The organism is Haemophilus haemolyticus, from assembly GCF_003352385.1.
In the GTDB taxonomy this organism is placed as follows: domain Bacteria; phylum Pseudomonadota; class Gammaproteobacteria; order Enterobacterales; family Pasteurellaceae; genus Haemophilus; species Haemophilus haemolyticus_I.
The window spans coordinates 1335243-1392913 of sequence record NZ_CP031243.1 but is presented as its reverse complement, the minus strand read 5'-3'; the positions used below and the strand labels follow the sequence as shown (position 1 = coordinate 1392913).

The window sequence follows — 57671 nt, the reverse complement described above, 5'->3', positions numbered from 1 at the left end:
CTCCATTTCGCATAATCGCCATGAGTTTGAGTTTCCCATTCTTTTAATTGGAGTGGTAAGGTCTCTAACCAGTCTGATAAATTTGTGGTCGCAATTTGTTGATAAAAAGGGCGAAAGTCGATCATTTTGCTTCCTTATAGGCCTTTTCTGCTTTGTCAAAGGTATCTAGAACATTTTGTTCCGGTTTGCTAGACAGCAATGAGACAACAATAATTGCAAGGCTACCGAAAGCAAACCCAGGAATCATTTCATATACTTTGAACCAATCTGTATCAGCTGGAACAACTTCTTTCCATGCAAATACTGTCACTGCGCCTACAAGCATACCCGCCATTGCGCCTGATGATGTCATTCGTTTCCAGAAAAGAGAGAAAAGTACAACTGGGCCAAATGCACTACCAAAACCAGCCCAAGCGAATTCTACTAGTTTTAATACTTTGCTGTTTTCATCTTGTGCGATCCAGATAGCAAGTGCGGCAATAACTAACACCATAATTCTTCCAAGCCATACGAGCTCTTTTTCAGATGCGTTAGGGCGAATAAAACCTTTGTAGAAATCTTCTGTGATTGAGCTAGATGAAATTAACAATTGCGCGCTTAATGTACTCATTACTGCAGCTAAAATAGCTGAAAGTAATATGCCTGCGATCCAAGGATTAAACAAAAGTTTAGCAAGTTCAATAAACACTTGCTCTGGTTCGTTATTGACTGTGCCTGCAATGTTTGGATTGGCAAAGAAATAAGGAATTGCGAAGAAACCAATACCAATTGCACCACCCAAGCAAAGCACCATCCATGTCATACTAATGCGGCGAGCTTTGATAAGTGATTTAACAGAATAAGCCGCCATAAAACGCGCTAAAATATGTGGCTGACCAAAATATCCCAATCCCCAAGCGGCAAGGCTTAATAGACCAAGTGGCGTAGTGGCAGTAAATAAATCTGTAAAATCTTTATTGGCAGCCGCTTCAGCTTGCGCTAATACCGAGGAAAATTGAGCGGTATCACCAATGCTTAATAACACAAAAATAGGTGTTAAAAGCAGCGCAAAAATCATAAGGGTTGCTTGAATGGTATCTGTCCAACTTACTGCTAAAAAACCACCAATAAAAGTATAAAGAATGGTAGCTAATGCTCCATACCAAAGTGCGGTGGAATATTCGACTGAAAATAAATTTTGGAATAATTTTGCACCTGCTACTACACCCGAAGCACAATAAATAGTAAAAAACACTAAAATAATAGTGGCAGAAACAAGTTTTAATAATTTGTGTGATGAACCAAAACGATTGTGAAAATATTCTGGCAGCGTGAGGGCATTATTATTTAATTCTGTATAAACACGCAAACGACCAGCCACTAAAAACCAGTTAAAATAAGCCCCGATAGTTAAACCAATAGCAATCCAGCCTTCAACTAAGCCTGATAAATAGACCGCACCTGGTAAGCCCATTAAAAGCCAACCTGACATATCTGAAGCACCAGCTGACATTGCGGTCACAAAACTACCTAAACGACGTCCACCAAGAATGTAATCTGATAAATTATTCGTGTAATAATAGGCGAGTACGCCAATCAGCAACATCCCGAAAATATAAATAGTAAAAGTAACAAGAGTTGGGTCGAATCCAAACATTTTATAAGTCCAAAATGGGTTGAAAATTTCAGAAAGGGTGCATTTTACCTTATTTCGGGCTATTATTCTATTTAGACTAAATATTTGATGAAATTTAAGAAATTAGGAATATAAAATGGATGCTGTAGAGTTATTGATGAACGTAACGCCTAACGAAACACGCATTGCGCTAGTAGAAACAGGAATGTTGCGCGAAGTGCATATTGAACGCCAAGCCAAACGAGGAATTGTCGGAAATATTTATAAAGGTCGTGTAACTCGAGTGCTACCGGGAATGCAGTCTGCTTTTGTTGATATTGGTTTGGAAAAAGCGGCTTTTTTACACGCTGCTGATATTGTATCCCACACGGAATGTGTAGATGAAAATGAACAAAAGCAATTTAAAGTTAAGAGCATTTCAGAATTAGTACGCGAAGGGCAGGATATTGTTGTACAAGTGGTAAAAGATCCCCTAGGTACAAAAGGCGCACGTTTAACAACAGACATCACATTGCCATCGCGTCATCTTGTTTTTATGCCAGAAAATAGCCACGTAGGCGTTTCACAACGCATTGAAAGCGAAGAGGAACGTGCCCGTTTAAAAGCATTAGTTGAACCTTTTTGTGATGAACTCGGCGGTTTCATTATTCGCACCGCAACAGAAGGGGCAAGCGAAGAAGAATTACGTCAAGATGCTGAATTTTTAAAACGCTTATGGCGTAAAGTCTTAGAGCGTAAATCTAAATATCCAACCAAATCAAAAATTTACGGTGAACCAGCGCTTCCACAACGTATTTTGCGTGATTTTATCGGCACGAACTTAGAAAAAATTCGTATCGACTCTAAGCTTTGCTTTGGCGAAGTGAAAGAGTTTACCGATGAATTTATGCCTGAACTAAGCGATAAACTTGTTCTTTATTCTGGCAATCAACCTATCTTTGATGTGTATGGGGTTGAAAATGCGATCCAAACAGCGCTAGATAAACGTGTTAATCTTAAATCGGGCGGCTATTTAATTATTGAGCAAACGGAAGCAATGACTACTATTGATATTAATACCGGCGCATTTGTGGGGCATCGTAATCTAGAAGAAACCATCTTCAATACTAATATTGAAGCGACAAAAGCTATCGCGCAGCAATTACAACTACGTAATCTGGGTGGCATAATCATTATTGATTTTATTGATATGCAAACAGATGAACATCGCAATCGAGTGCTAGAATCTTTATGTGATGCGCTTTCTAAAGATCGTGTGAAAACCAATGTGAATGGCTTTACGCAATTAGGTCTTGTGGAAATGACCCGTAAAAGAACCCGAGAAAGCCTTGAGCATGTGCTATGTGATGAATGCCCAACTTGCCATGGACGTGGTCGGGTGAAAACGGTTGAGACAGTTTGCTACGAAATTATGCGTGAAATTATTCGGGTGTATCATTTATTCAGTAGTGAACAATTTGTTGTTTATGCCTCGCCAGCGGTTTCCGAATATCTTATTAACGAAGAATCTCACGGTTTGCTACCAGAAGTGGAAATGTTTATTGGCAAACGAGTAAAAGTAAAAACAGAACAGTTTTATAACCAAGAACAGTTTGATGTGGTGGTGATGTAAACTCTATTTCAATAAAGTGCGGTGAAAAATTTGTGAGATTTTTTACCGCACTTTTACAGACTGTTCTTTACATTTTTTCTTTTGTCATTTTCATTTTTTTATTTGATTTCATCTTTTTATCAGATTTCATTTTCATATCAGATTTCATGCCCATTTCATCAGACTTCATCATATTGTCGGATTTCATCATGTGGTCAGAGTGCATTTTCATATCATCTGATTCCATCATTTTTTTCATTGGGGTATTCATCATCGGTTCTGATTTCATTGGCATGGCATCAGATTTCATTTCTTCTGCATAAACGGTTGTTACACCAAATAACATAGCCATACCTAAGATTGCACTTTTGAATGTAATATTTTTCATTTTAAATTTCCTTGTTTAAGTGGTAAAAATAGTATTGAAAGAAATAGTTTCTTTCATGCTATTAGACGAAAAACTCTTTCATTTCTTACAAAAAATTTTAAAGGAATTAAAATGAATGCTATTTCTGATATGGAGCTCCAACAAATTCGTACGCAGATGCTGAAATTTGCAATGTTACAGTTGCACCATGCCGATCTTGCTGAGGATTTAGTACAAGAAGCATTTTTAAGTGCATTTAACAATCTCGCGAATTTTAAACATCAAGCTGCTTTTAAAACTTGGGTTTTTGCCATTCTAAAAAATAAAATTATTGATTATCTTCGCCAGAAAGGACGCTTTGTATTAGAAAGTGAGATTGAAGATGAACAGTCAACTAATACATTTTTTGATGATACAGGGCATTGGAATATAGAATATTATCCGAGCGAATTACAGGGCGAAGAGGAAACAGTGTATTCTGATGAGTTTTGGTTGATTTTTGAAACTTGCCTGACTTGTTTACCCGCTAAACATGCCAAAATTTTTATGATGAGAGAGTTTTTAGAACTGTCATCGGATGAAATTTGTCAAGAAACTCAGCTTACTACATCCAACTTGCATACCACACTTTATCGAGCTCGTTTGCAGTTGCAAAATTGTTTATCAAAAAAACTTTAGGAGAAAATTATGCGTTGTCGCCAAGCCACTCGAATGATTTCTGATTCTCATGAGCGACCATTAGAACTGCAAGAAAAAATGGGTTTAAAAATGCATTTGTTAACTTGCCCTCATTGCCGTCGTTTTCAACGAAATTGCAAAACCTTAAGTATGATGATGAAGAAATTTAAAGATTCACATTAGGAATTTTGACAGTGTGAAAAACACCGTTACTTTTCACCGCACTTTATTGAGCCAGCTATAACCTAATCGTACTGAATTTAATATTCTTATAAATAAAGTGTTTATTTCTTCATTTTTGCCAATAAACTTACCGCTCCCACAATTACAACTGCGCCGAACCAAAAATAGAGGTTAGGCGTATGATGCCAAAAGAGCCAGTCGAAAACGCTAGAGAAAATGACACCAGTGAAAGCAAAAGGAGTAATAACGTTGGCTGGTGCATATCTAAAAGCACGAGTGAGCAATAATTGGAAAATCAATCCAAATCCGCCCACTAATAGCAATAAACCAAGCTCATATAAATTAGGAATTTTCCATTGGTTAATAAAGAAGATTGGTAGCATGAGCGTGCCAATCAGATGAAAATAAAATACGATATTTTTTGGTGTGTTGTGTTTGTTTAATTCTTGTAAGCCAATAAATGCCATTCCTGCCAATACAGCACCAGATAACCCAATCAGCACATAAATAGGATCAACATTGCCATTGTGATTGGTGAGTAAAATAATGGAAACGCCAAGAAAACCGATTAAGCTACACAAAAGTACATTAAGCGGTGTTTTTTGATGGAAAAAGAGCAATAAAATCGGGATAAATAGGGCAGAGGTATTCATCAATAAGACAGCGATGGAAAGCGGTAAGAACTTCACAACATAAAAGTTAATCAACATGCTCGATACACCCGCGGCATTCCGCAGGATTAAAAATTTCCATTGACGGGTATCTACTTTAAAATCGCGATCTTTAATCACGAAAGGTAGTAAGAAAAACAAGCCGATTAAAAAGCGAGAAAATAAGGTTTCACTGGCAGGGATTGTTTGAGAAGCGGTTTTGACAAATACATTCATCAAGGTAATGGAAAAGTACGCTGATACCATAAAACTAATCGCTTTGTGATAAAGCGAAGGAGTGGAATATGATTGCATATAGATTTTTTACCTTAGAAAAGAGGGAGAAATAGTGTGTTTTAGCTCTTTATTATTGGTTATAACAATGGATTTTAGTCAATTTCTTTAAAAATTTTACAAAAATCTGTAAGAAATCGAATTATCCGCCGTCTAACCTTATGTAACGTTAATTTTCACATCATAAGGAAAAACAATGAAACTATCAAAAACATTTCTATTTATTACCGCACTTTGCTGTGCAACACCAACTTTAGCAATACAAAATTCAACATCATCATCTGGAGAACAAAAAATGGCAATGGAAAATACGCAAAATATTCGTGAAATTTATCTTGCTGGTGGCTGTTTCTGGGGTATGGAAGCATATATGGAGCGTATTCACGGCGTGAAAGATGCGATTTCTGGCTATGCTAATGGTAATACGGAGAAAACTAGTTATCAGATGATTGGCGTAACTGATCACGCAGAAACCGTAAAAGTCACTTACGATGCAAATCAAATTTCCCTCGATAAATTATTGCAATATTATTTTAAAGTGATTGATCCAACGAGTGTAAACAAACAAGGTAACGATCGTGGTAGACAATATCGCACAGGGATTTATTATCAAGATGGGGCAGATAAAGCGGTGATCGAACAAGCACTCGCCCAGCTTCAAACCAAATATAAAAAAACAGTGCAAATTGAGGTGCAGCCGCTTAAAAATTACATCATAGCGGAAGAATATCATCAGGATTATTTGAAGAAAAATCCAAATGGTTATTGCCATATTGATATTACCAAAGCAGATGAACCTGTGATTGACGAAAAAGATTATCCGAAACCGAGTGATGCAGAACTCAAAGCGAAATTAACGCCGTTGCAATATTCCGTTACTCAAAATAAACATACTGAACGCTCTTTCAGTAACGAATATTGGGATAATTTCCAACCCGGTATTTATGTTGATGTCACCACAGGCGAGCCTGTTTTCTCTTCAAATGATAAATTTGAATCAGGTTGTGGCTGGCCGAGTTTTACGAAACCGATCATTAAAGATGTAGTGCATTATGAAACTGACAACAGCTTCAATATGAAACGTACCGAAGTGTTAAGCCGTGCGGGCAATGCTCATTTAGGTCACGTATTTGATGACGGCCCGAAAGATAAAGGCGGTTTGCGTTATTGCATTAACAGTGCATCAATTAAATTTATTCCGTTAGCTGAAATGGAAAAGGCAGGATACGGATATTTGATTCAATCCATTAAAAAATAAGGAGGTGTAGGATGTTAGATCAACAACTCCTTATTGGAACTGTATTTTTAGCGGGGCTTGCTTCTTTTCTTTCGCCTTGTATTTTCCCGATTATCCCAATTTATTTTGGTATTTTGAGTAAAGGCGGTAAAAAAGTCCTGAATACTTTTTTATTTATTTTAGGGCTTTCCCTTACATTTGTCAGTTTAGGCTTTAGTTTTGGCTTTTTAGGGAATATTTTATTTAGTAACACCACCCGCATTATCGCTGGCGTTATCGTGATTATTTTGGGTATTCATCAACTTGGCATTTTCAAAATTGGCTTATTGGAACGCACGAAATTGGTGGAAATTAAAACATCAGGAAAATCAACCGCACTTGAGGCATTTGTGCTTGGTTTAACGTTTAGTCTTGGTTGGACGCCTTGTATTGGCCCGATTCTGGCTTCCGTGTTAGCTTTATCAGGCGATGAAGGCTCTGCACTTTACGGTGCATCAATGATGTTTGTTTATGTCCTTGGTTTGGCAACTCCCTTTGTTTTATTCTCGTTTTTCTCTGATAGCTTGCTAAAACGAGCCAAAGGGTTAAATAAACACTTAGACAAATTTAAAATCGGTGGCGGAATTTTAATTATCGTGATGGGCATTTTATTGATTACGAATAATTTTTCGTAAAACATAATCTCAACAAAAGAAATTTATAAAAGGAAAAAGCAATGAAAAAACTACTATCAATATTTCTAATGGCATTAAGCCTGAACGCTTTTGCACAAACTAATTTGGCGGATGTGCAACTCAAAGATTTAAACAATCAGCCAGTTACTTTAAGCCAATATAAAGGCAAACCTGTGTATGTAAAAATGTGGGCATCTTGGTGTCCAATTTGTTTGGCAGGATTAGCTGAAATTGATGATTTAAGTGCGGAAAAAGATCGCAACTTTGAAGTGATTACCATTGTTTCGCCCGATCACAAAGGCGAAAAAGACACCGCTGATTTTATTGAATGGTACAAAGGATTGGAATATAAAAATATCACGGTGCTTTTAGATGAAAAAGGCGAAATTATAGACAAAGCAAGAGTGCGTGGCTATCCGTTTAATCTCTTTTTAGATAGCGATTTAAACCTGAAAAAAACCGTACCGGGACATTTGGGTGCAGAACAAATTCGAGCGTTTGCTGAAAAATAACGATGACAAGCGGCTTATTTTTAAGCCGCTTTTTATATTCCATTTTTACAGAGTAAAGAGACAAAGTATCTAAGATTGGCGTTTGTACATTGAGCATTTGGTAGATTGATAAAAAATATATATTATAAGCAGTATGATTTTATTGCTTGTATAAGTAATTTTTATTTTTACTGTAATATTTATTCAAATTATCTTTAAAAATTAAATAAAGTGCAGTGATCTACAAAAAGGAAAACAATGGAAGAAATTATTAACGGATTGCTTATCGTGCTTGTGCCGATGATGTTGGGTTATTTAGTCAAAATACAGAATCAAAATGCCTTGGCATTCATTAATAAAATTGTGATGTTATTGCTTTACGTCATTTTATTTATGATGGGGTTTATGCTAGGGCAATTAGAGCATTTAGAACAAAAATTGCCAATTATTGGTATGACAGCTTTAGGGCTGTCCGCTATTATTATGACTTGTAATATCATAGGCTTGGCTATTTATGACCGCACTTTGCCTAAGCCTGTTAATTATTTACAGGGAGAATTGCCATCTCGTTGGCGTTCGTTAATAGACTCAATTAAATTATTAAGTGCGGTGATTATCGGCATTGTTTTAGGTTGGTTATGCAATGATTGGTTGCATTTCCCACATGGTTCCAATCTTTACGTGCTTATTGCTTTGATCTTTTTGGTTGGGATTCAGCTTCGCAATAATGGAATTTCCTTGAAAGAAGTCTTGCTAAATAAGCAAGGTTTAATGATGGGGGCGATTTTTACCTTAAGTTCTTTAGTTGGTGGCGTTATTTCAGCATTTTTTCTAAGTATGCCGATTACTCAAGGTTTAGCCTTTTCATCGGGATTCGGTTGGTATTCTTTATCAAGTGTTGTGCTGACAAATGCTTGGGGGCCGATGCAGGGTAGTATTGCCTTTTTCAATGATTTATCGCGTGAAATTTTGAGTTTATTTTTAATTCCACTGTTTATGCAACATTATCGCTCTACAGCTATTGGGATTACAGGCGCAACGGCATTAGATTGTACATTGCCTATTATTCAAAAATCAGGTGGAATTGAAGTAACGCCTATCGCCATTTCTTTTGGTATGGTGACAAATTTATTACCACCGCTGTTATTAGTCTTTTTCTCGAGTTTTCCAATTTAATAGCGCGTTAATTTTAAGAGAAAAGAAAAAGGGAAATCAGATGATTTCCCTTATTTTTAGGTTATCGTTACTTTTTCCAAATAACGTGAAATTCGCGATCTTCTTCTCGGTGAGAAATTAAGAATTTAGCAAAGACATCATCCATTTCATCTTGCTCATTGACTAAGCCCACCCACACTTCAGCGTATTCTTCTGGGTCAATTAGTACACCAATTTCTTCTTCCCAATTATCGGCGGTTTCAACAAATTCCACACCACCGCGTTCTTCAAATTGTAAATTGAATAAAAGAATATCAGCAGGATCTAAATTTTCTCCAGCCATTTCTAAGAAAATATCGTAAGCAATATCAATGGCTGTATCGGGATCAAGTTTTTTAATTTCTGTTGTCATAGTGTTTTGTTGTAAAGGTTATGGTTAATAAAAGTACGGTTAAATTTTTCTCTTTTTAAGCGTTTTATTCCATATTGGTTGGAAGTTTAATTTCTCGGATATTCATCGAAAAACCATCAATCATCAATAATCGGCCACATAAATTCTTACCGATTTTTAACCGCACTTTAATTGCTTCTAAGGCCTGAATCGAGCCCACAATGCCGACGATTGGTGCAAGCACGCCAGCTTCCACACAGCTTAATACATTTTGTCCGAATAATTTGCTGAGATCACGATAAGTAGGCGTATTCGGTTCATAAGTGAAAACGGAAACCTGACCTTCCATTCGAATTGCAGCACCTGAAATCAGAGGAATTTTTGCATGATTACATTGGCGATCCAATTGATTACGGATTTCTACATTGTCTGTACAATCTAAAACAATATCAAAGTGCGGAATGATTTCTACGAGTTTTTCTTCGTCTAACTTCGCATTAATCGTCTCGATGTTTATATGTGGATTGATTTGTTCGAGTGCAATTTTAGCTGACGCTACTTTGGGCATATTCAAGCGTGCATCACAGTGCAAGACTTGGCGTTGAAGATTCGAAAGCGAAACTGTATCGAAATCCAACAGCGTTAAATTTCCAACACCTGCTGCTGCGAGATATTGGCTGGCTGCACAGCCTAAGCCGCCAAGCCCAACGATCAGCATTTTGCTTGCTTTAAGTTTTTCTTGCCCATCAAAATCTACGCTTTTAAGAATAATTTGACGGTTATAACGCAATTCTTCTTCGTGACTAAGTTCGATCATTTTTTATCCTAATAAATGATTGAAAGGCTCAATCGTCACCGTTTCACCGGCAGAGACATTGCTACGTTCTTGTTCTAACACGATAAAACAATTGCTTTTTACAAAAGTGCTAAAGAGATGAGATCCTTGGAACCCCACTGATTGCACTTCAATTTGACCTTGTTCATTGATGTGATAAAAGCCTCGTTGGAAATCTAAACGGCCAGGTGCTTTTTTCAAATTCGTTGTGGCAATAGCTGAAAAGTGCGGTGGTTTTTTCCATTGTGTTTGGCCTTGTAGTTTCGCAATAAGTGGCTGAACAAGTTGATAAAATGTCACTAATGCTGAAACGGGATTACCGGGTAAACCACAGAACCAAGCATTTTCTAATTTACCAAAAGCGAATGGTTTGCCCGGTTTGATTGCAATTTTCCAGAAATTTACTTGGCCTACTTTTTCTAATACTGCTTTAGTAAAATCCGCTTCACCAACGGAAACACCGCCACTGGTAATCACTAAATCGGCTTGGCTTTGTGCGGCAATAAATGCCTTTTCAAATTCAGCTTCATTATCAGGCAATAGTCCTAAATCAATGACTTCACAGTTTAGTTTTTCTAGCAGTAATTTTACGGTGAAACGATTAGTGTCATAGATTTGTCCGCTTTGTAATGGCTTGCCGACTTCGACAAGTTCATCGCCAGTTGAGAGTACGCCGACTTTTAATTGGCGATAGCATTTTACTTCTGCAATGCCTAGAGAGGCTAATAATGGCAAGGAAACTGGGGTGAGTGGTGCGCCTTGTTCTAGTACTACATCGCCTTTCTTTACATCTTCACCAATACGACGAATGTTTTGATTTGGTTTAGGCAATTCACTAAAAGTGACGGTTCCGTCTTCATTGAGTGTCACTTGCTCTTGCATTATCACTGCATCTGCGCCTTCAGGAATCATCGCGCCAGTCATAATTCTGACCGCACTTTTTGATGGCCATTCCCCTTGGAATGGATTACCTGCAAAAGATTTCCCTGCTACCGAAAGTGTTAAAGATTGTTGTAAATCAGATAAACGTACAGCATAGCCATCCATTGCTGAATTATCGAAAGAGGGAACATTAATAGGTGAAATAACATTTTCTGCACAAATTCGATTGGCAGCTTCTTGTAAATTTAGGTATTCAGTTTGAGTCGGGAAGGGAATCTGTTCGAGCATTTTCGAGCGAGCTTGATCCAATGTAAGCATAGAAAATCCTTATTTGATAAAATTTGTCAGCTATTCTATATCTAAAGCCTAATTCATTCAAATTTGCAATTTTTCTCATTTTACCATCCTATTATCCTTTGCTAGAATAGCCGATTATTTTTTTAGGAAAGACTATTATGAGCAAAATTTCACTGGATGCGCAGAATGTAAGAAATGCCTTGATTGAAAAAGGGATTGAAACACCCATGATTGATCCAACACAGGCTAAAGATGAACGTCGAGAAAGCATTGCAAAACACATGCATGAAGTGATGAAGCTGATTGGATTAGATTTGCGAGATGATAGTTTAGAAGAAACGCCAAATCGTTTAGCTAAAATGTTTATTGATGAGATTTTTAGCGGAATGGATTATGCGAATTTTCCTAAAATGACGAAAATCAAAAATCAGATGAAAGTCAGCGAAATGGTGCAAGTGAATGACATCACACTAACAAGCACTTGTGAACATCATTTTGTTACGATTGATGGTAAAGTTTGTGTGGCATACTATCCAAAAGATTGGGTGATTGGTCTTTCTAAAATTAATCGAATCGTTTCATTTTTTGCTCAACGGCCACAGGTTCAAGAACGCTTAACTGAGCAACTTTTGACAGCATTTCAGACAATTCTTGAGACAGACGATGTCGCGGTATATGTGAAAGCGACCCATTTCTGTGTGAAAGCGCGTGGTATTAGAGATACAAATAGTTATACGGTCACATCTGCTTATGGCGGTGTATTTTTAGAAGATAGAGATACTCGTAAAGAATTTTTAGCAACAGTTCAGAAGTAAAAAATGGTTAATAAAATAGCCGCACTTTAATATCAGTGCGGCTATTTTTATATTTATCTCGAATAGAAAAGTGCGGTGAAATTTATCCGCACTTTGGATTGTAGATTATTTAGCTGCTTTTAATTCTTGATAATATTGTTCATAGAATTGAATTGCATCGCCAACGTCATCTTGCCAGTGGCTATTTTTTAATACATCAGCCGGTGGATAAATCGCTGGATCTTCGGTGATTTCTTTTGGTAATGCTTTTTTCGCTTCTAAGTTAGCTGTTGGATAGCCAATTGCTAAGGTTAATTTTTCCGCAGCTTTAGCGCCTAACATATAGTTAATAAGTTTATGTGCGCCATCTGGGTTTTTAGCAGTTTTAGGAATTGCTAGAGTATCAACCCAAAGTACAGGGCCTTCTTTCGGGAATACCATGTCTAAAGGAGCTTTTTCTTTTTTAGCAATACGTACGGAACCATTCCATAATTGACCTACTTCAACTTCACCTGAGATGAAAGAGTTAGCAGGGTTATCGGAATTGAAAGAAAGTACGTTTGGGCGTAGTTTCAATAATTCTTCATAGGCTTGTTTGATAATGGCTGGATCTTGAGTATTTGGATCTTGACCAATTTTCAATAAAGCGATGTTGAATACTTCGCGCGCATCGTCTAATAACTGAACTTTGTTTGCAAATTCTGGTTTCCACAAGTCAGCCCAAGAAGTGAATTGAGCGCCTTTATAAGTGTTGGTGTTGAATGCAATACCTGGTGCACCTAGTAGTTGAGGAAGAGAGTATTTATTACCTTTATCATAAGGTTTATTGAGCCAATCAGGGTCTAATTCTTTAATAACAGGCAATTTGCTGTGATCGAGTTCCATTAACATGCCTTCTCTAGCCATCTTAGAAACAAAGTAATTAGATGGTGCAATCACATCATAACCGCCAGCTGCGCCTTGAGTTTTGATTTTTGCATACATTGTTTCGTTTGATTCTAGGCTTGAAACGATAACTTTGATGCCTGTTTCTTTAGTAAACTCATCTAAAAGACCATCAGGCACATATTCTGTCCAAGTGTAGAGATACACAGTGTCATTAGCAGTAGCTGGAGCCTTTGTAGTTTCTTGCTTAGCATCTTTATCATTACAAGCAGTTAAAGTTGCAGCTACTAAGCCAGCAGTAATTAAACCTGCGAATTTTTTCATTTTTGTTTGTTCTCCGTAAAGAGTCGTAAAAAAACCACCTGCCGAATGACAGGCATAAAAAAACGCCTTGATTGTGCGTCAAGGCGTATTCTATTTTAAATTCAAAGGTTTGTGAAACCTTTTGTTTCTTAATGGTTATTTTTTCGTGTAATTAGCTGGCTTAAAACGACAAGAGCCAGTGAAAGCACGATCATAATTGTTGCTAAAGCATTAACTTCAGGTGTTACACCAGTTTTCACTAAAGAGAATATTCTCAATGGTAAAATTTCATAACTTACACCACTCACAAAAGATGAAACCACAACATCATCTAAAGAAATGGTAAAGCTTAATAACCAACCTGAAACAATCGCAGGTAACGCTAATGGCACGATGATTTTACGTAAAATAGTCACTTCGCTTGCGCCTAAGTCTTTCGCCGCTTCTAACATTCTAGAATCAAAGCCATTTAAGCGAGAGAAGATAGTTACGGTCACATACGGTAAACAGAAGGTCACATGAGCCAGTAATAAAGACCAGAAACCTAATGAAATACCGACAACCATAAATAATGCAAGTAAAGATACTGCCATTACAATATCAGGTGACATCATAACGATAAATAACATACCGCTTACCGCTTGTTTACCGCGGAATCTATAGCGGTAAAGTGCGATTGCAGTTAATCCCCCCACAATAGTAGCTAGAGTAGCCGCAAAAAATGCAATAGTTACCGAATGAATCGCTGCTTGTATTAAGGTGTCGTTATTAAATAAACGCTCGTACCAGTTCCAGCTAAAGCCTTTCCAGCTTAAACCATAACGATCTTCGTTAAAGGAATTAGTGACTAAAATAATAATTGGGATATACAAATAAGCGTATACCACAAACATAAATGCATTACGTAGTAAACGACTCATTATTCTAACTCCACTTTCTTATTCAATAGTTTGTTCGCGCGGTAGTACACGAAAATCAACAATGCCATTAGAACAGTTAAACCAATACTGATTGCAGAACCAAATGGCCAGTTACGAGAAATTAAGAATTCGCTCTTAATTACGTTACCAACAAGCAATACTTTTGCTCCGCCAAGTAAGTCTGCAACGTAGAACATACCCATTGCCGGTAATAATACTAATAAACACCCTGCGATAATGCCTGGCATGGTTAATGGTAAAATGACACGGAAGAAACGTTGGAATGCATTTGCGCCTAAATCTCTTGCAGCCTCTAATAAGCGACCGTCTAATTTCTCAATCGCAGAGTAGAGTGGCAAAATCATAAATGGCAATAGCAAATAAACTAAGCCAATGATTACCGCAATTTCTGTATTCAAAATGCGAATTGGTTCACTCAAAATTCCCATGTCCATCAACATGGTATTAAGCACACCTTTCACACCGAGAAACACTTTCATTCCATAAATACGGATCAACGAGTTTGTCCAGAATGGTAAAACCACAAGGAATAATAAGAGCGGTCGATATTTAGGATTAATTTTGCTCATCATGAAAGCAAATGGATAGCCAACTAATAAGCAAATAATGGTAGCTATGCCCGACATATATAATGAATTCCACACAACTTGTGCATAAAGCGGATTAAACAAGTTTGTGTAGTTTTCAATGGTGATTGGGAAAGCGTAAAAGTCGCTACCGTCTCTAGTCAGAAAACTTACGGCGAATACCAATAAGTTTGGAATCAACACAAAGAAGATGAGCCAACTGAAGATAATCGCAACAGTAATTTTCTGGAATTTATTATTGATTATCTTCATCGTTGAGAACAACCTCCCAGCCTTCATGCCATGTGATGCCTACGCGTTGACCTACGCTATGATCCATATGTGGATCGTCTTCGTTAAAGAATTCACTTACAAGTACACGCATGCCATTATGATCAAATTCTACAGTTGATTCTAATGTCATTCCTTTGTAAGTGCGGTCAACAATGTGGCCGATAATTGCTTTAGAATGTTCATTTTCATCTAATTCTTCAATCACAATATCTTCAGGACGAAGTAGTACTTGAAGTTTTTGATCTTTCTCAACAGGCATGTCTGTGTAAATATCACAAACTCGACCTTCCACATTTGCGAGTACAACTTGTTCTGACTTACGTTCAATCACAGTCGCTTCAAATACGTTAATTTCGCCAATGAAACGAGCAACGAATAAGTTCGCTGGATCTTCATAGATTTCACGTGGAGAACCATCTTGTGCGATTTTACCTTTACGTAATAACACAATACGATCAGACATTGTAATCGCTTCTTCTTGATCGTGAGTGACAAAAATAAAGGTAATGCCAAGCTGACGTTGTAACATTTTGAGTTCATTTTGCATTTGTTTACGCAATTTGTAATCCAATGCAGATAAAGACTCATCAAGTAACAACACTTTTGGTTTATTTACTACGGCGCGAGCGATGGCAATACGTTGTTGTTGTCCGCCAGAAAGTTGAGTTGGCTTACGCTCTGCCATATCTTCTAGCTGTACCATACGCAAGGCTTCTAAAACACGCGGTTTAATTTCGTCGTTTGGTACTTTTTGCATACGCAAACCAAAAGCTACGTTCTCAAAAATTGTCATATGTGGAAATAGAGCATAGCTTTGGAATACCGTATTAATATGACGTTTTTCCGCTGGCACATTGGTGATATCTTCACCATCTAAAATAATGCTACCTGAATCCAATTCTTCTAAGCCTGCAAGTAAGCGTAAAACTGTGGTTTTACCACAGCCTGAAGGGCCGAGAATAGTGACAAATTCACCGTTATTAATTGTAAGATTGAAATCGTTAATAATGGTGTTAGAACCATAGGATTTTTTGATTGAACGAAGCTCAATGATAGGCTTGTTTTGAAGCTGATTTTCCACTAGCTTTGGTTTTCTCCCTAATTTCACCAATGATTTGGTACTGAGTAGAAATAAAACCTGCAAGACTGCAGGGGCGGCATATAAAAATAGACGCCTATGATATAGTGAATTGTTAATAATTAAAAGGGCTTAATGCCTTAGAAAGTAAAAAAACTGCCGTTCATAAAAATAACGAGAAATTTAACCGCACTTTCGATGAATTTTACTTCGTTAATTTTATAAATATTGTTATATATCAAGATGTTTTCTATTTTTCTCGTTAAACTAAAAAAGATATTTTTAAAAGGAGCGAGAATATGATTTCTCAAATAGATAAAACAGAACTTTTAGAACGATTTTTACATTATGTGTCTTTTGATACTCAATCAAAACCTAATGCTAAGCATTCTCCTAGCTCTGTCGGGCAAATGAAATTAGCCATGCAGCTGCAAAAAGAATTAATCCAACTTGGTTTGGAGATGGTTGAAGTAAGTAAATATGCGGTGGTAACAGCATTTTTACCCGCTAATGATCCTAGCTTGACGAAAACCATTGGTTTAATTGCACATCTTGATACGTCTCCGCAATGTAGTGGCAAAAATGTACGCCCCGAAGTGATAGAACAATATCGTGGCGGAGATATTGCATTAGGTATTGGCGAGGAGTTTATTAGTCCTGTTTATTATTCTTTTATGCAAAAATTGGTAGGACAGACTTTGATTGTTGCCGATGGAACCACTTTGCTTGGGGCGGATAATAAAGCGGGAATTGCAGAAATTATGACCGCACTTTCCATCCTTCAAAAAGAGAATATTCCTCATTGCAATATTCGCGTTGCTTTTACGCCTGATGAAGAAATTAGTTTGGGAATCCATTATTTCCCAATGGAAAAGTTTTCCTGTGATTGGGCATATACTATTGATGGGGGAGAAGTAGGGGAATTAGAATACGAAAACTTTAATGCGGCAACGGCAAAAGTGCGGTTTTTCGGCCGGAGTATTCATCCTGGTTACGCAAAAGGAAAAATGGTGAATGCACTGACTTTAGCTTGTGAATTTCAGCAAGTTTTCCCTGTTGATGAAGTACCAGAAAAAACGGATGGGAAAGCGGGCTTTTATCATTTAGAAGATTTTTCTGGCGATATTGAGCAAGTGGAGCTCACTTATTTGATTCGTGATTTTGATGAGCAGAATTTCGCACAAAGAAAAGCTTTTATTAAAAGTCAGGTGGAAAAATTTAATTCTAAGAAAGGTTTGAAAAAGCCTATTGAGTTAGACATTCAAGATAGCTACCAAAATATGTATGATGTGGTAAAAAATGTTCCTCAATCAATTGAATTTGCTGATCGCGCAATGAAAGCGGTAGGGGTTAAACCAAGTCATAAGCCGATTCGAGGCGGTACAGATGGGGCATTTTTAGCATCTAAAGGTTTAGCATGCCCAAATATTTTTACAGGTGGCTATAATTTCCATAGTAAACACGAGTTGGTTTCTTTACAGGGCATGGAAAAGACGGTTGGAGTAATTATCGAAATGCTGAAATGTAAAGATCTGTAAAGAAGCGTAAAGATTTGTAAAGAAATGTAAAGATTTCTCTTGCTATTCTTTAGATTAGTCAATATAATGACCTTGTTTTATCGAGATTCCTTTGATAAAGCTAAACTTTAGAGATTTTATTCATAAATTCCTTTTTGATGCCCCTAATGATTTAGGGGCTTTTTTTTTACCTATTGTAAATGCGTTGTGTCATTTAATTTTTCAAGGCTAAAGCCTTTTTCACTGTCATAATGCACGATGCTAATAGCTGTATTTAATAAAGACACTGATTTGTCTTTATCTCGGTGATTTTGCCAAGTTGCGCCATTGAGTAAAGCAACCAATAGACGCAAGGTATGGCCATGCGATACCACTAAAATATTCCCTTCTTGATGAACCTTAATGATGTCTTGTACTGCTGCGATAGCTCGTTTGGCTAGATCTTCATAGGTTTCTCCACCATTCGATTCAGCTTTATAGTTCGCAGGATCATTAATCATTTGTTGAAATTCGGGCAAAGGTCGGATCAGTTCGACATTTGTTCCTTCCCAACTACCAAAATAATGTTCATTTAATCCACGATGTTGGAATAAGGGTATGTCACGATCGCCAATAATATAATTGGCTGTGTCAATGGTGCGTTGTAAACAGCTCGAATATGCCGCAATAAAATCGATATTTTGTAAAGCTTGCCCAGTTTTGACCGCACTTTGAATGCCTTCTTCTGTTAATGGAGAATTTCCACTGCCTTGCATTAATCCTTGTTTGTTCCAAACAGTGCGGCCGTGACGAATAAAATAAAAAGTCAGTTGTTTTTTCATTTTTAGGAATATTTATTGGTAAGGTTTATACCTTAAGTGAGGAATGTAATATTAAAAAGGGCGCTTAAAAACGCCCTATGTTTGGTTTTATTAACGAGAGTAATATCCCGCCATTGCGCTATATACCGCATTTTCACTTTGCAACACTTGATATTTTGCGTTCAAAATCGCAAGTTGTGATGATTTTTCAGTATTGGCTGCAACTAACCATTCGCGCAATTCGGATACGCCCGCATTATAGCGATTTCGATAATATTGCGTGATACGCTGATTGTAACTATGGGTTTGTTGTAAATTACTTAATGTGCTTTGCGCTTGGGTAAAGGTAAAGTAGTTAGTATCCACATTATTAAGAGCCGTGGTAATACGTTGTTCGTAATTTAAACGTGCGGTTTCATAGTCAGCTTCAGAAATTTTAACGTTCCATTTTACGGTATTCCAATTTAAGAATGGCAGGCTAATTCCTACTGTGCCAGCAGCCACAGGATTGTGTAACGCGGTGCCAACAGTACTTGCAGTTGAAGATAGACTTCCACCTAAATTAACTTCAGGGAACCAGCTTTTTTGAGTTGCTTTGGCATTTTTGAATGCACTACTTAAACGGAATTGCGCTGCTTTTACATCAGGACGATTTGCAATCACAGATACAGGAACATTCAAATTCACCCCTGCTGTTTTCACATTCATAATATGGGGGAACGTGATATTTAACGCATCGTTTGGTTTTAAGTTCAGCAGATTGCGCAAGGTTTGTTCTGCCGTTTTGCGTTGGGTTTCAAAATTTAATTTGTTATTACGCGCCGTTAATACTGCTTGTTGCGCTTGATCAACACTGACCCCATCAGCCACACCTTGTGCTAAACGCGTTTGCATAATATTACCAATGTCAGTGTAATATTTGATTGTTTCGTTGGTTGTGCTAATTGCATCATTTAAATAAGCAATTTGATAATAAGTCGTGACCACAGAATTGATTAATGATAAACGAGCAGATTCCATGTCTTCAGCGGTTGCTTTGTGCGACCATTCTGCAGCATCAGCGGCATTGGCTAAACGTTGCCAAAGATCCAATGTATAGCTCACATTTAAAGAACCTTTGTGTGAAATGGCAGAGTTTGCACTTGTGTCAACTCGGCGTTGTGCCGCAGATGAAGTTGAACCATTAAATGCAGGCACTAAATTTGCACCCACTAAATTTGCACTGTAAAGCGCACGGTTTACTGCCACAGCTGCTTTAGCTAAATCTTTGTTGTTTATTAACGCTTGTTCTATGACGCGATTTAATTGCGCATCGTTATACAATGACCACCAATTTTCTTTTACATTATATTGCTTGGTAATTTCTTCATATTGCTTGTAATCTTCAAGGCTAGCTTGATAAGAATCGCCAATATTGGTACATCCCACTAATGCACCAGACATCAACAAAGCAAGCGTCATATTTTTCATTTTAAACATTGAGTTTTCCTTCTTACGAAAATGAGTGGAAAGTGCGGATGATTTTAACCGTACTTTTGTGTTTTACAAAATTATTCCCTTGCGAACCCAATTATAAAACAAACCACTGAACGATTGTTCATGAAAGGCGGCATTGTAATAATTTATTCTATTTTTTGCACGAAAAATCTTGCGGTTAAACAAAAAATGCTGAAAAAGTTATAAGCTATTAAGTAGAAAGTGCGGTTAGTTTGGCGATCAAATTCACAAAGCCTTGCTTTTCGTATAGAATGGTAAAATTATTTTTTCTATTTATGAGAAAGTTATGAGCAATGCAGAAATTCTAGAAAGTGCAGAAAATACTCGCACTCACAATTTTATTACCCAAATTATTGATGAAGATTTAGCTTCGGGTAAACATAAAAGCGTTCATACCCGTTTTCCGCCAGAGCCGAATGGCTATTTGCATATTGGTCACGCAAAATCGATTTGCTTAAACTTCGGCTTGGCAAAAGAATATAACGGTTTATGTAACCTACGTTTTGACGATACCAACCCAGTAAAAGAAGATGTGGAATATGTGGATTCCATCAAAGCTGATGTGGAGTGGTTAGGTTTCAAATGGGAAGGTGAACCGCGTTATGCATCTGATTACTTCGATGCGCTTTATGGTTATGCGATTGAATTAATTAAAAAAGGCTTGGCGTATGTGGATGAGCTTTCTCCAGAAGAAATGCGTGAATATCGCGGTACATTAACTGAGCCAGGTAAAAACAGCCCATATCGTGACCGCACTATTGAAGAAAACTTAGCTTTATTTGAAAAAATGAAAAATGGCGAATTTGCCGAGGGTAAAGCAAGTTTACGCGCAAAAATTGATATGGCATCGCCATTTATGGTCATGCGTGATCCAGTGATTTATCGTATTAAATTTGCGAGCCATCACCAAACCGGTGACAAATGGTGCATTTACCCAATGTACGATTTTACTCACTGTATCTCTGATGCGATTGAGCGTATTACACACTCTTTATGTACATTAGAGTTCCAAGACAACCGTCGTTTATATGACTGGGTGTTGGAAAATATTAGTATTGAACGTCCATTACCGCATCAATATGAATTTTCACGTTTAAATTTAGAAGGCACTTTAACCTCCAAACGTAAGTTATTGAAATTAGTAAACGACGGCATTGTAGATGGTTGGAACGATCCACGTATGCCAACCATTTCTGGTTTACGCCGTCGCGGTTATACTCCAGCTTCATTACGTGAATTTTGCCGCCGTATCGGGGTAACGAAACAAGACAACGTGGTAGAGTATTCTGCACTTGAAGCCTGCATTCGTGAAGATTTAAACGAAAACTCACCACGCGCAATGGCAGTGATTGATCCTGTTCGCGTAGTGATTGAAAACTTTGAAGGCGAAGAGACCTTAACTGCGCCAAATCACCCAAATCGTCCCGAATTAGGTGAGCGTCAATTACCGTTTACGAAAGAGCTTTATATTGATCGTGCAGATTTCCGTGAAGAAGCGAACAAACAATATAAACGTTTAGTATTAGGTAAAGAAGTGCGCTTACGTAACGCCTATGTGATTAAAGCGGAACGTGTAGAAAAAGATGCAAATGATGAAATTACCACGATCTTCTGTACTTATGATCCTGAAACCTTAGGTAAAAACCCAGCGGATGGACGCAAAGTGAAAGGCGTTATTCATTGGGTTTCTGCGGTTAATAATCATCCAGCTGAATTCCGTTTGTATGATCGTTTATTTACTGTGCCAAATCCAGGTGCTGAAGATGATATTGAAAGCGTGTTAAATCCACATTCTCTCGTGGTAAAACATGGTTTTGTAGAACAAAGCTTGGCGGCTGCGGAAGCAGAGAAAGGTTATCAATTTGAACGTGAAGGTTATTTCTGTGCGGATAGTAAAGATAGCCGCCCTGAACATTTGGTATTTAACTTAACAGTAAGCTTAAAAGAAGGCTTCTAATTCTAAACAACCAAGTGCGGTCAAAATAAATGTGATTTTGACCGCACTTTTTATTTGTATCAACTATGCAACTTGAACCTAATTTTTGGCAAACAAAATCCCTGCTTGAAATGACCGAATCTGAATGGGAAGCCTTATGTGATGGCTGCGGCAAATGCTGTTATCGCAAATATATTCAAGGGCGAGGTAAACGCCAAAAACTTTATTACACCCGAATTGCTTGCAACCTTTTAGATGTGGAAACAGGAAAGTGCGGTAATTATTCAGAGCGTTTTAAACTTGAAACCGATTGCACCAAACTCACTAAAAAGAATTTACCTGATTTTCATTGGTTGCCTGATACTTGTGCCTATCGTTTGCTTTATGAAGGAAAAACGCTCCCCGAATGGCATCCGCTTATTTCTGGATCTCCCCATTCTGTAAAAAATGCGGATATTTTGATTAAAAATGGTATCCACGAACGCGATGTGATTGATTGGTTTGAGTTTGTGATTTAAGTTTTTATAAAAAACTAGCATTACTAGCATTATTTGTGTAATTATTTATAATTTCGCGCCGATAATAGTGACTTATGAGAATAAAATTCTATAGAGTTTTATCTGCTAAAGTGTCGTATATTTAATTGATTATAGAAGGAATTATGGCAATACTACAACCCAGCGTTAACCGCTTAGAAAAAGAAATTTAGAATAAAAATTATGAAGGTGCTTGCCAAGAACTTTTGAATATTTTACGGAAAATTGATGACAATTTTGGTGGGATTGATGGTATAGAATTTGATTTTCCTGAGCAAATTGCAGATTTATTAGAAAAGCGTACTCAATATTTTTGTACTCGCGTGGCTAATGCTATAACAGAGTTATTTACTGATCCTAATTTGATTATTTCAGAAAGTGGAGCATTGAGTTTTATTAGTTTTCAGCGTTGGTTAACGTTTATTTTTGCAAGTTCACCTTATGTGAATGCAGATCATATCCTAAGAACCTACAATATTAACCCAGATCCTGATGGTGATGTACACTTAAATACTGAGTTTTCTTCATTTGCGAAATTCTGTATTTTATATTTATCTGAATCAAATATTAATATTAATTTGGATGCGCTTTGGGAAATAAATAAAGAGCTTTGTGCATCTCTTTGCTTTGCTTTGCAATCACCACGTTTTATTGGCACAGGTACCTCGTTTAATAAAAGAGCGATTCTTTTACAATGGTTTCCTAAAAAGTTGGCTGAATTTGAAAATTTAGATAAATTGCCTTCTAGTATTTCTCATGATGTGTATATGCATTGCAGTTACGATTTTGCTCAAAATAAACATGATGTAAAACGTGCCCTAAATCAGGTTATACGTAAACATTTGTTGGCGCAAGGTTGGCAAGATCGTGAAATTACTTCATTAAGCGAATACAACGGTAAACCTGTCATGATTGTGCTTTTAGAGCATTTTCATTCTTTTCATTCCATTTATCGAACTCACTCCACTTCAATGATTGAAGCGCGTAAAAAATTTCATTTAGTTGGTATAGGAAAAGAAAATGTAGATCAAGCTGGACGAGACGTATTTGATGAATTTTTCCAACTTGAATACGGCACAATTTTTCAACAACTTGAGTTTGTTCGAAATAAATGTGAAGAATATGGTGCCGCTGTTTTTTATATGCCAAGTATTGGTATGGATATAACGACAATTTTTGCAAGTAATACGCGTCTTGCACCCATTCAGGTTGTAGCCCTTGGTCATCCAGCCACAACCCATTCTGATTTTATTGAATATGTGATTGTTGAAGATGATTATGTAGGTTCTGAAGACTGTTTTAGTGAGACCTTACTACGTTTACCAAAAGATGCGCTGCCTTATGTGCCGTCAGCATTGGCACCTGAAAAAGTCGATTATTTGTTCAGAGATGAACCCGAAGTAGTAAATATCGGTATTGCTGCAACAACAATGAAATTGAATCCAACATTCCTTGAAACATTGAGAATAATTCGAGATAAGGCCAAAGTGAACGTTCATTTCCATTTCGCACTGGGGCAGTCTTTCGGTATTACACACCCTTATGTGAAATGGTTTATTGAGCAGTATTTAGGGGATAGTGCAACAGCCCATGCCCATGCACCTTATAGCGAATATCTCGATATTTTACGCCACTGCGATATGATGTTAAATCCATTTCCGTTTGGTAATACAAATGGCATTATTGATATGGTAACGCTTGGTCTAGTCGGCGTTTGTAAAACGGGTGCTGAAGTGCATGAACATATTGATGAAGGGTTATTTAAACGTTTAGGCTTACCAGAATGGCTTATCGCACAAAGTGTGGAAGAATATATTGATTGTGCAGTAAGACTTGCAGAAAATCATAAAGAGCGTCTAGAGCTTCGTCGTCACATTATAAAAAGCAATGGTTTAAAAACACTTTTTAAAGGTGATCCTAGCCCTATGGGTAAAGTGTTATTAGAAAAAGTAAAAGCGTTAAAATTTTAATAAGATTTTATTCACGAAAAATTTAGTTTTATATTTAGCCTCTAAAAGTTAGATTTTACTTAACTGATTAGAGGCTTTATTTTGACGAAGATCACACTTTTAAATAAAGCCAGTTGTCATCACTTTCAGCTTGGTTATAATCCCTAACAAGAGTTATACAGTTGTCATGTGGTGTCTATGCAAATCTCGGATTCTCTCAAACAAAAAGCAGAAAAATGCGGTATCGCGCTTTCTCATTATGATATTGATGGACATCTTATTTTCGCAGATGAAAAGACAGTTTCAACTTTTGTTGAGCTTCTGCAGCCTCCGCCAAAAGCGAAAGGACAGTTTGACGATGTACTGGCTGCATTTGAAAATGAACCGATTGATTATCGACTCAATCGTCTAGATTTGCTCCCTGCCGATGAATATCGTTATCAGTTGATTGATGAATCTAATGTCATTCTGTTAGAAAAAACACTTTCAAATTTATCCGCACTTTCCCTGCCTCCACTTCCTTTTGGCTATTATCAATTATCTATTTTTTCTGATACTGAACAGTACCGCGTTCGTTTACTTATTTCTCCTAAAACAGCTTTTCAACCACCCGTATTAAAAAATAAAAAAGTGTGGGGCGTGAATGTGCAACTTTATAGTTTACGCTCAGAACAAAATTGGGGCATTGGCGATTTTGGTGATTTAGCTTATTTGATCGAAAAAAGTGCAAAATTAGGCGCAGATTATGTGGGAATTAATCCATTACATTTGCCGTATCCTGCTGTGCCAAAATGGGCAAGCCCTTATAGTTCATCCTCTCGTCGTTGGTTGAATTTTTTATATTTGGCAATTCCTGATTTACCCGAATTTAAGCGTTGCCGTTCAGTGCAAGATTGGTTTAAGCGTGAGGATATTCAAGAAAAAATTGGTAATTTACGTGAAAGTGATTGCGTCGATTATTCTTCAATTTGGGCTTTAAAATTAACCGCACTTGAGTTTCTATTTGATTTCTTTCAACGTAGTCAATCCGCTGAAATTGTGACACGTCGAAAAATCTTTGCCGATTATTTAAAAAACAAAGGGGAACCTTTGTTGTTACAGTGCTTATTTAATGTCTTGGATTTACAAGAACACGCTGATCATCAAGCAGAAGAAAATACCATTGGTTGGCTTGGCTGGCGTAAGGAATGGCAACATTTAAGTGCGGCAAAAAGAAAAGCCCTATTAAAAACACACCGTGAGCAAATCCAATTTTTTGCTTGGTTGCAATGGCTTACAGAAGAACAACTTTCCGCATTACAAAATCTTTGTAAACAGTCTGGTATGAAGTTGGGTATTTATGGCGATTTAGCGGTGAATAGTTCTCGTGGTAGTGCTGATGTCTGGAGTGATCCTGATTTATATTGTGTAAATGCCTCTATTGGTGCACCACCCGATCCGTTAGGCCCAGTCGGGCAAAATTGGAACTTGCCACCTTATAATCCGATGGTGCTAAAAGCACGTGGCTTTGCGCCATTTATCGATATGCTACGTGCCAATATGCAATATTTCGGTGTGCTACGCATCGATCATGTTATGGGCTTATTCCGTTTGTGGTGGATTCCAGAAGGAAAAACCGCGTCTGACGGTGCTTATGTACATTATCCTTTTGATGAATTAATGGCGATTCTTGCTATTGAAAGTGTACGCAATGAATGTTTGATTATTGGTGAAGATCTCGGCACTGTGCCTGATGAAGTGCGGTGGAAATTAAACGAGTTTCAAATTTTCTCTTATTTTGTATTGTATTTCGCCCAACGAAATGGCGAATTTCCTCGTATATCTGATTATCCTCGAAATGCTTATGCCACTATTGGCACGCATGATGTTCCCTCGTTACAAAGTTTTTGGCATTGCCGTGATTTAGAATTATTTAATCAACTTGATATTCTGAATGGGGAAGTGCTCAAGCAAAAATACGATCAACGCGTTGTTGATAAACAAGCCTTATTAAATAGTTTGCATCGTGATAATTATTTACCACCGCATTATGAAGGCGACGCGCTTTCTATGGCGATGCACGATCATTTAAACCGAATGATCCATCATTATTTAGCGGAAAGTAACAGCCGATTGATTGGTGTGCAATTAGAAAATTTACTTAGCCAAGAAATCAGTTTTAATTTGCCGGGCACCTCAAATGAATACCCAAATTGGTGCAAGAAACTTGCTCAACCGTTAGCGTTTATTTTTAGCAATGAAGCTTTAAAAACGTTCTTTGTGCAAATTAACCAAGGGCGAAATGTATAAGGAGTAAATATGACAACCGCAGTAACACAAGCAATTATTGATAGTTTTTTTGATGCGAGCAATGGCGATCCTTTTGCTACGCTTGGTATGCACGAAACTGAGCGAGGAATTGAAATCCGTACGTTATTGCCAGATGCCAATCGCGTTGTGGTGATTGAGCGTGAAAGTGGAAAAGAAATAACGGAACTTGATTGTGTCGATGAGCGTGGCTTTTTTGTTGGTGTTATTCCAAATTGTCGTCATTTTTTTGCTTATCAATTACAGGTTTTTTGGGGCAATGAAGCACAAATTATCGAAGATCCTTACCGCTTCCATCCGATGATTGACGATTTAGAGCAATGGCTACTTGCTGAAGGTTCTATGCTTCGCCCCTATGAAGTGCTTGGTGCGCATTTTATGGAATGTGATGGTGTGAGCGGGGTAAATTTCCGCTTATGGGCACCTAATGCAAGACGAGTTTCTATTGTAGGTGATTTCAACTATTGGGATGGTCGCCGTCATCCTATGCGTTTTCATCTAAAAAGTGGTGTTTGGGAGCTCTTTTTACCAAAAGCCAGTTTAGGACAGCTCTATAAGTTTGAATTAATTGATTGCCATGGCAATCTTCGTTTGAAAGCCGATCCTTATGCGTTTAGTTCGCAGCTTCGCCCTGATACAGCATCTCAAGTCAGTGCCTTACCGAATGTGGTGGAAATGACCGAAGCACGCAAAAAAGCGAACCAAGGCAACCAACCAATTTCTATTTATGAAGTGCATTTAGGATCTTGGCGTCGTAATTTAGAAAACAATTTTTGGCTAGATTACGATCAAATTGCTGATGAATTAATTCCTTATGTAAAAGATATGGGCTTCACCCATATAGAATTTTTGCCGCTTTCTGAATTTCCGTTTGATGGTTCTTGGGGTTATCAACCACTTGGACTTTATTCGCCAACCAGTCGTTTTGGCTCGCCTGAGGCATTTCGCCGTTTAGTCAAACGTGCTCACGAAGCAGGCATCAACGTGATTTTAGATTGGGTACCAGGGCATTTCCCAAGCGATACTCACGGCTTGAGTGCTTTCGATGGCACAGCACTTTACGAACACGCCGACCCACGCGAAGGCTATCATCAAGACTGGAACACGCTAATTTACAACTACGGACGTAATGAGGTCAAAAATTTCTTATCCAGTAATGCCCTGTATTGGCTTGAACGCTTTGGTGTAGATGGTATTCGCGTGGATGCCGTGGCTTCCATGATTTACCGCGATTACAGCCGTGCGGAAGGGGAGTGGATTCCAAATCAATATGGTGGACGTGAAAACTTAGAAGCCATTGAATTTTTAAAACATACCAACTGGAAAATCCACAGTGAAATGGCGGGGGCGATTTCTATTGCGGAAGAATCTACCTCTTTTGCTGGTGTGACTCACCCGAGTGAAAACGGTGGGTTGGGATTTAATTTTAAATGGAATATGGGCTGGATGAACGATACGCTCGCCTATATGCAGCTTGACCCCATTTACCGCCAATATCATCACAATAAAATGACCTTTGGGATGATGTATCAATACAGTGAAAATTTTGTGCTACCGCTTTCACATGACGAAGTGGTACATGGTAAATATTCGCTTCTCGATAAAATGCCAGGAGACGCATGGCAAAAATTTGCGAACTTACGTGCTTACTATGGCTATATGTGGGGGCACCCAGGTAAAAAATTGCTCTTTATGGGTAATGAATTTGCTCAAGGCAGAGAATGGAATTACGAAGAAAGTTTGGACTGGTTCTTGCTTGATGAAAATATCGGTGGTGGCTGGCATAAAGGCGTTTTGAAATTAGTAAAAGATTTGAATCATATTTACCGAGAAAACTCACCGCTCTTTGAACTGGATTATTCACCTGAAGGCTTTGATTGGCTTGTCGTTGATGATGCGGCAAATTCTGTGTTCGCCTTTGAACGTCGCAGTTCAAACGGAGAACGCATTATTGTCGTCAGTAACTTTACTCCTGTTCCTCGCCACGACTACCGCATCGGTGTGAACGTTGCGGGCGAATATGAAGAAATTTTGAATACCGATTCAATGTACTATCAAGGCTCAAATGTGGGCAATTTTGGTTGTGTCGCAAGTGAAAACATCGAAAGCCACGGACGAGAAAATTCGATTTCAGTGTCCATTCCGCCGTTAGCAACGGTTTATTTGAGATTGAAGACGAAATAATCCGAATAGATAAATTGTAGGGACGAATTACATTCGCCCTGATAAACCACCGATGTTTTAGGGCAAATGTAATTTGCCCCCTACAAAAGCGATAAAAAATATGTTCAAAATCTACAACAACGGCAATCCTATTCCAATGGGATACTCACAAGCGGTCAAAAACGGTGTACAAATTACCAATTTCGCTCTGTTTTCTGCGGCAGCAACAGGCGTAGAGCTTTGTCTTTTTGATGAACAAAACCAAGAAACCCGTTTGCCGATGGTGCGTACTGAAAATGTGTGGCATTTGACGGTAACTGGCGTGAAAACGGGTACGGAATATGGATTCCGTATTCACGGCGAATTTGCCAACCCGAATAAATTAATGCTAGATCCTTATGCGAAAGCCGTGAATGGTAAACCTGATTTAAGTAGTAAAGAAAGTCGTTCTTGGTTCTTGCTTTTAGATAATCGCGACAACGCACATCTTGCCCCAAGAGCGGTTGTGATTTCGGAAGATTTTGATTGGGAAAATGATACCTCCCCCAATACGCCTTGGGCTGAAACCATTGTGTATGAATTACACGTTAAAGGGTTTAGCAAGTTAAACGAGAAAATCCCTGCGGCGTTGCGTGGTACTTATGCGGGCTTAAGTCATCCTATCAATTTAGCTTATTTAAAAAAATTAGGTGTGACTGCGGTGGAATTGCTGCCTGTTAATTTCCATATCAATGAACCGCACTTACAAGCACAAGGCTTACAAAATTACTGGGGATACAATCCCTTAGCGATGTTTGCGGTGGAACCTAAATATGCGGCAACAAATAATCCATTGGCTGAATTTAAAGCGATGGTAAAGGCGTTTCACAAAGCGGGTATTGAAGTTATTTTAGACGTGGTATTTAACCATTCCGCAGAATCAGAGCGAACTTACCCAACGTTCAGCCAGCGTGGTATTGATGACCAAACTTACTACTGGCGTAACGACAACGGGCATTACATCAACTGGACAGGCTGCGGCAATATGCTCAATTTATCCTCTGATGTAGGGCGAAAATGGGTGGTGGATTGTTTGCGTTATTGGGTGGAGCAATGCCATATTGATGGTTTCCGTTTTGATTTAGCCACTGTTTTGGGGCGTGATACACCTGATTTTAACTCGTCAGCTCAGCTTTTTACAGATATTAAAAATGAGCTAAGTTTACAGAATATTAAATTGATTGCCGAGCCTTGGGATATCGGACATTACGGCTATCAAGTCGGCAATTTCCCAAGTTATTTTGCCGAATGGAACGACCGCTTCCGTGATGATCTTTGCCGTTTCTGGCTATGGAAAAGTGGCGAAATTGGTGCATTTGCTGAACGCTTTGCAGGTTCTAGCGATTTATTTAAGAAAAATAACCGCTTACCACATACTACACTTAATTTTATTACTGCTCACGATGGTTTTACGCTTAAAGATTTAGTGAGTTACAACCAAAAACATAATGAAGCCAATGGCGAAGAAAATCGCGACGGCAGAAACGAAAACTACAGCTACAACCACGGTATAGAGGGTTCGACTGAAAATCTTACTGAACCGCAAAAAAGTGCGGTAGAAAATAACCGCACTTTTGCACAAAGTGGATTATTAATGAGTTTATTACTTGCCAATGGCACGCCTATGTTGTTGGCTGGCGATGAGTTCGGCAACACGCAATATGGCAACAACAACGCCTATTGCCAAGACAACGAGATTACTTGGCTTAAATGGGTAAATTTTAACGAAGAATTATTTGAACTGACCAAGCAAACGATTGCACTTCGCAAAAAAATGGGCAGTTTAAACCAAGATCAATGGTGGTCGGATGAGAATGTGCAATGGCTGAACATTGCAGGCGAACCGATGACAGTTGAAGATTGGCAAAATCAACAAACCAAAGCATTACAGGTAGTTTTAGATAATCGCTGGCTTTTGTTGATTAATGCCAAAGCCGAAGGTCAGGTGTTTAACTTGCCTAATGGGAAATGGAAGCCCCAAATCGGCACACATAATGTAACCCTTGAAGCACAACAAGCCGAAATTTATTCAATGGGCTTTTGTATGCTGAATGACGAATAACAATAAGACTATGGAGATCCTTATGAAATCTGGCGACCTTAACAAATATGATTTAGTTAAAAATACTTTGGTGCTTATTCTTGCGGGGGGACGTGGTTCACGCTTGCATGAACTTACGGATAAACGTGCAAAACCCGCTCTTTATTTTGGTGGTAATCGCCGTATTATTGACTTTGCACTTTCTAATTGTATTAACTCTGGTTTGAACCGAATTGGGGTAGTGACTCAATACGCTGCACACTCTTTACTTCGTCATTTGCAAACAGGTTGGTCTTTCTTACCACAAGAAAAAGGGGAGTTTGTTGATATGCTTCCTGCTCGTCAACAAATTGATGATTCAACTTGGTATCGTGGTACGGCGGATGCTGTTTATCAAAATATGGCGATTATTCGTGATCACTATCGCCCTAAATATGTTTTGATCTTGGCAGGCGACCATATTTACAAACAAGATTACAGCGTGATGTTGATGGATCACGTCAATAGCGGTGCAAAATGTACCGTAGGTTGCATTGAAGTGCCCCGTTCTGAAGCGCATGAATTTGGCGTAATGGCAGTGAACGAAAACTTGAAAGTAAAAGCTTTCGTTGAAAAACCGAAAGATCCGCCAGCAATGGTGGGTAAACCTGATATTTCGCTTGCTTCAATGGGGATTTATGTATTTGATGCGGATTATCTTTATAAAATGCTTGAGCAGGAAGTTAATACCCCGCAAACTAGCCACGATTTCGGTAAAGATGTGTTGCCAAAATGTTTAGAAGAAGGCACGCTTTATGCTCACCCATTCAGCCGTTCTTGTATGGGACGCAACACTGAGGGCGAAATTTACTGGCGTGATGTAGGAACACTTGATAGTTTCTGGCAATCCAATATCGATTTAGTCTCTGAAAATCCACAATTAGATATTTATGACCAAAGCTGGCCAATTCGTGGTAATCCTATTCAAGCTTATCCGTCAAAATTCTTCTACAAAAATTCAAATATTCATCCAGTCGATAATTCTTTAATTGGCGGTGGTTGTGTGATTACTGATTCCTCTATCAGTAATTCCGTGCTATTCGATCGCGTTAAAATTGATGCTTTCTCAAAAGTGGATCATTGCGTGGTATTGCCACAAGTTAAAATCGGTAAGAATTGTATATTGAAAAACTGTATTCTCGACCGTGAATGTATTATTCCAGATGGCATGGAAATTGGCGTGAATATGGAAGAAGATAAAAAACGATTCCGTATCAGTTCAACAGGTAAAGTGATTCTAGTTACCCCGAAAATGCTGAAAAAATTAGAAGGGGAAGACGTTGTATCTGAGGAGCATTTAGATTAAGGATGAAAAGTGCGGTTAATTTTGACCGCACTTATAATCTTTCTTTTAGCCCCAAAGGTAGCGTATGGAGTGGTGTAAACCCACGCATTATCACGGATATTTTACTATTTCGTGGGCTTACGCCCACCCTACGGATGTAAAGGTAGTTATTACTTACCTTGTGAGAGTAAAGATTGGGTAATATAACAACCCTACGCGTTATTATTAAAAAATAGGAAGATTAAATGAAAATCTTACACGTTTGCTCGGAACTCTATCCGCTCTTAAAAACAGGCGGGCTTGCCGATGTTTTAGGGGCATTACCCCAAGCACAGAACCAAATCGGGCTGGATGCTCGCGTTTTATTGCCTGCTTATCCTGCAATTACAGCAGGGATTCCGAATACCCAAGTTGTGGCGGAATTTGATAACTTCGCTGGGCACGTGGTGTTGCGTTATGGAGAATATAACGGTGTCGGGATCTATTTGATTGACGCACCGCACTTATACGGTCGCGAGGGCAATCCGTATCACGATGCTTATTACAACGATTACGGCGACAACTACAAACGTTTTGCCTTGCTCGGTTGGGTGGGGGCAGAGCTTGCCACTGGGTTGGATAGCTGGTGGCGTGCAGAAGTGGTACATGCTCATGACTGGCACGCTGGCTTATGTGCAGCATATCTGTTCAATAAAGGTCGTCCAGCAAAATCGGTGTTCACTATTCATAACTTGGCGTATCAAGGGCAGTTTTCTTATCATCATTTGTACGAAATTGGTTTGCCAGCAGGCATGTTTAATGTGGACGGTCTGGAGTTATTCGGACAAATTTCTTATTTAAAATCAGGATTGTTCTATTCTGATGCAAGCACGGCGGTAAGCCCAACTTATGCAGAAGAAATCACGACACCAGAATTTGCCTACGGTTTACAAGGCTTACTTTCTGGCTTAAAAACTCAAGGTCGTTTGGTGGGGATATTAAACGGCGTGGACGAAAATATTTGGCATCCAAACGTGGATCAATACATTCCGCACCATTACAAACTGAAATATATGGCAGGCAAAAAGAAAAATAAAGCCGAATTGCAAGCGTATTTCAATTTGCCACAAGATGGATCTGCCTTGGTATTTGTGATGGTCACCCGTTTAACCGAACAAAAAGGCGTGGATTTATTGATTGAAAGTGCGGATGAAATTGTAAAACAAGGCGGGCAGTTGATGATTTTAGGTTCAGGTGCACCGCACTTGGAACAAGGTATTCGTGAGCTTGCAGTGCAATATCCTAACAATATTGCGGTAAAAATCGGCTATGATGAAGCCCTTTCGCATTTAATGGTGGCAGGTGGCGATGTGATTTTAGTGCCAAGCCGTTTCGAACCTTGTGGCTTAACCCAACTTTATGGTTTGCAATATGGCACACTGCCACTCGTTCGTAAAACGGGTGGTTTGGCGGATACGGTGGTGGATAGCACCTCAGAAAGTATTAAAGCTCGCACCGCAACAGGTTTTGTGTTTGAAAGTGCAACTCCTGAAGCTCTCCGCCATTGCTTGCAACGTGCCTTTGCCTTATGGCAAAAACCGCGTGCGTGGTCGATGGTTCGCACCGATGCAATGGAACAAGACTTCAGCTGGCGTAAAGCTGCAGAGCAATATAGAACGCTTTATGAACGCTTGTAGTTTTATTCGTAAACTTAACAATCACACCGCTTGTGAAAGAATCTTTTGCAAGCGGTGTGATTGGGCTTGTTTTTTACAAAGATAAGCATAAAATTTGAACTACTTTTGTAGGCTGAGTGAACAACATTCACGCACTCAAAGAGCGGTCAAATTTTGATTGATTTTTGCAAACGTGCGTGAATTTTGCAAATTCATTACACCCTACGTTAATCATTTCTTAGCATTCTAATAGAGGTTTTACCTATGATAATGGATAACTTTGATTCTCCATTCCAATATAATCGTCCTGAAATGACCGTTGAAGCGATTAAAAAATCAATCGTTTACAAACTCATTTTCTTAATCGGTCGCTCTCCACGTGAAGCTAGCCAACGCGATTGGCTAAATGCAACACTCCACGCTGTGCGTGATTTAGTAACAGAGGGTTGGATTACCACTGCTCGCCAAACTCGAGCAGAAGATTCTCGCCGTGTTTACTACCTTTCAATGGAATTTTTAATCGGACGTACGCTATCTAATGCGATGATTGCAGAAGGCATTTATGGATTAGCACAAGAAGCACTTTCTGAATTAAATGTGGATTTAGAAGAGATTTTAGAAAAAGAAGTTGATCCTGGTTTAGGTAATGGCGGTTTAGGTCGTTTAGCTGCTTGCTTTATGGATTCGATTGCGACCCTTGGTTTACCAGGTATGGGGTACGGTATTCGTTATGAATATGGTATGTTCCGCCAAAAAATTGAAAACGGTCAGCAAGTAGAACGCCCAGATGCATGGCTTGAAAAAGGTGCCCCGTGGGAATTTATTCGCCCCTCTAAACGCTTTACCGTAGAATTTGGCGGAAACATTCATTTCGAAGGCAAAAAATGTATTTGGCAAGATACCGAAAAAGTGACCGCACTTGCTTACGACCAAATGATTCCAGGTTATCAAAATAATTCTGCGGCGACATTACGTTTATGGTCGGCACACGCGGGCGAAGTGTTTAACCTTGCCGACTTCAACCGTGGCGAACATTTAGCCGCATTGGAAGAACACTCCTCAAATAAAAACTTATCTCGCGTGCTTTACCCTGATGATTCTACGTGGAATGGTCGCGAATTGCGTTTACGTCAAGAGTATTTCTTAGTCTCTGCATCACTTCAAGATATTTTACGCCGTCACAAACGCACCCACGATAGCCTTGAAAACTTGGCTGACAAAGTGGCAATCCACTTAAACGATACCCACCCAGCGTTAGCGATTCCTGAATTAATGCGTATTTTAGTGGACGATGAAGGTTTCGAGTGGAAAAAAGCGTGGGAGATGACGCGTAATATTTTCTCTTACACCTGCCATACTTTGATGTCGGAAGCATTAGAAACTTGGCCAGTGGAAATGATGGCGAAAATCTTACCGCGTCATTTACAGATGATTTTTGAAATTAACGATCATTTCTTAGAATATGTCCGCACTTATGTGACGACTGACAACGATTTTATCCGTCGCGTTTCTCTTATCGAAGAAGGCTACCAACGTAAAGTGCGTATGGGATGGCTATCCGTGGTAGGTTCACACAAAATTAACGGGGTCGCAGAAATTCATTCTGATTTAATGGTGACTTCAACCTTTGCAGATTTTGCTCGTATTTTCCCAGAACGCTTTACCAATGTAACAAATGGTATCACACCGCGTCGTTGGTTAGCCGTTGCGAATCCACAATTAGCCGCATTGTTTGATAAATATATCGGCTCAGAATGGCGTTGCGATTTAAGCCAAATCGCAAAACTCAAACCATTCGCACAAGAAAAAGCATTTAAAGAGGCTGTTGCTGATATTAAATTTGCCAACAAAGTAAAATTAGCGGAGTACGTAAAACGCGAGTTAGGGGTAGAGCTTGACCCGCATGCTTTATTTGACGTGCAAGTAAAACGTATTCACGAATATAAACGTCAAATGTTGAACGTATTACATATTATTGCTCGCTATAATGAAATGCTTGCTCATCCTGAACAAGATTGGCAACCGCGCGTATTTATTTTAGCTGGTAAAGCCGCTTCGGCTTATTATGCAGCGAAACAAACCATCCATTTAATTAATGATGTTGCAAATGTCATCAATAATGATGAGCGTTTGAAAGGCCGTTTAAAAGTTGTATTTATTCCAAATTACAGCGTGAGCCTTGCCCAGTTAATTATTCCAGCAGCGGATATTTCAGAGCAAATCTCCCTTGCAGGTACTGAAGCATCAGGTACTAGTAATATGAAATTTGCCTTAAATGGCGCATTGACACTCGGTACACTTGACGGTGCAAACGTAGAGATCTTGGAAAACGTGGGTAAAGATAACATCTTTATTTTCGGCAACACTGTGGAACAAGTTGAGCAACTTCGTCGAGAAGGGTATCGCTCGTTTGAATACTATCAAAATGATGCTCAATTACGCACAGTCGTGGATCAAATTATTGAGGGTAAATTCTCACCAGAAGATCCTCAACGTTATCATCAACTATTACAAGGCTTGCAATACCACGATTATTATCAAGCTTTCGCTGATTTCCGTAGTTATGTAGAAACTCAAAAAGCCGTAGATGAAAAATACAAACAACGCGACCAATGGATTGAAAGCACCATTCAAAATATCGTGAATATGGGCTTCTTCTCATCTGACCGCACGATTAAAGAGTACGCAGAGAGAATTTGGAAAGTTGAGCCTGTTCAATTAGGTGATTAATTTTATATTAATGGCCAATAAACAAATTATCTGCATCAAGCCCAAGTTTGATGCAGATTTTTTTTATATTTAAACTAATGAAAAATAAAAGAAATTACTGATGTAAACTTTATAGTTTTTTTAAATAGATTTTGATATCTTATCAACCATAATTCATTAATAACTTTATCTTTAGGGTAACAATGAAAAAATCCTCACACTTTTTTCTTTCTAGTTTATTATTTATTTCACCTTTTGGTTTTTCAGCGCCAAGCTCACCAAATGCCAATTTAGAAAAACAAATCGATGCCAAACAACAGAGGCAACAAGCGGAACAAGATGCGGCTATCTTAGCCCAGCAAACACAATCCGCAAATGTGCGTTTAGAGGGGGAAAAGAAGCCTCTCGTGGCTTTCCGCAGAATGAATCACAATGTTTTCCTATCAATCAATTGGTGCTGACCGATTATCAAGCTGAAGAAAGTTCATCAGCCTCTTCCCTTAAATTAATCCAACCAAGCCGATTCTCTTGGGCATTAAAGTCAGTTTATGCTGGGCGTGATTTTGCGCTGCCTACTTGTATTGGCTCTGAGGGGATTAATGTATTACTTCGTCGTATTCAAAATCGTTTAATTGATTTGGGTTATGTCACTACCCGCGTGGTGGTCGAGCCACAGGATTTGCGTTCAGGCATGCTCGTGTTAACCGTGATTCCGGGTAAAGTAGGCCGTATTCAATTACAAGACCAAAGTACGATTCCGTTTGCCACCCGAGGTACCTTATGGTTTGCCATGCCAATGGCGCAGGGGGATATATTAAATATTCGCAATATTGAACAGGGTTTAGAAAACTTAAAACGCGTACCGAGTGCTGATGCGAATATGGAGCTTGTGCCAACGAATGCAGTCGGTGAAACAGACGTGGTGATTGCTTATAAGCAACGCTTACCTTTCCATTTAACCTTGGGGTTAGATGATTCAGGCAGTAAAGCTACGGGGCGTTTACAAGGTTCAGCCACGTTTTCTTGGGATAACGTGCTAACCCTCAATGATATGTTCTATATCAGTGGTACGCGTAGCTTTAAGCGTAATAGCGATGATGCGGAAGGCGATTATGGCAGTAAAAATGTCAGTCTCTATTATTCTATTCCTTGGAAGAACTATCTCTTGACCCTTTCCGGTTCAAAATATTCTTATCACCAAACGGTAGCGGGCGCGTTTGAGTCTTATACCTATTCAGGTGAAAGCCAACAAATGAAAGCGAACTTAAGTCGCTTATTATCTCGTGGAAGTCTTCACAAAACCTATGTGAATGCCGCGTTATGGACAAAAAAATCGCATAACTATATCAATGACACCGAAATTGAAGTGCAACGTCGTCGAACGGCAGGTTGGGAAGTGGGGCTTAATCACACCCAATACATTGGTGAAACAGTGTTACAACTGTTTGCGAACTATAAACGTGGTACGGGTGGGAATAAATCCTTACCTGCACCGGAAGAAGAGTTTGGTGAAGGCACTTCCCGCATGCAGATTTTTACTGCAGGCGTTGATTTTACCTATCCTTTCACTATCGGCAATCAACCTTTCCGCTTTAACACAAGCTGGAATGGACAATGGAACGGCACACCTTTAACACAACAAGATAAATTTAGTATTGGTGGGCGTTATACCGTGCGAGGGTTTGATGGCGAGCTATCGCTTTCTGGTGAAAAAGGTTGGTTATGGCGAAATGAGCTCGGTTGGAATATCGCCAATAAGGGACATGAGCTTTATTTAGGGATTGACCGAGGTAAAGTGCACTCTAGCCAAGAAGAGCTTCAAATTGGTGACAGCCTAATGGGGGGCGCAATTGGACTTCGTGGCAAACTATGGGGCATTAACTATGATTATTTCGTAGGTGTTCCAATTAAAAAACCGGAAGGATTTAGAACCAGTCATGTGACAACTGGATTTAATGTGAGCTACCGTTTTTAATGCTCACGCTTTTAGATGAATAAATTGATTAAAACCAAACAGAATTTAAAACTTAAAGGAAATTAAAAAATGAATAAACGTCATTATAAAGTGATTTTTAGCCGTGTATTAAATCAGCTTGTCGTGGTATCTGAGCTAGCAAAATCTCAAGGTAAAGCACAAAGTGAAAATGTGAGCTCAGAACAAGAAAAAATAGGGCTGTTTTCAACCGCACTTTCACTTAATCCTATTCATTTCAGCTTAATGTTAGCATTAGGCTTCGTCTTTTTAACGCCTTCTGCTCATGCCGAAGATATGGCCATTCGTGCAGATAAATCAGCACCGGGTAATCAACAACCCATAGTACTTCAAACAGCGAATGGTTTACCGCAAGTAAATATTCAAACACCAAGTGCAGGTGGGGTATCACGTAACCAATATTCACAATTTGATGTGGCAGAAAAAGGCGCCGTGTTAAACAATGCCCGTAAAGCAACACAAACGCAAATGGCGGGCTGGGTGCAAGGTAACCCGAATCTTGCTCGCGGTGAAGCGAAAGTCATTCTTAACGAGGTAAACTCTGCTAACCCAAGCCGTTTAAAAGGTTATGTGGAAGTTGCAGGCAAAAAAGCAGATGTCGTTATTGCCAACCCAAGTGGTATCCAATGTGATGGCTGTGGTGTGATTAATGCTGGGCGAACAACGCTAACAACCGGTAAAGCAGAAGTAGAAAATGGCGAGTTGAAAGGCTATCGTGTAAAAGGCGGTAAGGTGACTGTTGGCCCAAAAGGGATGAATAACAGTCAATCTGATTACACCGATATTATCGCTGATAAAGCGGAAATCAATGGTGGGGTTTGGTCGAAAAAAGACATTAAAGTTACCACAGGTAAAAATAACGTTGACCGTACCAATGATTCGGTTGTGTACGTGGGTGATAAAAACACCGATAAAACCGACCGCACTTCTGATACGCAAAGTGAAAACCAAAGCTATAGTGTGGATGTAAGCCAATTGGGCGGGATGTATGCAGAGAAAATCCATTTAGTGGATAACGGCCAAGGCCTTGGCGTACGCAATGCGGGGCACATTGGTGCATCGGCGGGTGAGGTGAAGATTGATAGTCAAGGCCGTATTGTTAATGAAGGGGTGATTAGCGGTAAACAAGATATCCAAATCAAAACCAAGTCTGATTTTGTTCAAAAGGGTAAAGTTGAAACAGCACGAGGTGATGTTCTAGTTGATGCTAAAAATAAAATTACTCAGATGGGCTCGACTATTTCTGGTGGACATATTCGTTATCAAGCGGATTCGGTCGAAGCGGGCAAATCTTCTGTATTAGCTGCGGGTGTTGAGGAAAATGGTAAAGTCCGCGAAGTTGATGAGGTTGGTGAGACTAAAAATCTTGAAATAAAAACAGTAAAAACAACTGTTGCAAAAGGGAAAAATATTGCCTCTGGTAAGGTTGATGTTCAAGCTCAAACAGTCGATGTTAGCGATAGTCAGACAAGTGGCCAGGATGTTCATATTGTGGCTCATGAGGGGGATATTAATGCAAATCAAGCGACGCTCGTTGCAAAAAACGAGATCGGATTGCGTACACCTTCTCAACTTTTGACGCAGCATGCTAATTTAAAAGCGGATTGGATTAATGCAACCGCACAAAGGGTGGAGAATCAACATGGTCGATGGGCAAGCCAAGGTGCGCGTGATTTCTCATTAAACCTAGAACAAGGATTAAATAATGAAAAAGGCTTAATACTTTCTGGTGGCAATATGAGTCTTACCCAGCAAAATCAATTCTTAAATAATCGAGAAGGACGGTTGCTAAGTGGTAAAGATTTAACTTTAACAGCATTATCCGTGGATAACCAAGCTGGAATGATTGTTGCTGACGGTTCTTCAACGTTAAATATTGCAAGGGATATTAATAACCAAAAAGTCGGCAATACAGGTTCACTCATTCAAGCACAGGGTGATTTAACGGTTAATACCACTAATCTAAATAACCAAAATACTAAAGGGAGTGCGCAATCAGTACCAACACAGGGTATTCTTGCGGGTAAGGCTGAGGTGAATGCTCAGCAATTGGACAATAAACAAGGTGGGGTTTATTCGGTTTCTTCTCAGGTATTGAATATTGTTAGTCAATTAGACAACACGCAAGGTGAATTATTCTCTACAGGGATATTCGCATTCAGGGTAAAGGGGCTTCCATAAAAAATAGTCAAGGTTCAATTCAGGCTGCAGAAAAACTGAATATTCAGGTGAATGCACTTTCTGGTGATGGCGATATTGAGGCTAACCATACAAATATCCAACTTATTCAAGATTTTGATAGTCAACGCGATTTAGTTGGTCGCTCTTCATTAAGTTTAACTACTCAAGGACATTTGATTAATCGAGCAGGATTGCTTTCTGAAGGTCATACCCAAGTTAATGCGAAGAATATTGAAAATACAGAGAATGCTGAAATTCAAGGAAAACAAACCGCACTTACAAGTGAGCAGAATATAACCAACCGAGGGTTGATTAAAGGGACAGTAGAAAATGTTATCAAGACTGGTGATACATTAACTAATGTCGGTACTGGTCGTATTTACGGTGGTAATGTTGCTTTGCAGGCTGGTCAAAAAATAGTGAATACAGATGAATTACAATCAGATGGAACGATTAAATCAGCGGTTGTAGCGGCAAAAGAACGTCTAGATGTTGCAGCGCCTTTCGTTGAGAACAGTAAAACAGTCTTTACTCAAAATTGGGCATTTAACGGTATTGGCGGTACCTTATCCTCTGAAGGGAAGGTTGTATTTGGACGTAGCCTAGATGAAAACAATCAATCGAAAGATTTAGGCGATAAATTATTGAATAGCGGTAGTTTGATTGAGGGACGTGGTGTTGTCCTTGGTATGCATCAAACTTTAAACAAAAATGCGCGTATTGATACAAGGTTAGAAGAAGTCAAACGTGAAAAAGTGGATGAACATTATCTGCTTGAAGATGGGAGCTCTGAACGTATTAATTTCGATCAACTTCGTTGGGCATCCTTTAGTCGAGCGGGTAAAGTGGTTTATAAAAATCAAAATAAGGTAACGCGACCATCAGATGGCAAAATTGAAGGTCATATTTTACCAATGCCAAATGAGGAGGTATGCGCCAATGAGCAAACCCGTTCAGGCTGTGTTGTTGTGCCTCAAGCACTTTATTTAAATAATGATCCTATATGGGCTGCATTTAATATTGCTCCTCCATCTACTTCTCCAACATTACCCGATCTGAGTGGCTTGGATGAAACGTTAAAGCAAGCACCAGAAGAGCCTAAACAGCCTAAACGAACATGGCGTCATCGTCGTAATTATGATCGCCTCATGAAAGAATATGAATCAAAAATGGTAGAGTACCAGAAAGCTGTTGCTGATTATGAAGCTAAGTTAGTTGAGTTTTCTGCTCAAATGAAACCTTATTTTGAATGGGCGAAGGCAAATGAAAAAGCATTCGAGCAATTAGATGCTGCAATTTTGGCTCACAATAAAAAGCTCTCAGGTAAAGAATTTTATCGATTCTGGGATATCTATGTAAAAGAACGTATTACCAGTGAAACAAAGGTAAAAGAAACGCATCCTGGTAAGATTTTGAGTCAAGGTGATGTTGAATTTAATGGAAATGTGGAAAATAACCGCAGCCAAATAATTGCGGCAGGTAAGATCTATAACCCTAATAATCCTTCTGAAGAAGTCAATAATGTACCCGAAATGGGGATTACTCGAGTTGTTGATAATGGAAATCAAGAGTGGACTTACTCTCGTTGGCGAGGCGGAGTTAAACGATATCACCAGCGAGAGTGGGATGGCCGACATAACTACCAAAGAATCACTGATACACCATTGGATTTAAAACAAGTTCGTACGGAAGCCTATACAACAGTGACGCCTGAAGGTGAAAAAGCCAATCTTTCGATGGAAACTCTCGCACTTGCCAATAATATCCATGTTGCCAATGGCGTGAATCAATCGAATGCAAAAGCTGGGCAGCGTGAAATTCGTACGATTGGTGCGGATGTTTCTTTGCCAACCTCAAGCCTTTATCACACCAATCCAGAGGCCACTAATCGCCCATTAATTGAAACTGATCCACAGTTTACCGATCGTCGTAAGTGGTTGAGCAGTGACTATATGTTCAACGCACTTCGTCGTGATCCACAAAATATCTTGAGACGCTTAGGTGATGGCTATTACGAGCAACGTTTAGTGCGTGACCAAGTGAATCAGTTGACGGGACGAATGTTCTTAACGGGTTATCAAGATTTAGAGGCGCAATATAAAGGGTTGATGGATAATGGTATTACCTTTGCAAAACGCTTCAACTTAACCCCAGGTGTGGCTTTAAGCCCTGCTCAGGTTGCACAACTTACGTCAGATATTGTCTGGTTTGAAGAAAAAGACGTAACCTTACCAAGCGGAAAACAAGTTAAAGTGATGGCGCCTCGTGTCTATGCCATGGCGCAGAAAGGAGACTTAAATGGTGAAGGCACGTTGATTTCAGCGGATGTGATTGATTTGCGGAGTAATCGCTTAACCAATAGCGGCACCATTGCAGGCCGTAAGCTTACGTTATTAAATACCGAAAGCTTATTCAACGCAGGTACCATTACGGGTGATAAAGTAGGCATCAACACCACGAATAACTTCGATAATATCGGCGGTAAAGTGGAAGCCGAGCGCGCCCTCTTGGTGGATGTGGGTGGTGATTTAAATCACGAAAGTACCACGATGACGACAAAGGTGGACTTATCTCATTTCCAACGTAGTGAAACGACACTGGCTCGTAAAGCACTTTTCCATGTGAAAGGAGAAGACGGTCAGTTACAACTCTCATCAAATAATCTAAACGCTAAAGGGGCAGATATTATTAACGATGGTAATGGCAGCACGCTTATTCAAAGCAAAAATAACATGAATCTGACCGCACTTTCAGTGGGCTTTGATGAAAAGATGGGCGCAGGCAATCATTACCGTCATGAGAAAGTGGAAGAGGCAGTAGTCAGCCGAGTAAAAGGCAAGGGTGATGTGACGCTTACGGCAAAAAATCTCCGAGCCGAAGGGGCACAGCTAGAGAGTGACGCGAAGTTAATGGCCATTACTGAAAATGACCTTGTGTTGAATGGTGCAAAAGAAAGCCGTGATTTTGAAGAGTTTCACAAAACGAAAAGTGGAAGTGTGGCGAAGGTGACCAAAACCAGCCTAGACCAACAACACTCCGTTACTCAAGTCGGCACACAGGTGAGTGGTAAAGAGGTGCTTCTTTCAGCAGGCCATGATGTGAAGGCGAAAGGCATTCAGGCTATTGCGGATGATAATCTGCATATTCAGGCTGGACATGATGTTGATATTGCAGCAGATACCAATCATTTTAAAAATAAGCGCGTGGAAACCAAGAAAACCAACGGTGTGTTCACGGGTGGCGGTATTGGTATTACCGTGGGTTCCCAATCAGAAAAACATGATTATGAGACAGAAGGTTGGACACAGTCTGATGCACGTAGCACACTAGGTTCAATGAATGGCAATATCAGGGTGAGTGCGGGTAATCATACAAATGTTCTTGGTACGGATATGATTACGCCAAACACAAATCGGATTGATATTGAAGGGGCAGCCGTGAAGGTGGAAGCGGGAAAAGATATTATTGAACGTAAAGAGGGGCATGAGTATAAACAATCAGGACTTACGATAGCCGTTACATCACCCGTTGTAAGCACAGCGCAATCGATGGGGCACAGTATTAAGCGTAGTCATGAAGTTAAAAATGAAAAATTGAAACAGCTTCATCAAATGAAAGCGGCTTATAACAGTATTGAATTAGCTAAAAATGCAGAAAATGTTGTGAAAACGGTCTCTAATTTAGGAAATATGACGGCAGGTAATGTATCTAATCCGAGCATTAAAGTCTCTATTAGCGTAGGTGCGAGCAAATCTACTCAAACGAGTGAAAGTAAAACAATCACTCATCGTGGCAGTGATCTCAATGCTGGCACGGTGAATTTAACCAGCCGAAAAGGCGATGTTGATGTGTTGGGCTCAACATTAAATGCAAAACGTTTAGAACTTGATGTGGCTAAGAACTTAAACGTGGAGTCAGTACAAGATACTTATCATAACCGAAGCGAGAATAAAAACACAGGTTGGAGTGTTGGGGTATTTGCAGGCGCTAATGGCAATAGTTATGGCATTGGTGTAGAAGGTTCTGCTCAAGTTGGTAAAGGGTATGAAAATAGCGATAGTGTGACACAACGTAATAGTTATCTGAATGCTGAAGAAACAGTGATTAAAACTGGTAAAAATGCCAACTTTAAAGGCGCGGTAGTTAACACTGATAAATTGGATGCAGACATCAAAGACAATCTTAATTTAGAAAGCCGTCAAGACAGCAATCACTACGACAGCAAACAAACTCAAGCCGGAGCAGGCTTTAGTGTGGCAATTTATGGCAGTGGTTCAAGTGCTCAAGCAAACTATTCTCAAAACAAAGCGAAAGTGAACTATGCCCAAGTGGAAGAACAAACGGGCTTCCATGTGGGCAAAGGTGGAATGGATGTTAAGGTTGCGGGGAATACGCACCTTGCGGGCTCTGTGATTGACAGTGAAGCAGCCCAAGATAAGAACCACTTCAAAACAAAATCGCTTACTCACACTGATATTGAAAACCGCAGTGAGGTTGAAGTGAAAAGCGTGAGTGCGGGGCTTTCAACGGATATGGCACAGAATGCTAAAAATGCGATGGCTGCCGCGGCGAGTGCTTTAGGGAATAAACATGAAAGTGCTACAAGTCAAATGCAATCAGCGATAGGGTCTAATATTCAAATTGACACAGAAACCCCTGAAAATCTGACCGCACTTTCACGTGATACGAAGAACGCAAATCATAAGGTGAAAGCCTTTGATTTACAGGAAATCAAAGAGCAACAAGAAGCGGCACAAGTGGCGGGTGAGTTGTTTGCAAAAGTAACGGGCGACCTTGCAAAAAAATTGGGCTTTGAAGACGGGAGCAAAGAGAAAATAGCGATGCATGCCCTTGCGGGCGCATTGGCAGCGAAGATGTCAGGGGGGAATGTTGCGACAGGTGCGGCAGCCGGTGCAGGTTCAGAGTGGTTGAACACGTATGTTACAGATTACTTAAATGAACACACGAAAGACCTCAAGTTAGATGCGGAACAAAAGGAGAAACTTAAACAAGCGGCACAGCAAATGACGGCGTTGGCGATAGGTGCGGCAGCGGGTGCAGTGAGTGGCGGGACAAGTGAAACGATTAAACAGGGGGCGTTGACATCTTACAATGCGGAGACGTATAACAGACAGCTTCATGTTGATGAGATTAAATGGATTAAAGAAAACGCAAAACGTTTTGCTCAAGAGGAAAGTGAGCGTTTAGGGCACCAAGTCACTGAACAAGAAGCGATGGAGCGATTAATTACCCAAGCGGCTCAAGAAGTCGACTATGCTTGGTTTAAGAAAATTGGCGAAACAGATGGCCAAGCACAGTCTTTCTTAAGAGGTGCAACGGCTCAAGGTGATGTACCACCTTATGATAATCGAGGTACATTTATTAATTCGGATGGTAAACGTCAATCGATGTTTACTGTTGTGGATAAAAATGAATATTACTCAACGGGTAAATATTCGAATGCATTGGCACAATTTGATAAAGCAAATGGCCATGTCGTAACGAAGACATTGCAACCGAAAGTAAAATATGACCTTTATACTAAATCGTTATCGGATGGTGCAGATGCGGCTTTAAAAGGTACCTTGCATGCATTTGATCATCCGGAGGATATACTCAAGCCGATTAGTTTTGGTATTGCGAACTGTTTAAAAGAAGATATGTGTATTTCAGCCGGTAAGGAAATGTTATCGGATTCAGGAAAAGCGGTATGGCAATCGGGTAAAGATATTTTTGGCGCAGGCTATCATCTTGATGATGTAAATTACCTTTATGGTAAAAATATGGTCAATGAGATTGATGCGATGGCAGCTGTGAGAGGTGGTACAGCTCTTGTTAGAGCTTGCAGGGGCGGGGAAAGTAGCAGGTAAAGCTGCCAGTACAATAGGAGATGCAGCAGTAAATTATGTTAGATTCAAGTTGCCAAAAGGCTCAAATGCGAATGAGGCATTGCCGGTTGTTGGGGATACCAAGGGGTATGAGAATCAGAGTGTTAGGATTTCTGGTGGGGAGTATAGAGCAAACCTTTATTCTAAAAATTGGGCAGAGGCTAGTTTAAGTGAGTCTATAGAAAAGTTTGCAGGAAAAAATCCGATTATCACAACGACGGATAAAGGGAAAAGAATATATGAAAATCCAATAACAAAAGTCCAAATTGTAGAAGATATTAATGGAAAATACTTTCGTATATTTGATCCTAGTATTTCAGGTAAAAGAAATTATTTAGATTTGAACGGACATGTGCCAAATAATAAAACTTTGGAAAATGGGAAACAGCAAGGTCGTACTAAAGCAGAGTATAATCAAGTAACACATTTTAAAATTAAGGAGTAATAATGAAAGTTATCAGTGTCCCTGTATCTGTAGAGGCAATGAAAAGACTTGACTATGATTTGTCAATTGATGGTGATTTAATAGAAATTAATTTAACCAATGAATTATATGATGAGATCTGGAAATTGGGTTTCTTTAATGAGGTAAATACCGTAATAAATAAAAATATAGATGATTATGAGGATGAATCTATAGATAAAAAGGAAGAGCTTGAATTATTACTAGAAATTGTACTGAAGTACTTAGATAAAGATATATTTTTCAGGGAACTATATGAATTAATTAAGTTTGCAATCAAATATTCAACGGGGGTTTTTTTCTTTTTTTAATCTACTCCTTTAGAAGGAGAATGATGACCTAGATTTATCAATAAAAATAGTGAAGATCTCATTTAGGTAAGTTTTTGATATTTGGGGCACGCGTTAGGAAACGCGCGCCATCGTGGGGGGCAGAAAAACATTCTCGTGATGAAGAAATGTATTATGCAATCAACGGTAAATATGAAGCGATTGAAAATTATAAAGAGTCGTTTAATGGAAAATTAGCTTATTCTGTTAAGGATGGACTGGAACTTGGAGCAATGATTTATAGCGGTGGTGTACTTTCAAATGCATTAAGCAAATTGCCAGCAACTGTTAATACATTGAACTTACCAAACAAAGTGGTTTCTGCAACAGCGAAAGTTGGGGATTTTGCTAAAGCACACCCTATTTTGACTGAAAAGGTGGTGAATTCAGGCTTAAGTATGACAGCCACTCATTTGGGGAACTCTTATCAAGGTAAAGATACATCAGCCAGTGATTTAGCTTGGAGCGGTACAACAGGATTTATTACTGGTGGAACAAATTTTAAAACGACATTGATAGTGAATACCGTGAGTTCAGGCTTGCAAGGATATTTTGAGTCTAATGAGGATTCAATTAAACATGCTGGTTATAAAGCAGTATCTTCTGGGTTAGCAACAGCAGCTGGCAGTTTTGCAGGTAAAGTAGCTGAGAAATCAATTGATTCCTTGGTTGTTAGAAGTATTAGTAAATATAAAAACAATTATGAGCCTCAATATAGAAATAAAAATTTTTATTATACAGGATACGAAGATTATAAATATTTACCAGTTAGATTTGGGGCAGTAGTCGATTCAATGGCGAGTGAAGCTACAAGTAAAAAATTGGAAAATAATGAGAAAAACATTAAATCTATAATTCTAGGAGGTGAATAAGTGTTTAATAATATTATTCAGTTTTTTATTTATTCCCTCGTTGTTTTTCTATCTGGATTTATAATAATATCTTTATGTTTTATCGTGTTTACCTTTATCATAAATCTAGGTGATATTTCTATTCTTGAGATAAAGGATATACTATCTTTTAATTTCTATATGTTTTCTAGGATGTCACCATTAATAGTATTAGCAATGCTTATATCTAAAAAACTGAGAGGTATATAGAATAGAAAGTGTTTAATTTCTAGTGTTAAGTTCTTAGAAGTTTGTAGTTTGTTTGATATTTAAACAGGCTATGATTTAAAATACTGAGGCACAAAGTGATCTGCACCCCAAAATATGGACACCTAATTTGAGGTGTTTTTATATGAGATTTTTCGTGATCCCTATCACAATATCTTGTAAAACCACTTAAAAACGTTACCTATTTTCATTCAATCAATGATACAGTTGTATCCGTTTGACTTTTTGTCATTTTAACGATGAATAGGCGAAGGTTTGTTCATTAATCTCATCAACCCAATCATCAATCAGAGGGAAACAGTATGTTAATTGGTGTACCTAGAGAACTGCTTGAGAATGAGAGCCGTGTGGCGGCAACGCCGAAAACGGTTCAGCAAATATTGAAATTGGGCTTTGACGTGATCGTGGAACACGATGCAGGTTTTAAAGCTAGTTTTGAAGATCAAGCATTTTTAGAGGCAGGCGCGAAGATCGGTACGTCGGCTGAAATTTGGCAATCGGATATTATCTTCAAAGTAAATGCCCCGACAGATGAAGAAATCGCTCAAATGAAGGAAGGCGCAACGCTTGTGAGCTTTATTTGGCGTATGCAAAATCCTGAGTTAATGAAAAAACTCACCGCGAAGAAAATTAATGTGTTAGCAATGGATGCGGTGCCTCGTATTTCTCGTGCGCAAGCATTGGATGCACTTTCTTCTATGGCGAATATTTCTGGTTATCGTGCTGTCATTGAAGCTGCACATGAATTCGGTAGCTTCTTTACTGGGCAAATTACTGCAGCAGGTAAAGTTCCACCAGCAAAAGTGTTGGTGATTGGTGCTGGTGTGGCTGGTTTGGCGGCAATTGGTGCGGCAAATAGCCTTGGGGCGATTGTTCGTGCTTTTGACTCTCGTCCTGAAGTGAAAGAGCAAGTTCAAAGTATGGGTGCAAGCTTCTTAGAAATTGATTTTAAAGAAGAAGGTGGCAGTGGTGATGGTTATGCGAAAGTGATGTCGGAAGAATTTAACCGTCGTGCAATGGAGCTTTATGCAGAACAAGCTAAAGAAGTCGATATTATTATTACTACGGCAGCCATTCCGGGTAAACCAGCGCCTCGTTTAATCACCAAAGAAATGGTGGATTCAATGAAACCAGGTTCGGTGATTGTGGATTTAGCCGCTGCAACTGGCGGTAACTGTGAATATACGCAAGCAGGGAAAGTTGTTACAACTGAAAACCAAGTGAAAGTGATTGGTTATACGGATTTCCCAAGCCGTTTACCAACGCAATCTTCTCAACTTTATGGCACAAACTTAGTCAATTTATTAAAACTTTTGTGCAAAGAGAAAGATGGCAATATCAATATTGATTTTGAAGATGTGGTGCTTCGTGGTGTAACCGTTGTTCGTGATGGGGAAGAAATTCCACCAGCACAAATTCAAGTGTCTGCACAACCAAAACAAGAAACCAAAGCTGCACCAGTAGTAGAGAAAAAAGAATCTAAACCAACAGATCCTCGTGTGAAATACGGTGTGATGACTGGTGTTGGTGTGTTATTCCTTTGGTTAGCTTCTGTTGCGCCCGCTGTATTTTTATCACATTTCACCGTATTTGTTTTAGCTTGTGTGGTGGGTTATTACGTGGTTTGGAATGTTAGCCATGCACTTCACACACCATTAATGGCAGTAACAAATGCAATTTCAGGCATTATTATTGTAGGCGCGTTATTACAAATTCGTCAGCCAACAGGCAATCTATTTATCGATGCGTTAGCTTTTGTGGCGATTTTGGTGGCAAGCATCAATATTTTTGGTGGTTTCCGTGTCACACAACGTATGTTAGCAATGTTTAGAAAAGGTTAAGGAGCGCACGATGTCTGAAGGTTTAGTACAGGCTGCGTATATTTTAGCAGCATTACTTTTCATTATGAGCTTGGCAGGACTTTCTAAACATGAAACTGCTAAAGCGGGTTGTTGGTTCGGTATTGTTGGTATGACAATTGCCCTTATCGCAACCATTTTTGGGCCTCATTCTGAAGGAACATTTTGGATCATTATTGCGATGATCATCGGTGGTGCAATCGGTGTTCAACGTGCATTAAAAGTAGAAATGACTGAAATGCCAGAACTTGTGGCGATTCTTCACAGTTTCGTCGGTTTAGCGGCTGTACTTGTTGGCTTTAATAGCTATGGTTTACACCATGAGGCATTAATGCCAGAAGGATTAGATGCAGCAGCACAAGCCGCATTTGTAGCAGAGCAAGCAGTATTAACGAATATTCATAATGTCGAAGTATTTTTAGGTATTTTTATCGGTGCGGTAACTTTCACTGGTTCTGTTGTTGCATTTGGTAAATTAAGCGGAAAAATTAATTCAAAAGCATTAATGTTGCCGCATCGTCATAAATTAAATTTAGCTGCACTTGTGGTATCTGCATTATTAATGGTTGCATTCTTGAATAATCCAGAAAGCATTTTCCCTGTGTTATTAATGACAGCGATTGCGCTTGCATTTGGATGGCACTTAGTGGCTTCAATCGGTGGAGCAGATATGCCAGTTGTGGTATCAATGCTTAACTCCTATTCAGGCTGGGCAGCGGCGGCAGCAGGTTTTATGTTGAATAATGATTTGCTCATCGTAACTGGCGCACTTGTCGGTTCTTCTGGTGCAATTCTTTCTTACATCATGTGTAAAGCAATGAACCGTTCATTTGTGAGCGTAATTGCGGGTGGTTTTGGTAACGATGTTCAAGTTTCTTCAAGCGAAGAACAAGGCGAACACCGTGAAACTACGGCAGAAGAAGTGGCTGAATTGTTGAAAAATGCAAGTTCTGTCATTATCACTCCGGGATATGGTATGGCTGTTGCACAAGCACAATATCCAGTCGCTGATATTACGGCAAAATTGCGTGAACGTGGTGTGAACGTTCGTTTTGGTATTCACCCTGTTGCAGGACGTTTACCTGGCCACATGAACGTGCTTTTAGCAGAAGCGAAAGTACCTTACGATGTCGTACTTGAAATGGATGAAATCAACGACGATTTCGCTGATACCGATGTGGTATTGGTTATCGGTGCGAACGATACGGTAAACCCAGCTGCGATGGAAGATCCAAATAGCCCAATCGCGGGAATGCCTGTGTTAGAAGTATGGAAAGCACAAAATGTGATTGTGTTCAAACGTTCAATGGCAGTGGGTTACGCTGGCGTACAAAACCCATTATTCTTCAAAGAGAATACGCAAATGCTCTTTGGTGATGCAAAAGATCGTGTTGAAGACATCTTAAAAGCATTATAAAAACACGCATAAAAATAACCGCACTTAGGGTTGCCTAAGTGCGGTATTTTTTTATGGTATTTAGTGACTATCTTCAGGATTTTCCAAAATTTCTGAACACAAGCCTAAACCAGATAAAAATTCAATAAATGCCCGCACTTTTATTGGTAAATGTCTTCTGTTTGGATAGACCACATGAATTTCTAATTTTTGTTGTTTATATTCTGGTAATATTTCAATCAGTTCCCCTTTTTCGAGAGATTGACCAATAATAAATCTCGGTAAATTCACAATACCTAGTCCTGCTTTTGCCATTTCTAATAAGGCTAAACCACTATTGCTTACCACTTTGGATTGGATTTTGAAGCGCTGTGTTTGATTTATGCGTGAGCCAACCCAATTCACTTGATTCATTACATTTTTATAAAGTAAGCCATTGTGATGTTCTAAATCATCAGGCGTTTGTGGAATACCATTTGCTTCAAGATAACTTGGTGATGCCACAAAGTGTAGCGTATTTGTGCTGATTTTGCGTGATACAAGAGAACTGTCCGCCATATGGCCGATACGTAATGCAAGATCATAGCCTTCTGCCACAAGGTCAATTTTTTTGTCATTAAACTCAATTTCAACATGTAGATTAGGATGCTTGGCAATAAATAGAGGTAAATTCGGTACGATGAAAAGTAAACCAAAATCACGAGGAACAGAAATAAGTAAATTTCCTTGTAATGAGCTGGTAAGGTGGGTGATGCTAGAATCAGCTTCATCTAAATCAAGCAAAATTCCTTGGCAGCGTTGGTAATACATCATCCCCGCCTCAGTAGGCATAATTTTTCTGGTGGTACGTTGTAACAATCGTGTTTTTAAATGTTCTTCTAACTGTGAAACTAATTTGCTTGCCATCGCCACAGAAATATTTTGTTGCTTTGCAGCCAATGTAAAACTTTGGGTTTCAATCACTTTGCAAAAAATAGAAATCGCGTTGAGTTTATCCATTTATAACTCTTTTTTCAAAAAGTACTTGATTTTGCCTACATAACTTTGCACTATACCGCCAATTTTACAAAATACTAGTGATATTAGGTAATCAAATGAGTAAATCCTTGGTGATTGTGGAGTCACCGGCAAAAGCAAAGACTATCAATAAATATTTAGGTAGCCAATATGTGGTGAAATCTAGTGTTGGACATATTCGTGATTTGCCGACGGTTGGTTCTAGTTCGGGTGAAAAAGCTAAACCAATTTCAACCAAAGGTATGGATGCCGAAGAAAAAGCAAAAATTAAGGCTGAAAAGGAACGTAATGCCTTAGTTAAACGTATGGGGATTGATCCTTATCACGATTGGAAAGCAAATTATCAGATTTTGCCTGGTAAAGAAAAAGTGGTTTCCGAATTAAAATCGCTTGCTAAAAAAGCAGATCACATTTATCTCGCAACCGACTTGGATAGAGAAGGGGAAGCGATTGCATGGCATTTACGTGAAGTGATTGGTGGCGATGATGAGCGCTTTAGCCGAGTAGTATTTAACGAAATCACTAAAAATGCCATTAAACAGGCTTTTGAAAAGCCAGAACAATTAAATATGGACCGCGTTAATGCGCAACAAACTCGTCGTTTTTTAGATAGAGTAGTGGGCTTTATGGTATCTCCGCTACTTTGGAAAAAAGTCGCACGAGGGCTTTCTGCGGGTCGAGTTCAATCGGTTGCGGTTAAATTATTAGTAGAACGCGAGCGTGAAATTAAAGCGTTCCAGCCTGAAGAATATTGGGAAGTTTCCGTCCTTACGAATAATCAAAATAAACAAGCTATACGTTTGGACGTAACGGATTATAAAGACAAGAAATTTGATCCAAAAAATCAAAAAGAAGCACAAAGTACGGTAGATTTTCTGAATGTTTCAGATTACGTTGTCACAGATTTGGAAACTAAGCCGACAAGTTCTCGCCCTCGAGCACCATTTATTACGTCAACACTTCAACAAACTGCAAGTACTCGCTTGGGATTTGGCGTTAAAAAAACAATGATGTTAGCTCAACGCTTATATGAAGCGGGTTACATTACTTATATGCGTACGGATTCAACCAATTTGAGTCAAGATGCGCTGAATATGGCACGTAGCTATATTGAAAATCATTTTGGTGCACAATATTTACCAGAAAAACCAAATTTCTATTCTAGTAAAGAAAATGCGCAAGAGGCGCATGAGGCTATTCGTCCATCAGACATTCGAGCATTGCCAGAATCTTTAGAGGGGATGGAAAAAGATGCGGTACGTCTTTATGATTTAATTTGGCGTCAATTCTTAGCATGTCAAATGCCGCCTGCACAATATGATAGCAGTACATTGACTGTGTCAGCTGGCGATTATACTTTGAAAGCAAAAGGCCGAATTTTACGTTTTGATGGTTGGACAAAGGTATTGCCACAGATAGGCAAGAATCCTGAAGATCAAGAATTGCCTTTAGTTGCTGTTTCAGAAAAACTTGCTTTAAAAGAAGTACAGCCCACTCAACATTTTACTAAACCACCCGCTCGTTTTACTGAAGCGGCTTTAGTAAAAGAATTGGAAAAACGTGGTATTGGTCGACCTTCCACTTATGCGGCAATTATTTCCACCATTCAAGAACGTGGTTATGTTCGCACTGAAAATCGTCGTTTCTATGCAGAAAAGATGGGCGAAATTGTCACTGATCGCCTCAATGAGTCTTTTGGTGAATTAATGAATTACGATTTCACCGCGAATATGGAAGATACTTTAGATAAAATTGCCTCTGGTTCAGTGAATTGGAAAACTGAATTGAATCAATTCTTCAAGGATTTTTCTAACCAGCTTTCTAAAGCTGAATTGGATGAACTTGAAGGCGGTATGCGCCCAAATAGCCTTGTGGAAACCGATATTAAATGCCCAACCTGTGGCAGAAATATGGCCATTCGTACGGCGAGTACAGGGGTATTTTTAGGATGTACAGGTTATGCATTGCCGCCAAAAGAGCGGTGTAAAACGACGATTAATTTAATTCCTGAAGCGGAATTATTGAATGTTTTAGATGAATCTTCAGAAACCAAAGCATTAATGGATCGTAAACGTTGTACAAAATGTGGAACGGCAATGGACAGCTATGTAATCGATGCCCATCGTAAAATCCATATTTGCGGTAATAATCCAAATTGTGATGGATATTTAATTGAAGAAGGCTCATTCAAAATTAAAGGTTATGATGGCCCAGTTGTTGAGTGTGATAAATGTGGTGCGGATATGCATTTAAAACTTGGTCGTTTCGGCAAGTATATGGGATGTACAAATTGCGATAACACGCGCAAAATTTTGAAAAATGGCGAAGTCGCTCCACCGAAAGAAGAGCCTGTACATTTCCCAGAGCTAAAATGCGAAAAATCTGATGCATATTTTGTATTGCGTGACGGTGCGAGTGGTGTATTTATGTCAGCACATAATTTCCCGAAATCCCGCGAAACACGCCCTGTTAAAATCGCTGAACTTGTGCAATATCGCGAGCGTTTGCCTGAAAAATTAGCTTATTTAGCGGATGCACCACAAAAAGACCCAGAAGGGAATGAAGCGATTGTTCGTTTTAGTCGTAAAGAGAAGAAACAATATGTGACTTCTGAAAAAGATGGAAAAGCGACGAAATGGATTGTTGATTTCACCAATGGAAAATGGGTTGAACGGAAAAAATAAGAAGAAAAGTGCGGTAAATCACCGCACTTTTTTTGTAATAAATCTTCTTATGTTTTGTAGGTTATCTGAGGATTAAAGGGCTGCTAAAAGTTCATTAATTTTATTTTTTGCAGATACTTGGGCTTTTTCAATCGCTTCTGGTCCGAATCCAATGCCTTGCGCATAAACAAATTGCACATCTGTGATACCGATAAAACCTAAAATTGACTTCATATACTGTGTCACTAGATTTTCTTCATCATATAACCCACCAAATGCACATAACACAATCGCTTTTTTACCTTTTAATAACCCTTCAGGCCCATTTGCCGTATATTGGAAAGTGACACGTGGGCGAGCGATAAAATCAAAATAAGTTTTTAATTGTGTTGGGATGCCAAGATTATACATTGGTGCACCAATAACCAAAGTATCTGCATTTTTTAATTCGGAGACTAATTCATCGGAATGTGCAAGAAGTTGTTTTTCTTCATCATTTTTAGGTTCACCACGCACGGCAGTTGCTGCTGTGGCATCAAAATATGGAAGTGGTTGTTGGGCTAGATCGCGTACCACAATGTGATTACCTTGTAATTTTTCGATAACATAATCGGCTAATTGATTGGTCTGGGCGTTATTTCCTGAAATGCTAGATTTTAATACTAATACGTTGCTCATTTTTATTCCTTAACTGGGTATTTAAAAGTGCGGTTATTCTAGCCTTTATTTTTAGGATATAAAGCCCCTAGCTAGAAAAACATTATTTCCTTTCTGTAAAATATGTGCATTTATTTAACAATACCTTAAGAAAGTGATAGAATCTGCCACGCATTTTTTGCCTAATTTCGCTCGTTCAATGGTAGGAATGAAGCCAAGTAGGGCAAAAGTGCGGTTAATTTTTATAGAATTTTAAACGAACACGTCACCTTTCGTATGGGTGACCACTGTATAAGGAAAAAACAATGCCAATTATTACTTTACCTGACGGTTCCCAACGTCAATTCGATCATCCTGTTTCTGTTCTTGAAGTCGCACAAAATATTGGTGCGGGTCTTGCTAAAGCTACTATCGCAGGCCGTGTAAATGGTGAGCGTCGTGATGCATGCGATATTATCGACCAAGATGCAACGCTTGAAATCATTACCGCTAAAGATGAAGATGGTTTAGAAATTATTCGCCACTCATGTGCACACTTGTTTGGTCATGCCATTAAACAATTATTCCCAGATGTAAAAATGGCAATCGGTCCAACTATTGAAAATGGTTTCTACTATGACATTGATTTAGACCGCTCTTTAACGCAAGAAGATTTAGATGCCATCGAAAAACGTATGTTGGAATTGGCAAAAACCAATTATGACGTCGTGAAAAAACGTGTTACTTGGCAAGAAGCGCGTGATACCTTTGAAAAACGCGGCGAGCCATACAAAATGGCAATTTTAGATGAAAACATTGAACGTACTGCAACGCCTGCGTTATATCATCATTTAGAATATATTGATATGTGTCGCGGTCCACACGTGCCAAATATGCGTTTCTGTCAGCATTTCAAATTACAAAAAGTCGCTGGTGCATACTGGCGTGGCGACAGCAAAAACAAAATGTTACAACGTATCTATGGTACGGCTTGGGCGGATAAAAAACAACTTGCTGAATACTTAACACGCTTAGAAGAAGCGGCAAAACGTGATCACCGCAAAATTGGTAAAGCATTAGATTTATATCATATGCAAGAAGAAGCACCAGGTATGGTGTTCTGGCACAATGATGGCTGGACAATTTTCCGTGAGCTTGAAACTTTCGTGCGTACTAAATTAAAACAATACGATTATCAAGAAGTAAAAGGTCCTTTTATGATGGATCGTGTATTGTGGGAAAAAACAGGTCACTGGCAAAATTACGCAGATTTAATGTTCACAACTCAATCTGAAAACCGTGAATATGCAATTAAACCAATGAACTGTCCAGGACACGTTCAAATTTTTAATCAAGGTTTAAAATCTTACCGCGATTTACCAATCCGTATGGCGGAATTTGGTTCTTGCCATCGTAATGAGCCATCGGGTTCTTTACACGGTTTAATGCGTGTT

General features: G+C 39.0%; 41 protein-coding genes and 3 pseudogenes (2 of these 44 cut by a window edge). 29 read left to right on the top strand and 15 right to left on the bottom strand.

Going from position 1 to position 57671, the window contains the following annotated elements; genetic code table 11:
• Both cmoB and putP read right to left on the bottom strand, forming a co-directional pair.
• Positions 1-125, bottom strand: partial view of a tRNA 5-methoxyuridine(34)/uridine 5-oxyacetic acid(34) synthase CmoB gene (gene cmoB, locus DV428_RS06835; protein ID WP_114909165.1) — the 5' end (the start) only. Its footprint begins 841 nt before the window's first position; the window shows 125 of its 966 coding nt (coding positions 1-125); its start codon is at positions 123-125; its stop codon lies beyond the left edge, outside the window.
• Positions 122-1636, bottom strand: coding sequence for a sodium/proline symporter PutP (gene putP / locus DV428_RS06830; protein ID WP_114909164.1), 1515 nt, complete (start codon positions 1634-1636; stop codon positions 122-124). The genes cmoB and putP overlap by 4 nt, the downstream gene beginning before the upstream one ends.
• Positions 1637-1751: 115 nt before the next feature.
• Here putP and rng point away from each other — a divergent pair, with 115 nt between their 5' ends.
• Complete coding sequence (rng, locus tag DV428_RS06825) at positions 1752-3227, top strand: ribonuclease G (protein ID WP_046950290.1); 1476 nt, start codon at positions 1752-1754, stop codon at positions 3225-3227.
• A gap of 67 nt (positions 3228-3294) precedes the next feature.
• Here the strand turns inward: rng and DV428_RS06820 are convergent, their stop codons facing one another.
• Positions 3295-3594, bottom strand: coding sequence for a hypothetical protein (locus tag DV428_RS06820; RefSeq protein WP_114909163.1), 300 nt, complete (start codon positions 3592-3594; stop codon positions 3295-3297).
• A 111-nt stretch (positions 3595-3705) separates the two neighbouring features.
• On the opposite strand from DV428_RS06820, the gene DV428_RS06815 reads away from it, so the two are divergent.
• Positions 3706-4251, top strand: a complete 546-nt coding sequence (locus DV428_RS06815; RefSeq protein WP_114909162.1) for a sigma-70 family RNA polymerase sigma factor — start codon at positions 3706-3708, stop codon at positions 4249-4251.
• Positions 4252-4260: 9 nt separating this feature from the next.
• Positions 4261-4434 (top strand): zf-HC2 domain-containing protein, encoded by a 174-nt coding sequence (locus DV428_RS06810; RefSeq protein ID WP_114909161.1) that lies wholly within the window; start codon positions 4261-4263, stop codon positions 4432-4434.
• Positions 4435-4535: 101 nt separating this feature from the next.
• Here DV428_RS06810 and DV428_RS06805 read toward each other — a convergent pair whose 3' ends face one another.
• Positions 4536-5399 carry a DMT family transporter gene (locus DV428_RS06805; protein ID WP_114909160.1) on the bottom strand — a complete coding sequence of 288 codons (864 nt, stop codon included), beginning with the start codon at positions 5397-5399 and terminating at the stop codon, positions 4536-4538.
• A gap of 175 nt (positions 5400-5574) precedes the next feature.
• On the opposite strand from DV428_RS06805, the gene msrAB reads away from it, so the two are divergent.
• From msrAB to DV428_RS09620, 4 genes are all read left to right on the top strand, one after another.
• Entirely contained in the window at positions 5575-6636 is a 1062-nt protein-coding gene (gene msrAB, locus DV428_RS06800) for a bifunctional peptide-methionine (S)-S-oxide reductase MsrA/peptide-methionine (R)-S-oxide reductase MsrB (RefSeq protein WP_114909159.1), read from the top strand.
• A gap of 11 nt (positions 6637-6647) precedes the next feature.
• Positions 6648-7289 carry a cytochrome c biogenesis protein CcdA gene (locus DV428_RS06795; RefSeq protein WP_005628783.1) on the top strand — a complete coding sequence of 214 codons (642 nt, stop codon included), beginning with the start codon at positions 6648-6650 and terminating at the stop codon, positions 7287-7289.
• 41 nt (positions 7290-7330) lie between these two features.
• Complete coding sequence (locus DV428_RS06790) at positions 7331-7801, top strand: redoxin domain-containing protein (RefSeq protein WP_114909158.1); 471 nt, start codon at positions 7331-7333, stop codon at positions 7799-7801.
• A 237-nt stretch (positions 7802-8038) separates the two neighbouring features.
• Complete coding sequence (locus tag DV428_RS09620; RefSeq protein ID WP_162790793.1) at positions 8039-8956, top strand: LysO family transporter; 918 nt, start codon at positions 8039-8041, stop codon at positions 8954-8956.
• A gap of 67 nt (positions 8957-9023) precedes the next feature.
• Here the strand turns inward: DV428_RS09620 and DV428_RS06780 are convergent, their stop codons facing one another.
• From DV428_RS06780 to moeA, 3 genes are all read right to left on the bottom strand, one after another.
• Positions 9024-9347 carry an HI1450 family dsDNA-mimic protein gene (locus DV428_RS06780; RefSeq protein WP_005641855.1) on the bottom strand — a complete coding sequence of 108 codons (324 nt, stop codon included), beginning with the start codon at positions 9345-9347 and terminating at the stop codon, positions 9024-9026.
• A 64-nt stretch (positions 9348-9411) separates the two neighbouring features.
• Positions 9412-10143: a molybdopterin-synthase adenylyltransferase MoeB gene (moeB, locus tag DV428_RS06775; RefSeq protein WP_114909157.1), complete on the bottom strand. Its 732-nt coding sequence runs from the start codon at positions 10141-10143 to the stop codon at positions 9412-9414.
• 3 nt (positions 10144-10146) lie between these two features.
• Entirely contained in the window at positions 10147-11361 is a 1215-nt protein-coding gene (gene moeA / locus DV428_RS06770; protein WP_114909156.1) for a molybdopterin molybdotransferase MoeA, read from the bottom strand.
• Positions 11362-11498: 137 nt separating this feature from the next.
• Here moeA and folE point away from each other — a divergent pair, with 137 nt between their 5' ends.
• Positions 11499-12155, top strand: coding sequence for a GTP cyclohydrolase I FolE (gene folE / locus DV428_RS06765; RefSeq protein ID WP_112071527.1), 657 nt, complete (start codon positions 11499-11501; stop codon positions 12153-12155).
• Between the two features lie 105 nt (positions 12156-12260).
• On the opposite strand, the gene DV428_RS06760 is transcribed toward folE, so the two are convergent.
• The 4 genes from DV428_RS06760 to potA all read right to left on the bottom strand — a co-directional run bounded on the left by DV428_RS06760 (position 12261) and on the right by potA (position 16204).
• On the bottom strand, positions 12261-13343 hold the full coding sequence (locus tag DV428_RS06760) for an extracellular solute-binding protein (protein ID WP_114909155.1): 1083 nt from the start codon (positions 13341-13343) through the stop codon (positions 12261-12263).
• Between the two features lie 128 nt (positions 13344-13471).
• A complete protein-coding gene (gene potC / locus DV428_RS06755) occupies positions 13472-14242 on the bottom strand; it encodes a spermidine/putrescine ABC transporter permease PotC (protein WP_114909154.1) in 771 nt (256 codons plus the stop codon).
• Positions 14242-15102: a spermidine/putrescine ABC transporter permease PotB gene (gene potB / locus DV428_RS06750; protein WP_005638601.1), complete on the bottom strand. Its 861-nt coding sequence runs from the start codon at positions 15100-15102 to the stop codon at positions 14242-14244. The genes potC and potB overlap by 1 nt, the downstream gene beginning before the upstream one ends.
• On the bottom strand, positions 15086-16204 hold the full coding sequence (potA, locus tag DV428_RS06745; RefSeq protein ID WP_162790792.1) for a spermidine/putrescine ABC transporter ATP-binding protein PotA: 1119 nt from the start codon (positions 16202-16204) through the stop codon (positions 15086-15088). The genes potB and potA overlap by 17 nt, the downstream gene beginning before the upstream one ends.
• Positions 16205-16500: 296 nt before the next feature.
• On the opposite strand from potA, the gene pepT reads away from it, so the two are divergent.
• Positions 16501-17739, top strand: a complete 1239-nt coding sequence (pepT, locus tag DV428_RS06740) for a peptidase T (protein WP_114909153.1) — start codon at positions 16501-16503, stop codon at positions 17737-17739.
• 170 nt (positions 17740-17909) lie between these two features.
• Here the strand turns inward: pepT and DV428_RS06735 are convergent, their stop codons facing one another.
• Complete coding sequence (locus DV428_RS06735) at positions 17910-18539, bottom strand: histidine phosphatase family protein (RefSeq protein ID WP_114909152.1); 630 nt, start codon at positions 18537-18539, stop codon at positions 17910-17912.
• A 90-nt stretch (positions 18540-18629) separates the two neighbouring features.
• Positions 18630-19997, bottom strand: coding sequence for a toxin/drug exporter TdeA (gene tdeA, locus DV428_RS06730; RefSeq protein WP_114909151.1), 1368 nt, complete (start codon positions 19995-19997; stop codon positions 18630-18632).
• Between the two features lie 304 nt (positions 19998-20301).
• Between tdeA and glnS the strand changes: the two genes are divergently transcribed.
• The 18 genes and pseudogenes from glnS to pntB all read left to right on the top strand — a co-directional run bounded on the left by glnS (position 20302) and on the right by pntB (position 51922).
• A complete protein-coding gene (gene glnS / locus DV428_RS06725) occupies positions 20302-21972 on the top strand; it encodes a glutamine--tRNA ligase (RefSeq protein ID WP_114909150.1) in 1671 nt (556 codons plus the stop codon).
• A gap of 65 nt (positions 21973-22037) precedes the next feature.
• The gene (locus DV428_RS06720) at positions 22038-22469 is read left to right on the top strand and encodes a YcgN family cysteine cluster protein (RefSeq protein WP_114909149.1); all 432 of its coding nucleotides are present in this window, start codon (positions 22038-22040) and stop codon (positions 22467-22469) included.
• 143 nt (positions 22470-22612) lie between these two features.
• Positions 22613-24457, top strand: a pseudogene (locus tag DV428_RS06715) (UDP-glucose:protein N-beta-glucosyltransferase).
• Between the two features lie 177 nt (positions 24458-24634).
• Positions 24635-26725, top strand: coding sequence for a 4-alpha-glucanotransferase (gene malQ, locus DV428_RS06710; RefSeq protein ID WP_162790791.1), 2091 nt, complete (start codon positions 24635-24637; stop codon positions 26723-26725).
• 9 nt (positions 26726-26734) lie between these two features.
• Positions 26735-28927 (top strand): 1,4-alpha-glucan branching protein GlgB, encoded by a 2193-nt coding sequence (glgB, locus tag DV428_RS06705; RefSeq protein ID WP_114909147.1) that lies wholly within the window; start codon positions 26735-26737, stop codon positions 28925-28927.
• Between the two features lie 100 nt (positions 28928-29027).
• Entirely contained in the window at positions 29028-31007 is a 1980-nt protein-coding gene (gene glgX / locus DV428_RS06700; RefSeq protein ID WP_114909146.1) for a glycogen debranching protein GlgX, read from the top strand.
• A gap of 22 nt (positions 31008-31029) precedes the next feature.
• Positions 31030-32331 carry a glucose-1-phosphate adenylyltransferase gene (glgC, locus tag DV428_RS06695; protein WP_162790790.1) on the top strand — a complete coding sequence of 434 codons (1302 nt, stop codon included), beginning with the start codon at positions 31030-31032 and terminating at the stop codon, positions 32329-32331.
• A 224-nt stretch (positions 32332-32555) separates the two neighbouring features.
• Positions 32556-33986, top strand: a complete 1431-nt coding sequence (gene glgA, locus DV428_RS06690; protein ID WP_114909144.1) for a glycogen synthase GlgA — start codon at positions 32556-32558, stop codon at positions 33984-33986.
• Positions 33987-34229: 243 nt separating this feature from the next.
• Positions 34230-36695 (top strand): glycogen/starch/alpha-glucan phosphorylase, encoded by a 2466-nt coding sequence (locus DV428_RS06685; RefSeq protein ID WP_114909143.1) that lies wholly within the window; start codon positions 34230-34232, stop codon positions 36693-36695.
• 182 nt (positions 36696-36877) lie between these two features.
• A pseudogene (locus tag DV428_RS06680) lies at positions 36878-38649 on the top strand (ShlB/FhaC/HecB family hemolysin secretion/activation protein).
• Between the two features lie 69 nt (positions 38650-38718).
• A pseudogene (locus DV428_RS09850) lies at positions 38719-39843 on the top strand (two-partner secretion domain-containing protein); the annotation flags it as partial.
• A gap of 51 nt (positions 39844-39894) precedes the next feature.
• Positions 39895-40848, top strand: coding sequence for a hypothetical protein (locus DV428_RS09845; protein WP_420920773.1), 954 nt, complete (start codon positions 39895-39897; stop codon positions 40846-40848).
• Positions 40849-40895: 47 nt separating this feature from the next.
• A complete protein-coding gene (locus DV428_RS06670) occupies positions 40896-46718 on the top strand; it encodes a hemagglutinin repeat-containing protein (protein ID WP_114909141.1) in 5823 nt (1940 codons plus the stop codon).
• On the top strand, positions 46681-47181 hold the full coding sequence (locus DV428_RS06665; protein ID WP_114909140.1) for a hypothetical protein: 501 nt from the start codon (positions 46681-46683) through the stop codon (positions 47179-47181). The genes DV428_RS06670 and DV428_RS06665 overlap by 38 nt, the downstream gene beginning before the upstream one ends.
• Before the next feature lie 2 nt (positions 47182-47183).
• Positions 47184-47510: a hypothetical protein gene (locus tag DV428_RS06660; RefSeq protein ID WP_114909139.1), complete on the top strand. Its 327-nt coding sequence runs from the start codon at positions 47184-47186 to the stop codon at positions 47508-47510.
• 74 nt (positions 47511-47584) lie between these two features.
• On the top strand, positions 47585-48400 hold the full coding sequence (locus DV428_RS06655) for a hypothetical protein (RefSeq protein ID WP_114909138.1): 816 nt from the start codon (positions 47585-47587) through the stop codon (positions 48398-48400).
• A gap of 548 nt (positions 48401-48948) precedes the next feature.
• Complete coding sequence (gene pntA, locus DV428_RS06645; protein ID WP_114909136.1) at positions 48949-50487, top strand: Re/Si-specific NAD(P)(+) transhydrogenase subunit alpha; 1539 nt, start codon at positions 48949-48951, stop codon at positions 50485-50487.
• Between the two features lie 10 nt (positions 50488-50497).
• Positions 50498-51922, top strand: a complete 1425-nt coding sequence (pntB, locus tag DV428_RS06640; protein ID WP_005637794.1) for a Re/Si-specific NAD(P)(+) transhydrogenase subunit beta — start codon at positions 50498-50500, stop codon at positions 51920-51922.
• A gap of 60 nt (positions 51923-51982) precedes the next feature.
• On the opposite strand, the gene DV428_RS06635 is transcribed toward pntB, so the two are convergent.
• A complete protein-coding gene (locus tag DV428_RS06635) occupies positions 51983-52900 on the bottom strand; it encodes a LysR family transcriptional regulator (RefSeq protein WP_114909135.1) in 918 nt (305 codons plus the stop codon).
• Positions 52901-52995: 95 nt separating this feature from the next.
• Between DV428_RS06635 and topA the strand changes: the two genes are divergently transcribed.
• Entirely contained in the window at positions 52996-55602 is a 2607-nt protein-coding gene (gene topA / locus DV428_RS06630; protein ID WP_114909134.1) for a type I DNA topoisomerase, read from the top strand.
• Between the two features lie 72 nt (positions 55603-55674).
• On the opposite strand, the gene DV428_RS06625 is transcribed toward topA, so the two are convergent.
• Positions 55675-56259: an FMN-dependent NADH-azoreductase gene (locus tag DV428_RS06625; protein WP_114909133.1), complete on the bottom strand. Its 585-nt coding sequence runs from the start codon at positions 56257-56259 to the stop codon at positions 55675-55677.
• A 284-nt stretch (positions 56260-56543) separates the two neighbouring features.
• On the opposite strand from DV428_RS06625, the gene thrS reads away from it, so the two are divergent.
• On the top strand, positions 56544-57671 hold the 5' portion of the coding sequence (gene thrS / locus DV428_RS06620; RefSeq protein ID WP_114909132.1) for a threonine--tRNA ligase. Its footprint extends 804 nt past the window's final position; the window shows 1128 of its 1932 coding nt (coding positions 1-1128); its start codon is at positions 56544-56546; its stop codon lies beyond the right edge, outside the window.

Coding starts and splice junctions, on each gene's coding strand:
- putP (WP_114909164.1), bottom strand. CDS start 1,636: ATGTTTGGATTCGACCCAACTCTTGTTACTTTTACTATTTATATTTTC.
- rng (WP_046950290.1), top strand. CDS start 1,752: ATGGATGCTGTAGAGTTATTGATGAACGTAACGCCTAACGAAACACGC.
- DV428_RS06820 (WP_114909163.1), bottom strand. CDS start 3,594: ATGAAAAATATTACATTCAAAAGTGCAATCTTAGGTATGGCTATGTTA.
- DV428_RS06815 (WP_114909162.1), top strand. CDS start 3,706: ATGAATGCTATTTCTGATATGGAGCTCCAACAAATTCGTACGCAGATG.
- DV428_RS06810 (WP_114909161.1), top strand. CDS start 4,261: ATGCGTTGTCGCCAAGCCACTCGAATGATTTCTGATTCTCATGAGCGA.
- DV428_RS06805 (WP_114909160.1), bottom strand. CDS start 5,399: ATGCAATCATATTCCACTCCTTCGCTTTATCACAAAGCGATTAGTTTT.
- msrAB (WP_114909159.1), top strand. CDS start 5,575: ATGAAACTATCAAAAACATTTCTATTTATTACCGCACTTTGCTGTGCA.
- DV428_RS06795 (WP_005628783.1), top strand. CDS start 6,648: ATGTTAGATCAACAACTCCTTATTGGAACTGTATTTTTAGCGGGGCTT.
- DV428_RS06790 (WP_114909158.1), top strand. CDS start 7,331: ATGAAAAAACTACTATCAATATTTCTAATGGCATTAAGCCTGAACGCT.
- DV428_RS09620 (WP_162790793.1), top strand. CDS start 8,039: ATGGAAGAAATTATTAACGGATTGCTTATCGTGCTTGTGCCGATGATG.
- DV428_RS06780 (WP_005641855.1), bottom strand. CDS start 9,347: ATGACAACAGAAATTAAAAAACTTGATCCCGATACAGCCATTGATATT.
- moeB (WP_114909157.1), bottom strand. CDS start 10,143: ATGATCGAACTTAGTCACGAAGAAGAATTGCGTTATAACCGTCAAATT.
- moeA (WP_114909156.1), bottom strand. CDS start 11,361: ATGCTTACATTGGATCAAGCTCGCTCGAAAATGCTCGAACAGATTCCC.
- folE (WP_112071527.1), top strand. CDS start 11,499: ATGAGCAAAATTTCACTGGATGCGCAGAATGTAAGAAATGCCTTGATT.
- DV428_RS06760 (WP_114909155.1), bottom strand. CDS start 13,343: ATGAAAAAATTCGCAGGTTTAATTACTGCTGGCTTAGTAGCTGCAACT.
- potC (WP_114909154.1), bottom strand. CDS start 14,242: ATGAGTCGTTTACTACGTAATGCATTTATGTTTGTGGTATACGCTTAT.
- potB (WP_005638601.1), bottom strand. CDS start 15,102: ATGAAGATAATCAATAATAAATTCCAGAAAATTACTGTTGCGATTATC.
- pepT (WP_114909153.1), top strand. CDS start 16,501: ATGATTTCTCAAATAGATAAAACAGAACTTTTAGAACGATTTTTACAT.
- DV428_RS06735 (WP_114909152.1), bottom strand. CDS start 18,539: ATGAAAAAACAACTGACTTTTTATTTTATTCGTCACGGCCGCACTGTT.
- tdeA (WP_114909151.1), bottom strand. CDS start 19,997: ATGTTTAAAATGAAAAATATGACGCTTGCTTTGTTGATGTCTGGTGCA.
- glnS (WP_114909150.1), top strand. CDS start 20,302: ATGAGCAATGCAGAAATTCTAGAAAGTGCAGAAAATACTCGCACTCAC.
- DV428_RS06720 (WP_114909149.1), top strand. CDS start 22,038: ATGCAACTTGAACCTAATTTTTGGCAAACAAAATCCCTGCTTGAAATG.
- malQ (WP_162790791.1), top strand. CDS start 24,635: ATGCAAATCTCGGATTCTCTCAAACAAAAAGCAGAAAAATGCGGTATC.
- glgB (WP_114909147.1), top strand. CDS start 26,735: ATGACAACCGCAGTAACACAAGCAATTATTGATAGTTTTTTTGATGCG.
- glgX (WP_114909146.1), top strand. CDS start 29,028: ATGTTCAAAATCTACAACAACGGCAATCCTATTCCAATGGGATACTCA.
- glgC (WP_162790790.1), top strand. CDS start 31,030: ATGAAATCTGGCGACCTTAACAAATATGATTTAGTTAAAAATACTTTG.
- glgA (WP_114909144.1), top strand. CDS start 32,556: ATGAAAATCTTACACGTTTGCTCGGAACTCTATCCGCTCTTAAAAACA.
- DV428_RS06685 (WP_114909143.1), top strand. CDS start 34,230: ATGATAATGGATAACTTTGATTCTCCATTCCAATATAATCGTCCTGAA.
- DV428_RS09845 (WP_420920773.1), top strand. CDS start 39,895: ATGGGCTCGACTATTTCTGGTGGACATATTCGTTATCAAGCGGATTCG.
- DV428_RS06660 (WP_114909139.1), top strand. CDS start 47,184: ATGAAAGTTATCAGTGTCCCTGTATCTGTAGAGGCAATGAAAAGACTT.
- pntA (WP_114909136.1), top strand. CDS start 48,949: ATGTTAATTGGTGTACCTAGAGAACTGCTTGAGAATGAGAGCCGTGTG.
- pntB (WP_005637794.1), top strand. CDS start 50,498: ATGTCTGAAGGTTTAGTACAGGCTGCGTATATTTTAGCAGCATTACTT.
- DV428_RS06635 (WP_114909135.1), bottom strand. CDS start 52,900: ATGGATAAACTCAACGCGATTTCTATTTTTTGCAAAGTGATTGAAACC.
- topA (WP_114909134.1), top strand. CDS start 52,996: ATGAGTAAATCCTTGGTGATTGTGGAGTCACCGGCAAAAGCAAAGACT.
- DV428_RS06625 (WP_114909133.1), bottom strand. CDS start 56,259: ATGAGCAACGTATTAGTATTAAAATCTAGCATTTCAGGAAATAACGCC.